Origin of the sequence: Paraburkholderia caffeinitolerans, from assembly GCF_902859945.1 — a bacterium.
GTDB lineage: Bacteria > Pseudomonadota > Gammaproteobacteria > Burkholderiales > Burkholderiaceae > Paraburkholderia > Paraburkholderia caffeinitolerans.
Map to the genome: position 1 here is coordinate 220917 of NZ_CADIKL010000006.1, position 52246 is coordinate 273162.

Annotated in this window: 45 protein-coding genes and 1 pseudogene (1 of these 46 running past the window's edge); 15 read left to right on the top strand and 31 right to left on the bottom strand. The window is 64.6% G+C overall.

The genetic code is table 11. The features are described 5' to 3' along the window. A protein-coding gene (locus tag HV773_RS08430) for an NRAMP family divalent metal transporter (protein ID WP_175194726.1) crosses the window boundary here: on the bottom strand, positions 1-118 show its 5' end (the start). Its footprint begins 1541 nt before the window's first position; the window shows 118 of its 1659 coding nt (coding positions 1-118); it begins with the start codon at positions 116-118; the stop codon falls past the left edge of the window. Between the two features lie 125 nt (positions 119-243). After that, entirely contained in the window at positions 244-384 is a 141-nt protein-coding gene (locus tag HV773_RS08435) for a hypothetical protein (protein ID WP_175194728.1), read from the bottom strand. A 1023-nt stretch (positions 385-1407) separates the two neighbouring features. Between HV773_RS08435 and HV773_RS08440 the strand changes: the two genes are divergently transcribed. The 3 genes from HV773_RS08440 to HV773_RS08450 all read left to right on the top strand — a co-directional run bounded on the left by HV773_RS08440 (position 1408) and on the right by HV773_RS08450 (position 4644). Further along, entirely contained in the window at positions 1408-1584 is a 177-nt protein-coding gene (locus HV773_RS08440; protein ID WP_175194730.1) for a hypothetical protein, read from the top strand. 124 nt (positions 1585-1708) lie between these two features. Beyond that, positions 1709-3166 carry a carbohydrate porin gene (locus HV773_RS08445; protein ID WP_175194732.1) on the top strand — a complete coding sequence of 486 codons (1458 nt, stop codon included), beginning with the start codon at positions 1709-1711 and terminating at the stop codon, positions 3164-3166. A 317-nt stretch (positions 3167-3483) separates the two neighbouring features. Further along, entirely contained in the window at positions 3484-4644 is a 1161-nt protein-coding gene (locus tag HV773_RS08450) for a porin (RefSeq protein WP_175194734.1), read from the top strand. 114 nt (positions 4645-4758) lie between these two features. Here the strand turns inward: HV773_RS08450 and catC are convergent, their stop codons facing one another. The 6 genes from catC to HV773_RS08480 form a co-directional block, all read right to left on the bottom strand. Beyond that, positions 4759-5043 (bottom strand): muconolactone Delta-isomerase, encoded by a 285-nt coding sequence (gene catC / locus HV773_RS08455; RefSeq protein WP_175194736.1) that lies wholly within the window; start codon positions 5041-5043, stop codon positions 4759-4761. Between the two features lie 49 nt (positions 5044-5092). Continuing rightward, the gene (locus HV773_RS08460) at positions 5093-6421 is read right to left on the bottom strand and encodes a short-chain fatty acid transporter (RefSeq protein ID WP_175194738.1); all 1329 of its coding nucleotides are present in this window, start codon (positions 6419-6421) and stop codon (positions 5093-5095) included. A gap of 75 nt (positions 6422-6496) precedes the next feature. Further along, on the bottom strand, positions 6497-7498 hold the full coding sequence (locus HV773_RS08465) for a 3-hydroxyacyl-CoA dehydrogenase (RefSeq protein WP_175194740.1): 1002 nt from the start codon (positions 7496-7498) through the stop codon (positions 6497-6499). 2 nt (positions 7499-7500) lie between these two features. After that, entirely contained in the window at positions 7501-8202 is a 702-nt protein-coding gene (locus HV773_RS08470; RefSeq protein ID WP_175194742.1) for an SDR family oxidoreductase, read from the bottom strand. Between the two features lie 43 nt (positions 8203-8245). After that, complete coding sequence (locus HV773_RS08475; RefSeq protein WP_175194744.1) at positions 8246-9298, bottom strand: cyclase family protein; 1053 nt, start codon at positions 9296-9298, stop codon at positions 8246-8248. 61 nt (positions 9299-9359) lie between these two features. Beyond that, positions 9360-10103 carry an IclR family transcriptional regulator gene (locus HV773_RS08480; protein ID WP_175194746.1) on the bottom strand — a complete coding sequence of 248 codons (744 nt, stop codon included), beginning with the start codon at positions 10101-10103 and terminating at the stop codon, positions 9360-9362. A 314-nt stretch (positions 10104-10417) separates the two neighbouring features. On the opposite strand from HV773_RS08480, the gene HV773_RS08485 reads away from it, so the two are divergent. Continuing rightward, on the top strand, positions 10418-11764 hold the full coding sequence (locus HV773_RS08485; protein WP_175194748.1) for an MFS transporter: 1347 nt from the start codon (positions 10418-10420) through the stop codon (positions 11762-11764). A 25-nt stretch (positions 11765-11789) separates the two neighbouring features. Here HV773_RS08485 and HV773_RS08490 read toward each other — a convergent pair whose 3' ends face one another. After that, on the bottom strand, positions 11790-12755 hold the full coding sequence (locus HV773_RS08490; RefSeq protein WP_175194750.1) for a LysR family transcriptional regulator: 966 nt from the start codon (positions 12753-12755) through the stop codon (positions 11790-11792). A 150-nt stretch (positions 12756-12905) separates the two neighbouring features. Between HV773_RS08490 and HV773_RS08495 the strand changes: the two genes are divergently transcribed. Next, the gene (locus HV773_RS08495; RefSeq protein WP_175194752.1) at positions 12906-15191 is read left to right on the top strand and encodes an NADP-dependent malic enzyme; all 2286 of its coding nucleotides are present in this window, start codon (positions 12906-12908) and stop codon (positions 15189-15191) included. 96 nt (positions 15192-15287) lie between these two features. On the opposite strand, the gene HV773_RS08500 is transcribed toward HV773_RS08495, so the two are convergent. Continuing rightward, positions 15288-16079, bottom strand: coding sequence for a hypothetical protein (locus HV773_RS08500; RefSeq protein WP_175194754.1), 792 nt, complete (start codon positions 16077-16079; stop codon positions 15288-15290). Positions 16080-16395: 316 nt separating this feature from the next. On the opposite strand from HV773_RS08500, the pseudogene HV773_RS08505 reads away from it, so the two are divergent. After that, positions 16396-16704 (top strand): annotated as a pseudogene (locus HV773_RS08505) (methyl-accepting chemotaxis protein); the annotation flags it as partial. Positions 16705-16777: 73 nt separating this feature from the next. Here HV773_RS08505 and HV773_RS08510 read toward each other — a convergent pair. Beyond that, complete coding sequence (locus tag HV773_RS08510) at positions 16778-17212, bottom strand: hypothetical protein (protein ID WP_175194758.1); 435 nt, start codon at positions 17210-17212, stop codon at positions 16778-16780. 313 nt (positions 17213-17525) lie between these two features. Between HV773_RS08510 and HV773_RS08515 the strand changes: the two genes are divergently transcribed. Next, entirely contained in the window at positions 17526-18407 is an 882-nt protein-coding gene (locus HV773_RS08515; RefSeq protein WP_175194760.1) for an alpha/beta hydrolase, read from the top strand. Between the two features lie 19 nt (positions 18408-18426). On the opposite strand, the gene HV773_RS08520 is transcribed toward HV773_RS08515, so the two are convergent. Continuing rightward, positions 18427-19590, bottom strand: coding sequence for a M20 aminoacylase family protein (locus tag HV773_RS08520; protein WP_175194761.1), 1164 nt, complete (start codon positions 19588-19590; stop codon positions 18427-18429). 42 nt (positions 19591-19632) lie between these two features. Then, positions 19633-20910, bottom strand: a complete 1278-nt coding sequence (locus HV773_RS08525) for a diaminopropionate ammonia-lyase (RefSeq protein WP_175194763.1) — start codon at positions 20908-20910, stop codon at positions 19633-19635. A gap of 172 nt (positions 20911-21082) precedes the next feature. Here HV773_RS08525 and HV773_RS08530 point away from each other — a divergent pair, with 172 nt between their 5' ends. Then, a complete protein-coding gene (locus tag HV773_RS08530) occupies positions 21083-21586 on the top strand; it encodes an Lrp/AsnC family transcriptional regulator (RefSeq protein WP_175194765.1) in 504 nt (167 codons plus the stop codon). A 21-nt stretch (positions 21587-21607) separates the two neighbouring features. Here the strand turns inward: HV773_RS08530 and HV773_RS08535 are convergent, their stop codons facing one another. The 3 genes from HV773_RS08535 to HV773_RS08545 all read right to left on the bottom strand — a co-directional run bounded on the left by HV773_RS08535 (position 21608) and on the right by HV773_RS08545 (position 25128). Next, on the bottom strand, positions 21608-22402 hold the full coding sequence (locus HV773_RS08535) for an SDR family NAD(P)-dependent oxidoreductase (protein ID WP_175194767.1): 795 nt from the start codon (positions 22400-22402) through the stop codon (positions 21608-21610). Positions 22403-22528: 126 nt separating this feature from the next. Then, positions 22529-24703, bottom strand: a complete 2175-nt coding sequence (locus HV773_RS08540) for a phosphocholine-specific phospholipase C (RefSeq protein ID WP_175194769.1) — start codon at positions 24701-24703, stop codon at positions 22529-22531. 74 nt (positions 24704-24777) lie between these two features. Further along, complete coding sequence (locus HV773_RS08545; RefSeq protein ID WP_175194771.1) at positions 24778-25128, bottom strand: response regulator; 351 nt, start codon at positions 25126-25128, stop codon at positions 24778-24780. A 1153-nt stretch (positions 25129-26281) separates the two neighbouring features. Here HV773_RS08545 and cqsA point away from each other — a divergent pair. Beyond that, on the top strand, positions 26282-27580 hold the full coding sequence (gene cqsA, locus HV773_RS08550; RefSeq protein ID WP_175194773.1) for an alpha-hydroxyketone-type quorum-sensing autoinducer synthase: 1299 nt from the start codon (positions 26282-26284) through the stop codon (positions 27578-27580). 79 nt (positions 27581-27659) lie between these two features. On the opposite strand, the gene HV773_RS08555 is transcribed toward cqsA, so the two are convergent. The 4 genes from HV773_RS08555 to HV773_RS08570 all read right to left on the bottom strand — a co-directional run bounded on the left by HV773_RS08555 (position 27660) and on the right by HV773_RS08570 (position 32769). Further along, positions 27660-28697: a response regulator gene (locus tag HV773_RS08555; protein WP_175194775.1), complete on the bottom strand. Its 1038-nt coding sequence runs from the start codon at positions 28695-28697 to the stop codon at positions 27660-27662. Further along, positions 28694-30064: a sensor histidine kinase gene (locus HV773_RS08560; protein WP_246282247.1), complete on the bottom strand. Its 1371-nt coding sequence runs from the start codon at positions 30062-30064 to the stop codon at positions 28694-28696. Before HV773_RS08560 ends, HV773_RS08555 begins: the two co-directional genes overlap by 4 nt. Positions 30065-30357: 293 nt before the next feature. Further along, positions 30358-32049, bottom strand: a complete 1692-nt coding sequence (locus HV773_RS08565) for a benzoate-CoA ligase family protein (protein ID WP_175194836.1) — start codon at positions 32047-32049, stop codon at positions 30358-30360. Between the two features lie 246 nt (positions 32050-32295). Then, on the bottom strand, positions 32296-32769 hold the full coding sequence (locus tag HV773_RS08570; protein WP_175194777.1) for a DUF4863 family protein: 474 nt from the start codon (positions 32767-32769) through the stop codon (positions 32296-32298). 176 nt (positions 32770-32945) lie between these two features. Here HV773_RS08570 and HV773_RS08575 point away from each other — a divergent pair, with 176 nt between their 5' ends. The 5 genes from HV773_RS08575 to HV773_RS08595 all read left to right on the top strand — a co-directional run bounded on the left by HV773_RS08575 (position 32946) and on the right by HV773_RS08595 (position 39360). After that, positions 32946-33902, top strand: a complete 957-nt coding sequence (locus tag HV773_RS08575) for a helix-turn-helix transcriptional regulator (RefSeq protein ID WP_175194779.1) — start codon at positions 32946-32948, stop codon at positions 33900-33902. Positions 33903-34245: 343 nt separating this feature from the next. Continuing rightward, complete coding sequence (gene boxC, locus HV773_RS08580; protein WP_175194781.1) at positions 34246-35976, top strand: 2,3-epoxybenzoyl-CoA dihydrolase; 1731 nt, start codon at positions 34246-34248, stop codon at positions 35974-35976. Positions 35977-36056: 80 nt separating this feature from the next. Further along, a complete protein-coding gene (gene boxB, locus HV773_RS08585; protein ID WP_175194783.1) occupies positions 36057-37484 on the top strand; it encodes a benzoyl-CoA 2,3-epoxidase subunit BoxB in 1428 nt (475 codons plus the stop codon). Positions 37485-37508: 24 nt separating this feature from the next. Further along, positions 37509-38783 (top strand): benzoyl-CoA 2,3-epoxidase subunit BoxA, encoded by a 1275-nt coding sequence (gene boxA / locus HV773_RS08590; protein ID WP_175194785.1) that lies wholly within the window; start codon positions 37509-37511, stop codon positions 38781-38783. Positions 38784-38895: 112 nt separating this feature from the next. Beyond that, entirely contained in the window at positions 38896-39360 is a 465-nt protein-coding gene (locus HV773_RS08595; protein ID WP_175194786.1) for a PaaI family thioesterase, read from the top strand. A gap of 73 nt (positions 39361-39433) precedes the next feature. Here the strand turns inward: HV773_RS08595 and HV773_RS08600 are convergent, their stop codons facing one another. The 3 genes from HV773_RS08600 to HV773_RS08610 form a co-directional block, all read right to left on the bottom strand. Further along, positions 39434-40345: a ketopantoate reductase family protein gene (locus HV773_RS08600; protein ID WP_175194788.1), complete on the bottom strand. Its 912-nt coding sequence runs from the start codon at positions 40343-40345 to the stop codon at positions 39434-39436. Between the two features lie 88 nt (positions 40346-40433). Further along, on the bottom strand, positions 40434-41099 hold the full coding sequence (locus tag HV773_RS08605) for a hypothetical protein (RefSeq protein ID WP_175194790.1): 666 nt from the start codon (positions 41097-41099) through the stop codon (positions 40434-40436). 36 nt (positions 41100-41135) lie between these two features. Continuing rightward, complete coding sequence (locus HV773_RS08610) at positions 41136-42530, bottom strand: selenium-binding family protein (RefSeq protein WP_175194792.1); 1395 nt, start codon at positions 42528-42530, stop codon at positions 41136-41138. Positions 42531-42794: 264 nt separating this feature from the next. Between HV773_RS08610 and HV773_RS08615 the strand changes: the two genes are divergently transcribed. Beyond that, positions 42795-43097, top strand: coding sequence for a DUF4148 domain-containing protein (locus HV773_RS08615; RefSeq protein ID WP_175194794.1), 303 nt, complete (start codon positions 42795-42797; stop codon positions 43095-43097). Between the two features lie 41 nt (positions 43098-43138). Here HV773_RS08615 and HV773_RS08620 read toward each other — a convergent pair whose 3' ends face one another. From HV773_RS08620 to HV773_RS08655, 8 genes are all read right to left on the bottom strand, one after another. Next, positions 43139-44698: an efflux transporter outer membrane subunit gene (locus tag HV773_RS08620; protein ID WP_175194796.1), complete on the bottom strand. Its 1560-nt coding sequence runs from the start codon at positions 44696-44698 to the stop codon at positions 43139-43141. Beyond that, on the bottom strand, positions 44695-45735 hold the full coding sequence (locus tag HV773_RS08625) for an efflux RND transporter periplasmic adaptor subunit (RefSeq protein WP_175194797.1): 1041 nt from the start codon (positions 45733-45735) through the stop codon (positions 44695-44697). The genes HV773_RS08620 and HV773_RS08625 overlap by 4 nt, the downstream gene beginning before the upstream one ends. Then, positions 45732-45941, bottom strand: coding sequence for a DUF1656 domain-containing protein (locus tag HV773_RS08630; RefSeq protein WP_175194798.1), 210 nt, complete (start codon positions 45939-45941; stop codon positions 45732-45734). The genes HV773_RS08625 and HV773_RS08630 overlap by 4 nt, the downstream gene beginning before the upstream one ends. Positions 45942-45978: 37 nt before the next feature. Next, on the bottom strand, positions 45979-48147 hold the full coding sequence (locus HV773_RS08635; protein WP_175194799.1) for an FUSC family protein: 2169 nt from the start codon (positions 48145-48147) through the stop codon (positions 45979-45981). A 16-nt stretch (positions 48148-48163) separates the two neighbouring features. After that, positions 48164-48619 (bottom strand): MarR family winged helix-turn-helix transcriptional regulator, encoded by a 456-nt coding sequence (locus tag HV773_RS08640; RefSeq protein ID WP_175194800.1) that lies wholly within the window; start codon positions 48617-48619, stop codon positions 48164-48166. Between the two features lie 179 nt (positions 48620-48798). Then, a complete protein-coding gene (locus HV773_RS08645; protein WP_175194801.1) occupies positions 48799-49485 on the bottom strand; it encodes an HAD family hydrolase in 687 nt (228 codons plus the stop codon). 158 nt (positions 49486-49643) lie between these two features. Beyond that, positions 49644-51572, bottom strand: a complete 1929-nt coding sequence (gene mltA, locus HV773_RS08650) for a murein transglycosylase A (RefSeq protein WP_175194802.1) — start codon at positions 51570-51572, stop codon at positions 49644-49646. Positions 51573-51604: 32 nt separating this feature from the next. Further along, on the bottom strand, positions 51605-52246 hold a 642-nt coding region (locus tag HV773_RS08655), incomplete at its 5' end, for a DUF4384 domain-containing protein (RefSeq protein WP_175194803.1).

Below are 52246 nucleotides of genomic sequence, written 5' to 3' on the forward strand. Positions count from 1 at the left end.
GGTCGTAGTGAGAGATGGTGCCGAGCGCCCCTTTGATGTCGCCGAGGCGGGCTTCATCAAGCACGGCGCTGCGTGGCGGCGATACGTTCGCCTGCGTGAAGTTGGTTGGAGTGGACATGGCGTTCTCGTCTTTTGAGTTGTCTGGGTGAATGGCGAGGGCGTGCCTGTGCGCCGGCGCAACGGCGCATCGCGTGGGCAATTCAGAGCGATGTGCCGTTGCGTCGTGCGCGCGAGACGTGCCGTTTATGAGCAGAGACGCTTGAGGCGTTTCCAGAGACGCGAGGTCAGGCTCGGCGCGGGCTCGTGCAGCGCGAGCATGCTGGTGTAATGGCTGCGCGCCAGTTCGACTTGAGGCAGCTTGGAAAGCAGGAGTGCGAATGACATGATGTTGCTCCGGGCGTCTGGCTCGACGCGTTCAGCGAAAAGCCAGCAGGCCCGGTTGGCCATGCGCGGAGCGTATGGCGGCGGACGTCTACTCGCTTTCCGTGTTCAAAAATGAAAAATTCAAATTGATCGGACGTAAGGGATAACTGTCACTATCGGGCACGTTGGCTCCTTCATGCGTAAGGCGCGTATATGGGGTACGCACGCGTTGATCCACGCGTTCGTGCATGGCCCTTTCGCGAAACAGGCAGACTGCTGGCGAAATGGCGCGTACGAACGCAGTTGCGAGCGCAGGCTCGCAACGCCTGCCGTGCGGACGCGCGAAAGCGCTGCCCATACGGCGCTAAATTGTGGGGTGCACGGGGAGTGTTGCTACGGCGCGCACCGTCTGCCTGCTGGCAGGACGGCGGCTATGAAAAGGGGGCGCGGACGTCCTGCCGGTCAGGCAGCGAAACAGTTCGAAGATCGACTACTGCAGGTGTCCAAGGCGTTAGCCCCTTTTGTGAAGATTTTTAAATTCTAGGTAGCAGACCTGAGGCGCGTCAACACGTTTTTCGAGGCAGAACAAAAAAGCATCACGCTGTACAGGAAATTGAAAGAAATGGGAAAGGCAGGGGGGGAAGCATGGAATGCACAGGATACCTGTATATTTGCCATCCGGTCAGGCATTCGGCGAATGCGCCTTGTTGCAGAAAACCCCATCGAAATTTTTACGCGAATTTTTACTTGCGGTTTTTCGCAAGGGCCGAATACAATCCGCCCCGTCTCACCAAAAGGAGTCCCTCGTGGACACATGCTCTAGCAGTGGAAGTTCGACGCCGGCCCGCGCCGGCGTCACAACCGCGAGTTAGTCGCCGCAGGATCCTTGTCCTTCGCCGCTAACTCGCCTGGTCGGGTTAGCGCGCTTCGTTGTAGCACGCTCCCTCTGTTGAATCGTCCGTCGCAAGCTTGCTTGCGAGGCGTTCTCACGTCGTCGTTCGTCGCCCGTCGCCCGTTTCGCGCGGGCTGGACGGAGGTGGGCTCATGTTCGTCAAAACGTTCGTTACGTTCTTTCTCGGTATTGCGCCGCTTCCCGCCCGTGCGGGCGGCGTCGTGCTGGCTCTCGTCGTCGCGGCCATCGTTCTGGCCGCGGCGCTATGTGCGTCGTCCGCCGCCGGTGAGATCGATCGCGCTATTCGCCTGAGTTGGTGGTTTTCGTAACCATCTTGTCGGGACATTGTCGCTGCGTTGTCGTTTTATGCAGCCAGCCTGTATTGCAACTCGCTTCTAGCGATTTAAAGTCATCGCCCCGGCCATCGCGCCGGGAAAACCTGCTTCGACCATTATGAAAAAGACCCTGAAAGGCACGCTGTCGTCCTCCGCTTTGTGTGTTCTGCTCGCGCCCGCCTTCACGCCGGCCGCTTTTGCGCAGACGAGCACGCAGGCCCAACCTGCCACGCCCGATGCGGCGCAGACGGAACCCGCCGCGACACCTGCGTCCGCACCCACAGGCTTGTGGGACCGTGCGACGCTGTTCGGCGACATGGGCGGCCTGCGCCCCTGGCTCGGCGAGCGCGGCATTACATTCGGCCTGCAGGAAACGAGTGAATATCTGAACAATCTCTCGGGCGGCACGCATCGTGGTGGCGCTTATGACGGGCTCACCGAAATGAGCGTTGGCGTGGATACGCAAAAGGCGTTCGGTCTGCCGGGTGGCATTTTCAATGTGTCCGCATTGCAGATTCACGGCACGAATCTCACGCAGCGCAATTTGCAGACACTGCAATCCGCAAGCGGAATCGAAGCCGACGCCACGACGCGCCTCTGGGAACTCTGGTATCAGCAAAGCTTCGCGGGCGGCAAGGCCGATGTGAAGATCGGCCAGCAAAGCGTCGATCAGGAATTCATGGGGAGTCAGTACGCAGGCGCGTTCATGAACGCGACGTTCGGCTGGCCCGTGCTGCCTTCTGCCGACATGCCGGCGGGCGGCCCCGCCTATCCGCTTTCGTCGCTGGGTGTGCGCCTGCGCGCGACGCCGTCCGATACGTGGACCGTGCTGGCGGGCGTTTTCGATGGCAGTCCGGCAGGCAGCGGCATGGGCGACCCGCAGCAACTGAACGCACATGACACGAACTTCAACCTGCACGACGGCGCGCTCTTCATCGGCGAAGTGCAGTACGCGCTCAACCCCGCGCCGGCCAACCCGGCAGATGCAAAAAATGCAGGATTGCCAGGCACTTACAAGCTGGGCCTCTGGTACCACACGCAGCAATTCGCCGACCAGCGCTACGACAACACGGGCTTGTCGCTCGCGAACCCGGCGAGCACGGGCATCCCGCAATCGCACCACGGCGACTATAGCTTCTATGCGGTCGCGGACCAGATGGTGTGGCGGCCCAGCGCGGACAGCCCGCAATCACTGGGCGTGTTCGCGCGCGTGATGGCCGCGCCCGGCGACCGCAATCTCGTGGATCTCGCGGTGAACGCCGGTGTGGTTTTGAAGGCGCCGTTCAAGGGACGCGACAACGACTCGGTAGGGCTCGCGGTGGGCTACGCAAAAATCGGCTCGCATGCGCAGGGTCTCGCGAGCGACATGGCGACATACACACCGGGCTATCCGTCGCGCAGCGCGGAGACCGTGCTGGAGGCGACTTATCAGTATCAGGTGGCGCCGTGGTGGCAGTTGCAGGCCGATTTCCAGTACTTCTTCAGGCCGGCGGGCGGCATCCCCGATCCGCAGGATCTCACGCGGCGCGTGGGAGACGAAGCGGTCGTGGGCGTGAGGACCGTGATCGTGTTCTGATGAGGTTCGCGTGTGGCAGGCGCGGTGGCGCAATTGAATCGAATTTCACAATAATCTAATTCACCGATTCGAGCGTAACGTCGCGCGATTGCCACACGTCCATGACATTTCCATGACGGCGCGAGTTTAGAAATTTCCTTTTCGCACAAAGTTTTAAGCGGGGAAATTCCGATATTTCCATATTCCGCAATTGACTGTTCCAGCGTGAGCGCACGCCCTTGCTCAAGCATCGACACTTAAACTTCGCTCCGGGATTGACGGGGTGGCTCCAATACCCGGGCCACTTCAGCGCGGTCTGAATGTCAGAAAGGAAAGTCATGAAGCACACTTTGATTGTTGCGGGCGTACTGAGCGCATTCGCAGTTTCGGCTCACGCGCAAAGCAGCGTCACGCTGTACGGCGCACTGGACGCGGGTATCGTCTATGCAAACAACGCTGGTGGCCACGCCGCATGGAATCAGGGCAGCGGCGCATTGTCCGATACGTACTTCGGCCTGAAGGGCAGTGAGGACCTGGGCGGTGGCGTGCATGCCATCTTCAGATTGGAGAACGGCTTCAATTTGAATAGCGGTAGCAACACGGAAGCTGGAACGATGTTCAACCGCCAGGCATACGTCGGTCTGCAAAGCGACCAGTACGGTGCGCTGACGCTGGGCCGCCAGTACGATTCGATGGTCGATTATCTGTCGCCGCTTTCGGAGGCCGGCTCGGGCTATGGCAACAACATGGCGGCTCACCCGTTCGACAACGACAACCTCGATCACTCGTTCTCGATCAAGAACTCGGTCAAGTACTCGAGCGCCAACTATGCAGGCTTCAAGTTCGGCGGCCTGTACGGCTTCAGCAACGACGCGGGCCAGTTCGCGAACAACCGCGCATGGAGCCTTGGTGCATCGTACGGCAACGGCCCGCTGAACTTCGCGGCGGCTTACCTGCAGATGAACAACTCGCGCACGACCAGCAATGCGAATGGCGCGAACTCGGCAGGCAGCGGCAATAACTTCAATCTCGCGGCGGAAACGCAGCGCACCTTCGGTGCGGGCCTGAACTACACGTATGGCCCGGCAACGGTGGGCTTCGTGTGGACCCACACGCAATACCAGGGCCTGATGTCGGGCGGCCAGGGCGGTGGCACGAACATCGTCTTCACGCAGCCGAACACGGGCCTGCGCCTCGACAACTTCGAGCTGAACGGCCGCTATGCGCTGACGCCGGCACTGAGCCTCGACGCGTCGTACACGTACACCGACGGCAAGCTCACCAGCAACGTTGGCTCGGCTGATCCGAAGTGGCACACGGTTTCGCTGCAGGCCGACTACTCGCTCTCGAAGCGCACCGACGTTTATGTCGAAGGCGTTTATCAGCACGCTTCGGGCCAGTTGAACGGTGTTTCGAACGTGGCCATGATCAACACGCTGTCGCCGTCGACCACGCCGAACCAGGTCGCCGCAACGGTGGGTCTGCGTCACCGCTTCTAAGCGAAGCTCGATCGTCCGATTATCCGGTCGGAATTCGGCCCGCTGTGCGAAATGCGCTCACGAGGTGCATTTCGCCAGCGGGCCGGTTGCTTTTCTCGTGCTGGCTGCGCCGCTTCAATTCGGCGCGATGGCCGAAGGATGCTGGGCGAGCGGCGTTACCGCGATTTTCATGAACGGGAAGAGCGGCAGCGCGGCAAGCAGCGTATGCAGCTCGTCGTTCGACTCCACATCGAAAACGCTGTAGTTCGCATACTCGCCCGCGACGCGCCACAAGTGACGCCATTTGCCTTCGCGTTGCAGCTTCTGTGAGAACGCTTTTTCTTCTGCCTTCAATGCGTCGGCGTAAGCAGCGTCGGTGCCGTGCGGAATTTGCACCTGCATGTGTACGAGATAGAGCACGTTCGATCTCCGGTTAATCATGAATGTGGGTTTTAATGCGTTCCCGGGATCAGCCCCAGACGAGAATCGCCACCGAATAGACGATGCCGATCCAGAACATCATGATGACCGTATAGCCCATGATGTCCTTGAGCTTGAGCCGCGAGAGCGCGAGCGCCGGCAGGATCCAGAACGGTTGCACCAGATCGTTCCAGGCGTTGCCGAGCATTACGGCTACGGAGGTGTGACTCACCGATGCGCCAATCGTCTTGGCCGCTTCGATCATGAACGGGCCCTGGATGACCCAGTGGCCGCCGCCCGAGGGTGCGAAGAAGTTGATGACGAACGAACTGATCAAGCCCCAGAACGGCAGCGTGGCAGGCGTAGCGACTTTGACGAAGGCTGCGGAGAGCGTATCGACGAGCCCCGAGGACGCCATGATCGCCATGATGCCCGCGTAGAACGGATACTGGAGAATGATGCCGCTGATCGTGCGAATGCCTTCATTGAGTTTCTCGACGTAGCGGATGGGCGTGCCCAGCAGCAGGATGCCGAGAAACAGAATAAAGAAGTTGATGAGGTTCAGGTCGATCGAGCCGCCCTGGACGAAGTGCAGCGCCACGTAGCCCATGCCGATTGCGCCGATCACAAAGCTCAACAGGCGGCTGTTGTTGAGGCGATGGGCGAGCGTGCCGCTTTCGTCGGTGTCGAGCACGGGGGCGGCGGCCTTGGGCGCCGCGTCGAGCGCGCGGTCGATTTCCTTCACGGGTTGGCCCGCTTTTGGATGCAACCACGCGTTCAGAAGCGGCAGCGTCACGATGGTCACGAGGCTCGTGATCAGCATGGTGGGCGAAAAAATTGTTTCGGAGAGCGGAATGATGCCCATCTGCGCTTCGAGCGGATGGCCCTTGGTCGAGATCAGCACGGGAATGCTGGCGGAGAGGCCCAGGCCGTAGAGCGTGAAGGCGCTGTATGCGGAGGCGATGATGAGCGGATAGTGCACGCCCTTCACACGCAATGCGAGCTTGCGCGCGACAATGCCGCCCACCACGAGGCCGAAACCCCAGTTGAGCCAGCTGCCGATGCCGCCCACCAGCGTCGCCACGATAATTGCCGTGCGTGGCGAGCTTACATGCGAGACGAGGCGGTCGAGAAGGCGGTCGGTGAGCGGTGCAGTGGCGAGCACGTAGCCCATCGCGAGAATCACGGCCATCTGTGTCGTGAAAGCAAGCAGCGCCCAGAAGCCCTTGCCCCAGCTTGTAGTCAGCGCGGTAATGGCCTGGCCTTGCACGGTCACGGCCAGCACCATGGTGAGCAAGGTGAGGCCGATCGCGAAGACAAAGGGATCGGGCAAGTACCGGCGCATTAGCTCGGTGAAAAACGCGGTGATTCTTTGCATGGGTCTGTCTCTTTTCAGTCGTAATCGTTGTGTGGTCTCTCTCGCCGTGACATCGCGCTCACGCGAGCGTTCGGTTCAATCCTTGTCGGGCGGTGTGGTTTTACGATGCTTCGCTAGCCGCATGAGCTGGCGGTCGCGCCACGCCACGCGCGCCTCCCATTGATCGAGCGGCAACGCTGTGCGCAGCGCGGTTTCCACCTGCGCGACGAGTTCGGGTGTCCATGGGTCGTGCTGGCCGCGCTCGGCGCCCATCCGTTCATAGGACGGCCCCATCTTCAGCGCGTGCGAGGCGATGCCGCCGCGCGTGTTCAAGTCGACGGTCTCGAACGGGCCGATCACGGACCAGCGCGGCGCGAGCCCTTCGCGCATCACCGTGTCGATGTCGTCGACGGAGGCCACGCCGTCGCGCACGAGGCAATACGCTTCGCGCAGCAGCGCGCCTTGCAGCCGGTTGAAGACGAAGCCGGCCACTTCCTTTTTTACGTGCACGGGCAGCAGGCCCGCTTCGGTATAGAGCGCAATTGCGCGCGTGGTGGCGGCCGGAGCCGTGAACGGCGCGGGCACGATCTCGACCACGGGCACGAGATAGGGCGGATTGCCGGGATGCGCGACGAGGCAGCGCGCATGGCCCGGGAAGGTCTCATCGACAAATTTCGAGGCCGCGAGAAATGATGAGGCGCTCGCGAGAATCGCATGCTCTGGCGCGGCGCGATCGATTTGCGCGAAGAGTTCGCGCTTCAGTTCGGCGCGCTCGGGTGCGCATTCCTGTACGAGATCGGCGTCGGCGGCCGCGGCTTCCAGCGTGGCAACCACCTCCACGCGCGCGGCGATCTGCGCCGCGCTTTCATCGATCAGCGCGAAGCGCGCGAGGTCCGAGAGACGCGCGTTGAGTTCGGCGGGCGCCGCCGCGCGCCGTGCTGCGTCCGGATCGAAGAGGCGCACGCGCCAGCCGGTGCGCGCGAACTGAAGCGCGAACGCCACGCCAATGCTGCCTGCGCCGACGATGCCCGCGCGCCGCGCGCCAGCGGCCGTTGCAGTCGTGCCGCTGCGTGAATCGAGGTGGTCGGCGGGTGGCATCGTCAGACTCCCGCGACGCCGACCGTCATGCCGCCGCATACATAGAGCACCTGGCCCGTGACGAAGCCGCTGCGCGCGTCGAGCAGATACGAGGCGGCGTGCGCGATGTCGTCGGGCGTGCCCACGCGCTTCACCGGCACCGCGTTGATGATGGCTTGGGTGCGCGGCGCATCGGGCGGGTTGGCGCGATCGAACAGCTCGGTGCGGATGGGGCCCGGGCCGATAGCATTGGCGGTAATGCCGAATGCGCCCAACTCCAGCGCCCACACGCGCGTCATGCCGATGAGCGCCGCCTTGGTGGCCGAGTACGCGGTGCGCAGCTCCTTGCCGAGCGCCGCGCGCGACGACATGTTCACGATGCGCCCGAACCCCGCGGCCTTCATGCCAGGCAGCAGCGCCTGCATGCACTGCTGCGCGCAGCGCACGTTGAGCGCCCACGCGCGTTCGAGCTCGTCGAGCGTCTGGTGTTCGGCATCCGCCGGAACCACGATGCCTACATTGTTGATAAGGCGCGTGATGGGGCCGTCCGCGAGCGCGCGCGCGAGCGCTTGCGCCGTGGCCTCGATATCGGAGAGGTCGGCGATGATGCCGTCGCCCACGCGGTCGATCACAACCGCTTCGTAGCCGTCTGCCTCGCAGCGGGCGGCACACGCGGCGCCAATGCCGGCGGCGCCGCCGGTGATCAAAACTCGTTCTTTAGCCATGTCGGGAATGCGGATCGAGATAATTTTGGAATGCTGAATGAATTCAAACGGTGGCGACCGGCGTGACCGGCGAGCCCATCGCGCCCGGCAGCCGCAACGGCGGCGCGGTGAGCATGAAGCGCGAGCGCTGGTGCTCGCGCAGCCACGCGGCGAGATCGCGCAAATACCAAAGCTCGCCGAGCGGCAGGCCCAGCTTGAAGAGACAGTGATGATGCAGCGGCATGAGCGGGTGCTCGCCCGGCGTGGCGGGCTCGCGCGCGGGGTAGCGCTCGACTGCGTAGTTGTCGGCGGCGAGCGCGGCAATGCCCGAGTCGGTGATCCACTGCAAAAGGCGCGCGTCGCGGCCGTCGAGCGCGCTGCAATGGCGCGCGAGCACGGCTTCGTCGGGCTGGCGGTTCATTTCCAGCACCATTTCGGCGAAGCCGGTGCGCAGCACGAGCATGTCGCCGCGCTCCACTTCGACGCGGTCCGCCTGCATCACGCGCATGAGGTCGTCGTAGCCGACGGTGCGGTATTCGCGTCCGAAATGCGCGGCCAGGTCGATCAGCACACCGCGGCCCTGCATGCCCTTTACCGCGAGGTTCTCGATGCCGAGCACATCGGCGTGGCTGTGCTCGCCGCCGCAGGCGTGTGGCGCGAAGCCGTTTTCCGCGCGGTATTCCATCGGGCCGACGATGTCCTGGTTCGCGCGATAGCCGTTGTAATAGACGCTTTCGGCCACGCCGTCGGCATCGGCGTCGAAGCGCGCGCCCACGTGCGCGAGCGCATCCCATTGCGTCGAATATTGCAGCGAAAGCAGCACCTGGTCGTCGCTCACGACATCGGTGGCGCCGGGCTGATTGCGCGCGAACGGGAAGTTCACATAGGGCAGGCCGTCGCGAAAGGTCGGACGCAGCACGGGCGGATGGCGGCGCACATTGAGCTTGCTCTCGCCCGGAAAGTCGAGTGGCAGCGAGAGCGTGAAGCTGAGCCCCGCGCGAATTTCGCGGGCGCCTTTGAGCACTTGCTCCGCGCCGATGAGGTTGGGGCGGCCCAACTGATCGTCGGGGCCGAAGTCGCCCCAGTTCGAGCCTTCCGGCCGGTTCTTCCAACGCATGCTTCGTTCCTCCCCGTCCTTGCCGGACGGTTACGCCATGACTGCCGCCGGCGCTGAGCCTTCAGGCGGCCAGCAGCGATGGCGGGATTTGCGCGAATACTTCGAGCAGCGCCTGCACGGCGTGCTGCTCGTTGCTCAGGAGGCGCGCCTTGGGCGCGCCGATGACGAGCGCGAACGCTTCGCCGTGAATCAGAAAACCGCGCGCGAGGCCGGCCACGTCTTCGATGCTTTCGCCCGTCGAGCGATGCCAGCCGTCCGCTATGCCTTGCTCGATCTCGCGCTCGAAGGTTGCACGATCAACGAACGAGCCGCCGGGCGCTATCGTCAACGGCTCGCAGCTGTCGAGCAGCTTGCGCCGCGGCGTGGGGGCCAGCGCGCCGAGCAGCGCCTTGCCGGCCGCGCTCGTGACCGACATGAAGCCGCCGGGTTCGTCGCTGTAACGGATCTTCTGGCGCGACTCCATCACGTCGAGATAGACGACGCGGTTGCCCGCCAGCGTGGCCAGCGCGGCGGTTTCGCCGGTGGTGTCGCGCAGCGTGGCGAGCAGCGGCTGGAACATCAGCGTCAACGGGTCTTCGCTGCAGATGTCGCGCGCGACATGCAGGAGACGCTGCGTGGGGTAATAGCCGGCCTTCACGCCCGGAGCGTAGAGATAGCCCTTGGCCACCATCGTCTGCAACAGCGCGTGGCAGCTCGATAGCGGGATCTCGGTTCGACGCGCAATCTCGCTGTAGATCATGGGTTGCCGGACTTCGGCAAAGAGGTTGATCACGTCGAAGACGCGCACTGCAGTTTTCACATCCATGAGATCATTATCGGCATATCGATAATATTCTGACAACAGGCTTTCGGGTAAACACCTAAATCGCGCGATCGGCGGCCCAGACTGAGGATAGGGCGGATTCGGGTTATCCCTTGGTTGACGCTATAAAGCGAGCGCTTCATAGTCCGCACCGCTCGGCGACTGTTCGATAAATGAAAGGTTGTTCGGTAATCGAACGCCGATGATGCGCCTGCAGCCGCATCTAGAAGCGGCGTGTTTCGCATCGGAAAAGTCCCGGGCTCGGCGTGTTTCGCATCAGAAACGCGGCGTCCGACATCGATTTCTGGAGACGCAACGTGGCAGCTTCCTCTCTCGACAACCCGCATCACCAGGCCCCGCATGACCCGGCCCGTCAGGCCCGCAAGGCCGGCATCGCGTCGTTCGTCGGCACGACGATCGAGTGGTACGACTTCTACGCATACAGCACGGCGGCGGCGCTCGTGCTCGGCAAACTGTTTTTCCCTTCGAGCTCGCCGATGGTCGGCACGCTCGCGGCGTTCGCCTCGTTCTGGGTGGGCTTTCTCGCGCGCCCGATTGGCGGCATCGTGTTCGGCCACCTGGGCGACAAGGTGGGCCGCAAGAAGACCCTCATCATCACGCTCATGCTGATGGGCTTTTGCACCACGGCGATGGGCTTTCTGCCCACCTATGCCCAGGCGGGCGTGACCGCGCCGGTGCTGCTCATCTTTTTGCGGCTGCTGCAGGGGATCGCGATGGGCGGCGAGTGGGGCGGCGCGGTGGTGCTTTCATCCGAGCACGCGCCCAAGGGCAAGGAGATTCTCTATTCGGCCTTTGCGCAACAGGGCTCGCCCGCGGGCAACCTGCTCGCGACGGTGGCGTTTCTCGTGATTTCGATGCTCCCTGACCATCAGTTCATGACGTGGGGCTGGCGCGTGCCGTTCCTGATGTCGGCGCTGCTGGTGATCGTGGGCATGTTCATCCGCATGAGCGTGGACGAATCACCGGCTATGAAGGAACTGCAAGCGAAGAACAAAGTGGTGAAGCTGCCGATCGGCGAAGTGCTGCGTCACCACAAGTCGCTTGTGGCGATGGGCGTGGGTGCGTGCGTGATCGCGCTTTCGGCCACCTACTTCAAGACCACGTTCGCGCTGTCGTGGGCCGTGACCTCGATTGGGTTCGATCGCACGCAATTCCTGAGCGTCATCACTTTCGCGATCGTCGTGCAACTGATCGTGCAGCCGTTTGGCGCGGTGCTGGCCACCAAGCTCGATCTCAAGAAGGCGATCATCTACATGCTGGTGCCCGAGATCGTGGCGCTGCCGATCATGTTCATGATGATCGCCACGGGCTCGACCAAGCTCGCGATGTTCGGCATGGCGCTGGCCTCGATTCCGCATTCGCTTTATTACGCGGCCATGGCCGGCATGCTCGCGAAGGCCTTCCCGGCGCAGGTGCGCTACACGGGCATTTCGCTTTCGTACCAGATCTGCGGCATGGTGTTCGCGGGCACGACGCCGATTCTCGGCCAGTTCCTGCTGGGCGCCACGGGCAGCATTCTTTCGGTGGTCGCGCTCGGCATCGTGCACGTGATCATCACGCTGGTGTGCGCGCTGATGCTGGTGTCGCGCATGCACAGCCAGGAGGCGATGTCCGAGCGCAGCGCAGTGGCGCAGCGGGTTTGAATTGCTGCGTGGGGCGCGGCGCGCCTCACCGCCTCCCCGCCTCCACCTCCAGATAAAGCTCGCGCAACGCCTGCCCGAACACGGTATCCACTTCGCGCTGCACGCCTGCGCGCGTGAACAGCGCGATGGGCGGCAGCGTCCAGTCGAAGGTGTACGGCACGATCGCCACGCCCGCGATATGCACGAGCTCCTCGGCGATATCGGCGGGCACGATCGACACCGCGTTCTCGTTCGTCGCGATCATTTCGCCGATCAGCCGCGACGTGTAGCTCTCCATGATCGGCACCGGTGGGGGCACGCCCGCGTGCAAGAAGAGGTCGGAGATCTGTTCGCGCATGGGCGTGTTCGGCGCGCCCAAAATCCATTCGAGTTCCGCGAGCTTTTGCCAGCTCGACTTGCTGCGCCCGAGCCGCGCGGCGAGGCGCCGGCTCGCGATCAAGCGCGGCGTTTGCTGATACAGCACGTCGAAGCGCAACTGGCTCACCTCGGCGGTGGACGAGGCCCGCCCGATCACGAGGTCGAGCGTGTGGTCGCGCAGGAGCGGCAGCAGCGTGTCGGTCGTGCCTTCGTGGATCGTCATGGTCACGCGCTGCGGCAGGCGCGACTGCGCGAGCCGGATGGCCGCCGCGAGCGTGCGCCCTGAAATGAACGGAATCACGCCCACGTGCATCCGCGTGGCATGGCCCGCATGCACCGCTTCGATGTCGCGCGCCAAGTGGTCGAGGTCGTGCAGCATGGCCTGCGCGCGGGCCAGCACGACGTTGCCGAGCGCCGTGGGCGTCATGCCGCGCGGCGAGCGGTCGAACAGCGGCGCGCCAAACAGGCTCTCCATCTCGGCCAGCGCGTTGGTCACCGCCGGCTGGCTGGTCGCCATGTGCTCGGCCACCCGCGTGAGCGAGCCGTGCTGGCGGATCTGCAGGAGCAGCACCAGATGGCGCATTTTCAGGCGCGCGTTCAGGCGCCTTGTGACTTCTTCGGTACTGAATGACACGGTCCGGTAGCCCCGGGAGGGGTATCAGGAAAAAATAATGGCCCCATACTAAATCAAAATGGGGTCGCTATGCCGGCTCTCTAGAATGCCCTCATTCGAACACAACCGGCGCGCCGCCCTGGCGACCGGCACCATATTGGAGTGAGGAACATGAACAAGACCGAACGTCAGGCCGCCCTCGAATACCACGAATTCCCCACCCCGGGCAAGATTTCGGTCACGGCCAGCAAGCCGCTGGTCACCCAGCGCGATCTCGCGCTCGCCTATACGCCGGGCGTGGCCGTCGCTTGCGAGGAAATCGTCACCGACCCGCAGAACTCGTTCCGTTACACGGCGCGCGGCAATCTGGTGGGCGTGATCACCAACGGCACGGCCGTGCTGGGCCTCGGCAATATCGGTGCGCTCGCTTCCAAGCCGGTCATGGAAGGCAAGGCGGTGCTGTTCAAGAAGTTCGCCGGCATCGACGTGTTCGACATCGAAGTCACTGAAAGCGATCCCGACAAGCTCGTGGACATCATCGCGAGCCTCGAAGCCACCTTCGGCGGCATCAATCTGGAAGACATCAAGGCGCCGGACTGCTTCACGGTCGAGCGCAAGCTGCGCGAACGCATGAAGATTCCGGTCTTCCACGACGATCAGCACGGCACCGCCATCACCGTTTCGGCCGCGTTCCTGAACGGCCTGAAAGTGGTGGGCAAGGACATCACGAAGGTCAAGGTCGTGGCCTCGGGCGCGGGCGCAGCGGCGCTCGCATGTCTGGACCTGATGGTGGATCTGGGCCTGCCGCTCAAGAACATCTGGGTGACCGACCTCGCGGGCGTGGTCTATCAGGGCCGCACGGAGTTGATGGATCCGGACAAGGAGCGCTTCGCGCAGGACACCTCCGCGCGCTCGCTTGCCGAAGTGATCGACGGCGCGGACGTGTTCCTCGGCCTCTCCGCCGGCGGCGTGCTCAAGGCGGAAATGGTCAAGAAGATGGCGGACCAGCCGTTCATTCTCGCGCTTGCCAACCCCACGCCGGAAATCTTCCCCGAGGTTGCGCTCGAAGCGCGCCCGGACGCGGTGATCGCCACGGGCCGTTCGGACTTCCCGAACCAGGTCAACAACGTTCTGTGCTTCCCGTACATTTTCCGCGGCGCACTCGATGTGGGCGCAACGACCATCACGCGCAACATGGAAATCGCGGCGGTGCACGCGATTGCGAAGCTCGCCGAAGAAGAAGTCAATGACTCGGTGGCCGCGGCCTACGGCGCTTACGATCTGCGCTTTGGTCCGACGTATCTGATTCCGCGTCCGTTCGACTCGCGCCTCATCGTGCGCATCGCGCCGGCGGTGGCGAAGGCCGCGATGGAAGACGGCGTGGCGACGCGCCCGATCGACGACTTCGGCGCCTACACGAACGAGCTGCAGCAGTTCGTGTATCACTCGGGCGCGTTCATGAAGCCGATCTTCGCGGCGGCCAAGCAGTTCGTGCGCGATGGCGCGAAGGCGCGCATCGTGTTCGCGGAAGGCGAGGAGGAGCGCGTGCTGCGCGCGGTGCAGGTGATCGTCGACGAGAAGCTCGCGCGTCCGATCCTGATCGGCCGTCCCGAAGTGCTGCTTGCGCGCATCGAGAAGTTCGGCCTGCGCCTGAAGCTCGGCGAAGACGTGGAAGTGACGAATCCTGAGTACGACGAACGTTTCCATCAGTACTGGACCACGTATTGGGAACTGCGTTGCCGCGATGGCATTTCGAAAGAAATGGCGCGCGTGGAAATGCGCCGCCGCCTCACGCTGATCGGCGCGATGATGGTGCGCCTGGGCGACGCGGACGGCATGATCTGCGGCACGGTGGGCGCGTATCACGACCACCTGCGCTTCGTCGACGAAGCGATCGGCATGCGCCGTGGCGCGAAGACCTACGCGGCGATGAACATCCTGCTGCTCGACAAGCGCACGGTCGCCATCGTGGACACGCACGTGAACGACAACCCGAACGCAGAGCAGATCGCCGAATTCACGCTCGCAGCGGCGCGCCAGATGGAGTGGCTCAATCTCGCACCGAAGGTCGCGCTGCTCTCTCGCTCGAACTTCGGCTCGGGCAGCTCGGCATCGGGCACGAAGATGCGCGAAGTGCTCAAGCTCGTGACCGAGCAGAATCCGGATCTCGAAGTGGATGGCGAAATGCACGGCGACTGCGCGCTCGACGAAGCGCTGCGCCAGCGCATCCTCCCGCATTCGAAGCTCAAGGGCGCGGCGAACCTGCTGGTGTGCCCGAACGTGGACTCGGGGAACATTGCGTACAACCTGCTCAAGACCGGCGCGGGCAGCAATGTGGCGGTGGGGCCGTTCCTGCTCGGCGTGAATGCGCCGGTGAACGTGCTCACGTCGAGCTCGACGGTGCGACGCATCATCAATATGACGGCGTTGACGGTGCTTCAGGCCAACCGTGACTGAATCGCGTCTGATCAGGCGCGATAGATGAAGAAAGGCAGTGGTCCGCAAGGGCCACTGCCTTTTTGTTTTGTTGCTAATTGCGTTTCTCGGTCCGGTTTACAGACCTCGGGGTGGCGTGATCAAGCCCATCGCGTAGCGTCGATAGATCCAGCCCGAACCGGCGCCGGAGATGGATACCGCGGCTACCAGAACCAGAATCTGCGCGAACTGGATCACCGGGCCGTGGCGGCCGTCGCGAACAGCGTAAGAGATTAACGCGGCGATTCCCATGAGCAGGACAGCGGCAACGCATATCGTCAGAGCGATGGTGAGCCAGGTGCCGATAATGATCATGGCGTGCCCGTGAGTGTCGCGCCAGGCGGCGCGCCAGCTTAGCGGCCTGCCGATTGCGACGTGACTCGACAGGAGGCATAGCCTCACATTCACCCAGATTGCCGCCATCGCCATGGCGCAAGCGCTTGTCATGTATAGCGCACGCGCATGCCCATGGATGCCGAGGAAGCGCGATGCCGTTGCAACGAGCATGGTGCCGCCCACCACCGCGACGATCATGACCACCATCAGGCCATACGTCAGCCCCAAATAGCGCCAGTAATCGCGGCCACCCAATGCGTCGATGGCGATGGCTTCATCGCCGAGTACAACGTAGCGCATCGCCTGGACAATGACCGCATTCGTGAGCAGGAGCTTTACCAGCCACAACATGCCGATCACGAGCATCACCTGCAGGGAGTGCGGTGCGGGAAGGTCGCCCAGGGAGACCTGAATGAAGCGAGTGAAAAAAATCGCAGTTGTGCATACGGCAATGAATAACGGCCGCTGCAGCGCCATGTTCCACGCGTCGCGCCATGCCCCGGCGACGCACTCCCCGAAAGAGATTGTCTGCATCCCAGACTCCTGCACCGTTTCGACGGCGTTCGATTAGCGTTCTATCGATCTACGCACACGAGGCTTTGAGTCGTTCATCTTCGACGCCTCGGTAGTGTCGCGATAATGTCGCGATTTTCCATGTCTGCCAGGAGGCTCGACTGTTCATTAGCGCGCATTGGCTGTCGAAAAACTAACGACAGCTGGATGGCGTCACGAAGAAGTAACGCGAGCCATGCGTGTGCTTGCCGTCCTTCAGTTTTTCATGCGAATGCGCAAAACGCGCAACAGGCAGCGCGGCTGGCCAGCGACGCGGCGCGGACGGCGGCGCGCGGCAATCAAGGCGCTGATCGAGGCGTCCGCTCAACGTGTCGATGCGGGCTCAGCGCTCGTGAACGATGCGGGCAACGTGATCGGAGAAATGGTTGGCTCGGTCGAGCGTGTGACGGCGATCGTCGGCGAGATCGCCGCGGCATCGCAGGAGCAGAGCACCGGCATCGAGCAGGTGAACGTGGCGGTCGCGCAGATGGACGAGACCACGCAACACAATGCAGCGCTCGTCGAGGAGGCCTCCGCAGCGGCGCATGCGCTCGCGGAACAGGCGGTGGAATTGCGTGAAGCGGTGGGGGTATTCAAGCTCGCGTGAGCCGCGAGCCTTTCAAGTCGAAAATGGGATTAAACCCTTAATTTCGAATGCGGGCTTAATCCCAATTGAGGGCTTAATCCCAATGATGATGCTTGCCGTGGCGATGGTGGCTGCCGTAGTGGTAATCGTTGGAATAGGAGTTCGAGCGCGAGATATTGCCGCCGAGTGCTGCACCGGCGCCGCCGCCCAATGCCGCGCCAACGAGGCCGCCGCTGCGTCCGCCCATGGCGTTACCCGCCGCCGTGCCTGCGCCGCCACCCAGTGCGCCGCCGATGATGGCGCCCGTGCGTTCGCGGCGGTTCGACGTGACTGCGCCGCCTGCGCCGCCACCCACCGCGCCACCGATCACGGAGCCCGTGGGGCCGCCCACTGCACCGCCGATTGCCGCGCCGGCCAGACCGCCGAGTCCGCCGCCCAGCGCGTTGTTCATGTCGCCAGCCGTGGCGGGCAACGAAACTGCAGCGGCCAGCGCCGCAATTGCAACCATCGGGATGAATTTTTTCGACATGGATAATCCACTTGTTTTAGGACGGTGCTGAGTATAGCGATCAACCTGAAAGGTCTCTGTAACAAACACGGCCTTGTGGGGTAAGACGTGTAACAAAATACTCCTGCCGTTGTAATGCAACGCTAGGGCGTTGCATGAATAGAAATAATCGGGTTGAAACGCGGTTCGGTATTGTTCTGACGAAAAAGCTGGAATAAGCGCTTTGTGTAAATGGAGTTGTAGGGTTCGCAGAAATTTGGCTGTAAGTGCCCGCTGCTAGAGTCGTCGCAGGCGTCGTGCCTTCCGTGGCAGTCCGAACCAGATCGACCACTTCATGCATAAAGCCCGCGCGTTTCGGCCCTTCAAGTCTCTCGCGCTACTTCTGGCCTCGCTTTTCGCGCTGTGCCTGAGCGTGCCTGGCTGGGCCTTCCAGACGAGAATCGTCTCGATCCCCAGTACGGCGATGAATCGCGCATTCGGCGCCACCGTGGTGCTACCCGACGACTACGCGCGCGGCAGCGGCGCGGCGCGCTATCCGGTGATTTACGTGTTGCACGGCTCGGGCGGCAGTTACGCCGATTGGACCTCGAACACGCACATCGGCAAGCTGGCGGACCGTTATCACGTGATACTGGTGATGCCCGATGGCGGCCACGAAAGCTGGTACATCGATAGCCCGTTCGACCCCGCGAGCCGCTACGAAACTTATGTGGGCACCGAGGTCGTGTCGTATATCGACGCGCATTTCCGCACGCTCGCTTCGCGCGAGACACGTGCAATCACAGGCCTGAGCATGGGCGGCTTCGGCGCGCTGCGCATCGCGCTCGATCATCGCGAGACGTTTGGCGCGGCCGGCAGCATCAGCGGCGCAGTCGATCCGCGCAACTGCGAGGACGAGCCCGGCATCGACCGCGTATTCGGCAATCCTGCGCGCCACGCGGACTTCTGGACGCGCAATGCCATCGTGGAGGACGCGGACGGTTTCGCACATGCGCATATCGCGCTTACCATCGATTGCGGCGTGAGCGATTATTTCGTGCAGTCGAACCGTGCGCTGCACGACAAGCTCATTGCGCTAGGCGTGCCGCATGATTACGCCGAACGCCCCGGCGGGCATACTTGGCCGTACTGGTCGAATGCCATCCGCTATCAGGTTTTGTTTTTTGCCACGTCGTTCAGGCATAACGGATGGCACTCGCCCGCGCGGCAAGTCTGATGCCGATTTGGTTCGCGCTTCAGCGAACCGGCAATTCGAGCCGCGCGAGTTCCGCGAAATAGCGTGCGCCGGTCATCAGAATGTCGTCGTTGAAATCGTAGCTCGCGTTATGGAGCGGCACGCCTCCGCGCTCGGGCACGTCGCCGTTGCCGATAAAGACGAAATTGCCGGGCACGGCCTGAAGAAACGCGCCGAAATCCTCGGAGATCATCATTGGCTGGACGTTTGCGTCGACGGCCGATTCGCCGGCGACGTTGCGTGCGGCGTTGACGGCGACGTCCAGATATTCGGGCGAATTGACCGTTGGCGCGAACTCATGCGTGTATTCGAAGCTGCATTCCACGCCGTGCGTTGCGCAGATGCCCACGCTGATTTCCCGCATGCGCGTTTCGAGCAGCGTTTGCACTTCTTTCGAATAGCTCCGCGTATCGCCCTTGATGATCACATTCGACGGAATCACATTGCGGATGCCGTCCGTAATGAATTCCGTGCATGAGATCACGGCCTGCAGGCCCGGGTCGAGATTGCGCGAAACGATCGTCTGCAAGGCGAGCACGATCTGCGAGGCGATGACGATGGGGTCCACGCCCATATGCGGACGCGCTGCGTGCGTGCCTCGGCCTTTGATATGGATAACGAAGTTATCCTCGCTCGCCATAATCCCGCCCGCGCGCGTGGCGAAGGTGCAGGCGCGCATGCCGGGCATATTGTGCGCGCCGAAAATCGCGTCCACGGGAAAGCGCTCGAACAGCCCGTCCGCCATCATCGCCTTCGCGCCCCGGCCATGCTCTTCGGCGGGCTGAAAGATAAAGCGCACGGTGCCGTCGAAATCGCGCCGCTCAGCCAGCAGGCGGGCAGCGCCGAGGATCATCGACATATGGCCGTCGTGCCCGCACGCATGCATCTTTCCCGCATTGAGCGAGGCGTGCCCGCGGCCCGGCGCGCATTCGGCGATGTTCAGCGCATCCATGTCGGCGCGCAGGCCGATGGCGCGCTTGCCGCTGCCGACCGTGAGGTTGGCCACCAGCCCGGTGCCGCCGATGCCGCGATGGACCTCGAGCCCCAGCGTCTTCAGGATGCCGGCGACGTAGTCGGACGTGTTGACTTCCTCGAAGCCGGTTTCCGGGCGTTGGTGCAGATACTGGCGCCAACTTTTCAATTGTCCCTGCAGGGTGCTTTCCATGGATGCGTCCTTGTCGGTGCCGGTTGATGGTTAGCGTGCCGGTTATGCGTTCGAGGTTGCGTTCGAGGTTGCGTTCGAGGTTGCGTTCGAGGTTGTGTTCGCTTGTGCAGCCCATTCGTCGCGGCGCGTGGCTACCGTGTCGGCGCTTGCGCCAACGAGCTCCGCATAAACGCCGGGAGCCGTTGCGCCTTCGGTGCTGATCAGCAGCACGCGTGACTGCGCATTCAGCCCCACCGCATGCGCGAGAGCGGGGGCGTGCATCAGTTTCGCGAGACCGGCGAGACCGGCGGCGCCCGATTCACCGGAAACGATGGGCACGTCGTCGCCCGATCCGGCGGCGAGCGTACGCATGGCCGCCACCGCGTCTTCGTCCTCGATGAGCATGAAGTCGTCGATGCACGCTTGAAGAATCTTCCATGCGAGCGGGGACGTCTCTCCGCACGCGAGGCCGGCCATGACCGAGTCGACCGAGCCCGTGGCTTTCGCGGCGTGTCCCGCGAGCGCGCTCTGATAGAGGCAATCGGCTTGCCGCGGCTCGACCACGACGAAGCGCGGGCGATTCGCCCCGTAGTGCTCCCACAGGTAGCTGGCTACGCCCGCCGCGAGCCCGCCCACGCCGCCTTGCAGGAAAACGTGCGTGAAGGCAGGCTCGCCCGAGGTTGTGCTCGATTGTTCGATGACCTCCGCCGCGATCGTGCCGTACCCCTGCATGACGTCGCGCGGAATGGCTTCGTAGCCTTCGTATGAGGTATCGGACACGACGTGCCAGCGGTTGGCCTTCGCGAGTTGAGCCGCATGCTCGACCGATTCGTCGTAATTGCCCGCGATGCGCACGACGCGCGCGCCATAGGCCGCAATAGCCTGCTCGCGCTCGGCGCTGACGTTCGCATGCAGGACGATTACGCAGTGGCAGCCGATCGATTGGGCCGCTGCGGCCAGCGCTTTGCCGTGGTTGCCGTCGGTCGCGCTGATGACGGTGAAGTTCGACACGAGCTCGCGGTGGCGGCCCGCGATCAGCGCTTGCGGATCGACGTCGTGGCTGGGCCACAGGCGCATGATCAGCCGCATCAGCGCAATGGGCGCGCCGAGCGCCTTGAAGCTGCACAGCGGCGAGCGCAGCGATTCGTCCTTTACGGCGAGGTGTGCGACGCCGAGTTGCGCGGCGGCGTGGGGCAGATTCCAGAGCGGCGTCGGCTCCGGGTTGATCAAATCCCAATGGGAGAGCCAGGCGCGGCTTTGATCGGCCGATTTCACGTTCAGGATCGCGCGAAGCGTCTCGGGATAGGGGCTGCGGGCGACGCGGGAATGGGCGAGCGGCATGTGACGGGCTCCTGGGCCAAAGACGGCCTCGACGATTTGAACTCACGGCGCGAACGCCGCCGACCCGGAAATGATATTGCGCATGCCACGCGAAAAAGTCTCATAATCGCGACCGTACACGCAAAAAATTATCGATTTTCCAGGTAAAAACGGATCTCGGGTCAAGGGTGAAATGGCGACAAATCTCGACGCTTTCGATTGCAAGTTGCTGATGGAGGTGCAGCGCGACGCGCAGATTCCGCAAAACGAATTGGGCGCCCGCGTGAATCTCTCGACCGCAGCGGTCAACCGCCGGCTGCGGCGGCTCGCCGACGAAGGCGTGATCGACCACTACGCGGCCATCGTGGCTCCCGAAAAAGTCGACCATCCGATCACGATTGTCGTGACCGTCGAAGTGGAGAGCGAGCAGATTGATTTGCTAGACGCCATGAAGCGCACGTTTGCGCAGTGTCCGCAGATTCAGCAATGCTATTACGTGGCGGGCGAATGGGATTTCGTGCTGATTCTCGCGGTACGCAATATGGACCAATACACCGAACTCACGCGCCAGCTTTTTTTCTCGAACAACAACGTGAAGCGCTTCAAGACGCTCGTGAGCATGAGCCGTGTGAAGGTCGGGCTCGAAGTGCCACTCATGCCGCTCGCCCCGCTCGCACTGGACGAGGGCGAGGGCTAAGCGGCTTTCGCCGTATCGATATCAGGCGATGGTGTCGACCACGCCGCCGTCCACGCGCAATGCCGCTCCCGTGGTGGCGGAGGCCTGCTGCGAGCATGCATAGACCACCATGTTCGCCACTTCGTCCACGCTCGCCGCGCGGCGGATGATGGACGAGGCGCGGTGTTGCTGCACGAAAGCCGCCGCGACTTCCTCGATGGATTGGCCCGTTTTCGCGACTTCGTCCTTGAGCATCGCTTCCACGCCTTCCGAAAGCGTCGGGCCGGGCAGCACGGAATTGACCGTCACGCCGGTGCCGGCGAGCCGTTTGGCGAGGCCGCGCGCCACGGCGATCTGCGCGGTCTTGGTCATGCCGTAATGGATCATGTCGGAGGGAATATTCAGGCCCGACTCCGACGAAATAAACACGATGCGCCCCCAGCCCTGCTTGACCATTGCGCCCGCGTAGGCGCGTGAGAGCCTCACGCCCGACATCACGTTGGTTTCGAAAAAGCGCAGCCATTCGCTGTCGGGAATGGAGAAGAAGTCTTCCTGCGCGAAGACGCCGAGATTGTTCACGAGAATGTCCACTCGCGGATGCGCTTTCACGAGCGCCTCGCAGCCTGCGTCGTTCGAGAGGTCGCCGACGAAACCCTGCACCTGCGCGCCCGGCACGGCCTTGCGCACTGCCGCTTCGGCGTCTCGCACGTTGGCTTCGTGACGGCTGCTCACGATCACGCTGGCGCCAGCGCCGGCCAGCCCTTTGACGGTGGCGAGCCCGATGCCCGCCGCCGACCCGGTAACTAATGCGAGCTTTCCTGACAAATCGATTTTCATCGTAGCTCCTGTCTCATGCAAAGCGTGGGTGAAACGCGCCGCGTCGACACACAGGGCGATGACCGGCGTGAGGAGAACCGGCAGTGTACTGCGGGCATTGGCTGGCTGCTCGCTCACGCATACCGGTCAGCGCGCGATGCCCATTTCCGGATCGCTGATGCTGTCCTTGCCGGTTTCCATGCGCCCCGCGAAACGGCGCGTGATTTCGTTTGCGCCATCCGTGTTTTTCACGGCACTCAGCGTGAAGTCGTACCAGCCACCCGATGCGTCGAGCAGCCAGCGCTGTTCGGCGCGACCGTGTGCGGGGACGCTGAGCGTCCAGGGGCCGTCGCTGCGATAGGCGTTTGCTGTCACCGTGCACTCGGCCTGCGCCGGTCCGCTATTGGCGAGCGTGAGCACGAGGGTGTTGGCGGCCTCGTCGTAGCGCAGGCGCATTTCGGTAGCGGGGCCACGCGCCGCCGCGCTCGCATTGCCCGTGAAGCGGCGGTGAAAGCCGTTGGGCCCGAGCACCCAGAGATCGTATGCGCCAGCGTCCGTTGCTGCGGGCGTCCACGTGTCGTCGAGATGCTTGCCTGCCTCGACGGTATAGCGGCGTGGCGCGCGCTCCAGGTGCAATGTGTCGTAGACGTGAAAGACCACGCCCGCGCTGCCTTCGTTACGCAAGGCGAGACGCATCTCGCTGCGCTTCGCCACGATGGTCGCATCGGCGTGCAAGCGGTACGGCAAGGCACGCGAAGGTCTGGCGAAGCGCACCTGAACTGGCATCGCCTGTTCGGCAAGCGCAGGCGGCGCGACCGCCTTCAGCGCATGTTGCTGCGCCTTCTGTGCATCGGCGGAGGCTTTGCTCGGGGCAGGGAAGGAGGTGACGGGCTTTTTATTCGGAGTGCTGAAATTCAGCGTGGAAGTCAGATCGCCGAACACGGCGCGCCGCCACGCGCTGATATTGGGCTCTTCCACGCCAAAGCGAAGTTCGAGAAAACGCAGCACCGAAGTGTGATCGAACACCTGAGAGTTGACAAGGCCGCCCGTGCTCCACGGCGAGACCACGAACATCGGCACGCGCGGGCCGGCGCCATAAGGCTGCCCGTCCGGTACGAGCGGGGTGGAGTCGCCGGGCGGGTTCGGCACGGTGAAGTACTCGTGTTTCGTGCTGACCGTGGATTTGCCGGCATAGGCGCCGTTGCCAATCGGTGACGGCGCGGCTGGCGGCGGCATGTGATCGAAGAAGCAGTCGTTCTCGTCGTAGTTCACGAACAGCACGGTCTGGCTCCAGACTTCCGGGTTCGCCGTGAGCGCATCGAGCAGTTGCTGCATGTACCACGCACCCTGACCCGGCGTCGAGACGGCGGGATGCTCGCAATAGGCTTGTGGCGAGACGATCCAGCTTACCTGCGGGAGCTGGTTGGCGGCGATGTCGTCCTTGAACGCCTGCAGGAAGCCGCCATCGGGCATCGTGTTGCCGATGCCCTTGTAGAGCGGCTCGCGCGATTCCAGTGCTGCGCTCCAGGCAAGATTGGGCGAGCCAGCAATGGCCTCGTGAATCTTGCGGAACGCGGCAAAGCCCGCGAGCGGATTGTCGTTGTAGTTATCGGGCTGGTTTTCGTAGATTTTCCAGCTCACGCCTGCTTTTTGCAGACGCTCGACATAGGTGGTCCACGTGAGCCCGTTGGCCGATGGTCCGAGCCAGTCCCAGCCGTTATTGTTCACCACCGCGTGCCGGGAAACCCCGTTGCTATCAGAATTGCCGGGGCCGTTGGTGCCGGTCAACAGGAACAGCCGGTTGCTATTGGTGCCACCCATCAGCGAGCAGTGGTACGCGTCGCAAACCGTGAACGCGTTCGCGAGCGCGAAATGAAACGGCAGGTCGGCCTCGCGCAGATAGCCCATCGAAATATCGCCTTTCGATTTTGGCCATTGCGTCATGCGGCCGTTGTCCCACGCGCCGTGGGCGTCCACCCATTCGTGCGCGCCGCCCGCGAGCAGTGCGTTGCCCTGTGATTTATCGAGGTGAAAGGGCAGCACGCTGCGCGTGCCGTCGCTTTGCTGCCAGACGCTTTCGCCTTGCGGTTGCGGGATCGTGATGCGGTCGCCAAAGCCGCGCACGCCGGGCAGGGTGCCGAGATAGTGGTCGAACGAGCGGTTTTCCTGCATGAAGATCACAACATGCTGGACGTCCCGGATCGTGCCGGTGGTGTTGCTCGCCGGAATCGCGAGCGCGCGCCGGATGGCCGGCGGAAAGAGGCTGAGCGCGGCGCTTGCGGTGGCGCTGCGCAGAAAGCGGCGGCGGTCCTTCGAGGTCATAGGGCCAACGGGCGTTCCGGGTTTTTATGAGGGTCTTCACCCGTGAGCATGACACGTTGGACGTTACGGCGCTTTCAAGGCATGACGACGCGGTGCAGGATGTCGAGCAACTGCGTGACGGCAAACGGCTTGCGCAGGAAGCCGACCAGATCCGCATCGGCGGGCGGTGTGACGAGCGCGGAGACGAGCACCATCGGCACCGTTGCAAGCGTGCGGTTGCGGCGCATTTCCCGCATCAATGCCAGGCCGTCCATATGCGGCATCATGCAATCGGAAATCACGACATCGGGCGGATCGGCGAGCGCGGCCCTGAGCGCGTCCGTCCCATCCCCGGCAGTCGTGACCCGATAGCCATCCTGACCGACTAGCTCCTTGAGCGCGTTCAGTGCATTAATATCGTCGTCGACGAGTAATACGGTAGCCATACGTCGTTTACCTGTGCGGCGCGCACTCGCCGATATTGGCGCGGTTATTACGCCGTGCACCCGTGTTCTTCGCGGTTCCCCGTCCCCGCCCTCGCCCGGGATGGCGTACTCCGGCGCTTGCCCTGCATTGGTGGGAGCTTACTGGAGAATGCGCATTTTCCATGCCCGATGGATATGGGCGGACCACGACCTCGACTAGAGGCGTGCCGCATGGGCGTCACTTGAATGACGCATCAATGACACAGCATTTGATGTTCCCGGGGCAACGGCGCGTTTTCGCGTGCCGGCGACGTCATAAAAAATTCAAATAGTGCCAGGCAATATCGGTAAATGATGGCCGTTCGCAGCCTTAGCCCAACCGGCCCTTCAAGCAAGACCGCAATTTTCGAGCCATGATGTTTTTCTTCTTCCTGACGCGCTGTATTTAGTTCGTCATCCTGTCTCTTTTTCTGCGACTATGCGAATTGAATATTCGGGAAAACCATTCCTTGAGATACGTCGCACATTTGCAGTCATTTCGGCATGCATAACGCATCTGATGCAATTCGGATAAGCCACATCTCTGTTTTTAAAGGATAATCACCCCCAAGAAGGGGGGTGTTTAATTTCATTTACATCCCGCCGGCCCGCGTTGCTTTGTGCACGCCGCCGGAAACAGATACCGCTTTCTTCGGGCAGGCGTTGCTTCCTTGGTAATCAGTGGCGATCGCTTCAAGCGTGAATCGTGCGGATGTCGAGGCGCCCGCTCACGGCGTCAAGCGCCTCCATCTGCTTTCGAATCCGCTGCCCCTTTTGCACGGGCAAGCATATGCCAGATGCGTCGATACGGGGTTGTGCCACGGGGTTCGCGTCGCAAGACTCGGGCGGCCCGGCGCTCGTTCGGGGCGCCCGCACCGTGGCGCGCCGCGTCTTGCCCCTCGCACCCGTAGTGCCCGTTGCGCCCGCAGTGCCAGGTGCACCCTGCGCCCGCCCGCCAGGCTTCAATCCACTCGCATTCGTAATCGCATTCATAGGTCCGTGTCCGGAATGTCCATGCCGCTTTGCGCATGGCGTTCCGGCACGGGCTAACTACCGGCCAGCCGTCCCACGAGATTTCCGGGGGGAAATCACTTTTCAGTTTGGGGCGGCTGGCACTAACCATAGGGAGCCTGAGATGAAAGTTGGCAATAACAATTGGCGGAATGCACACAACAATGACGCGGCGCTGCCGGCCTTTCTGGCTGCACGCGTTGACCGCTATTACACGGAACGCGTGCAGCAGAGTTGGGCGGGAGGCCACATCATGAAGGGACGCGTTCCGGATGCCGACGCTTTACAGCTTTCGAGCAACGATTATCTGTCGATTGCTCGTCATCCTGAGATTCTCGATGCAATGTGCATGAGCATCCGCTCCGAGGGCAATGGCCTTCTGATGTCGGGTGTGTTCCTGCATGGCGACGATTGCCCGCAACTGAATCTCGAAAGCCGTTTCGCGAGCTTCATGGGCGCCGAGGCGAGCGTGCTGTGCCAGTCGGGGTTCGCGGCCAATACGGGGCTGATCCAGTCGATCGCGAATGCGCAGACGCCCGTGTATGTGGACATGATGGCGCACATGTCGCTCTGGGAAGGCATTCGCGCCGCCGGGGCGAAGGCCATCAGCTTTTTCCACAACGACGTCGAGCATCTCGAGCAACGCATCCAGCGCTACGGGCCGGGCATCGTGATCGTCGATTCGGTGTACAGCACGAATGGCAGCGTATGTCCGCTGCAGGCTTTCGCGGAGGTGTGCGCGGAGCACGATTGCGTGTTCGTGGTGGACGAGTCGCATTCGCTCGGCACGCATGGTCCGCATGGCGCGGGGCTCGTCGCGGAGCTGGGTCTCACCGACCGCGTGCACTTCCGCACGGCGAGTCTCGCGAAGGCCTTCGCGGGCCGCGCAGGCATCATCAGCTGCTCGCGGCGTTTCCAGGAGTATTTCAAGTGCGAGGCCTTGCCGGCGATCTTCAGCTCGACGCTGCTGCCGCACGAAACCGCAGGGCTGGCGGCCACGCTCGAGGTGATCGAGCGCGACGACTGGCGCCGCACGCGAGTGGCGGCGAACGCGCGCTATCTGCGTATGTGCCTTGCGGAGCTTGGCTACAACCTCAACGGCAGCGAAACGCAGATCATCGCGCTCGAGGCCGGGCCGGAGCCGCAAACCATCGCGCTGCGCGATGCGCTCGAAGCGCGCGGCATTTTCGGGTCGGTGTTTTGTGCGCCCGCCACGGCGCAGAATCGCTCGCTCGTGCGCCTGTCGATCAACGCGATGCTCAGCGAGTCGGAGCTCGAACGGATCGTGGAGGTCTGCGAAGCAATCCGCGATGAAGTGCAAATGTGGAACTGGCCCTCGACGCGCCGCCTCATGGAGCGCGGCGCCACGCGCATGCGCGTGCGTCAGCCGCGCGCGCTCGCCGACCTGCAGGTGGCTGCGTGACGACGGCGTGAGCCTTGCATGAAAGCAGCGCAAGGGCGACAGGCAGGCGGCGTGCGCGATTCAGTGCGAATGAGTGTATTCAGCGCGAATCCCACGCCGCCTGGACTTCCCGGTCGAGCTGCTGCAGCCAGGTGTCGTAGGGCAGCACGTTGTCGAGTGCGAGTCCCGCAGGCTGCTTGACGACGGAGTAGATATAGCGGCGCTCGCCGACGAATTCGGATGCCGGATGCATATACGGCTGCCATTGCTCGCATTGCGCCGGATAGTAGCCTTCGGTGCGCCAGAAATAGGGCAGGCTGCGATGGCTGTCGAGCTCGGCGTGAAACGACGCGGGCGCGCCTTGCTCGACCGCGATCTCCTGCACGCCGCGCAGCGACTCCTCGGTGTGGATGATGAGCAGGTACGCGGTGCCCTGCGCATCGAACATGAGCAGGCCGTGCGGCTGATACGAGAGATAGCGCTCGACGATGCCGAGCGATTCGCAAATACCCTGCACGTGCGCGGCGAGCGCGCGATCGTTAAGGAACGCGTATTCGGAAACGGCGAGCGCGTCGAGCACCGTGCCGCTGGCCTTGTCGAAATACGCGGCCTGCATATCGCGAATCGCCTGATTCAGGGTTTCTACTGCGTCGACTTCGTGCTTGCGGATAAAGCGGTCGATCAGCCCTTCGTTGAAGCTCTTGACCGCCACGTGCTCGTCGGCCTTGCCGGTGAGCACGATTTTCTTGAGCGCCGGATTGGCGAGGCGGCGGCAGAACTCGATGCCGTTGAGCTCGGGCATGTCGTAGTCGACCACCACGACCGAAACCGATTCGAAGCGCTCGGACCGGTGCACGAGCGAGCGGATTGCGTCCACGCGCATGGCAATGACCTGATGCGCATCGTTTTCTTCGGTGCGGTCGAGATAGGGGCTGAAAATGGGCGAGGCGGGCCGGTCCTGCGCCGCGCGGTCGTTCAGAAACTTCAGGGCTTCCGTGGGCGAACTGAACAGCCGGAACGCGAGTTCGGGATCGAGTTGCAGGCTCAGATTCGATAGAAACGCGGCGCTGTCGTCGACGAACGCGGCGGTGGTCGGCCAGAAAAACGGCTGAATGGCTTTTGGAGTGGATTTCGTCATGGCGCTGGGAATGTCAAAACAAACTCGGTGTACTTGCCTTTCACCGAAGAGCAGGCAATTGCTCCCCCCATCGCTTGCATGACATCGTGGCAAAAAGCCAGCCCGATTCCTGCTCCGAGCGACACGTCATCGGTGGTGGTGGATGAAGTATAAAAGCGGGTAAAGATGTGCGGCAAGACTTCAGACGAAATACCGGACCCGGTATCGCTGAAAATCAGGCGATTTGCACGGTTCTCGCGATTGGCCGGCTCGAGCCGGATGGAAATATGCGCGCCGTCGATGGCGCCCATGTGCCGAAATGCATTTTTGATCAGATTGAATAGCACGTGCACGGTGAGCATTTCGGAACCGTTGAATTCGAAATCAGGGCGCAAATTGCAATGCACGCGCGCACGGTCGCCTTCACGAAACGGATAGCGCGCAAGCGCGGTTTCCACGCAATGCGCAATCGAGCACGTTGTTGCGTTTTGCATGGTCGTGCCCGAGAACCGCGCAGTGGCGAGCAGCATGTCGATGATGGCGTTCGAATGGAGCGCCTCTTGCTCGATGCGGCTCACCACACCCTGCATCGAATAAAGATGCGCAGTGCGTATTTTCGGCACCGGCAGGCGGTTGCGCTGGGCGAGCGCATAGGTGTCGAGCAGCGCGGGCAGGTAGCGCATGAGGCCGGCCGCCCCCACGCGAATCGCCACGAGCGGCGTGCGCAACTCATGCGCGACGCTGCCCGCCGTGGCCAGCATGGCGCGCTCCTGTTCGATCTGGATGCGGTCCTGGTCGTAGTTCGCCACCGCGCCGATGGCCACCGCGAACGAGAAAATCGCGAGGTGGGTCAGATAGCTGGAGTTGAGCGCGATGGGGTCGGTGGTGAGCACATAGGCGAGCAGCGCGAGCCCGATGCCCACGAGAAATTGCAGCACCAGCATGAGCCAGTCGAGCAGCAGCACCATGACGAACGCGGCGATCAGCGCGCTCTCGACCCAGACCTCGTTGCCGTTGTTCTTGAGCAGCATGAAGGTGAAGAAGAACGGCAGCGCATAGAGCGTGGCAATGTACCAGTACCAGGGCAGCAGTTTTTTGACGGCGGCGGGCCAGCGCTCGAAGGCGAGGATCGGCACGAACAGCGCGGAGCCGATCAGGCGCAGCGTGAGATTTTCATAAGGCTGCGGGAAGAGATCTTTCCAGACATAGTAGTAAAGCGGAAAGCCCATGGCCGCGACCACGGCGAGCGGGCGCATGCGGCGCTTTACATACTGGAGGTTGCGCATGGCGGGCGCGAATGCCCGCACCATGCGCGGTTTGAGCGCCGCCCAACCGCGGCGCGCGCGCATCGTGATTCTCGATACGTTCATCAGGGTGGAATCGCTCATTGTTCGATGCCGGATTCGCCGCCGGCCTTCACTGCGCATGTGTCTCCAGGCTCATGCAAGGCCCTGCTGCGAAGCGGTCCCAAGGCATGCACGTTGCGGCTCCCGTAGCCAGTGAAGACAATACCATCAATGGGCCGCGCCGATGCGGCCAGCAGGGGCCGCGAGCGGCGCATGCGGCCGAACGGGGCGGCGCGGGAATGAAGCGAGGGAATGAAGCGCGGCGATGAACTGAGCGATGACTGCGGCGTGCGTCGCGTGGGCGGCGCGCCGGGAAGAATGGCGGGGCGCCGGTTTTACGCGTGGGGCTGGAATTGTTCGCGCAGACGAAAGCGCTGAATCTTGCCGGTTGCGGTCTTCGGCAAATCGTCGACGAAAACAATCTCGCGCGGATACTTGTGCGGCGCGAGCCGCGCCTTGACGAAGGCCTTGAGCTCAGCGGCAAGCGCCGTGTGACCGTCTTGCTCGGCGTCCGCTTGTGCATGCGCTTCCTGCTTGAGCACGACGAACGCGCAGGTCTTCACTAGCCCGTCCTGATCCACGCCGATCACGGCCGCTTCGAGCACGGCTTCGTGCTGCACGAGCACCATCTCCACCTCGATGGGCGAGACGTACTGGCCACTCACCTTGAGCATGTCGTCGCTGCGGCCCGCATAGACATAGCAGCCATTGGGCAAACGCCGGTATTTGTCGCCGCTCTTGACCCACTCGCCCTGAAACGTCGTGCGCGATTTCTCGCGATTGTTCCAGTACATCAACGCCGCGCTCGGGCCGCGAATATAAAGGTCGCCAATTTCTCCATCGGGCACGGGTCGGTCCGACTCGTCGCGCAGCGCGATTTCGTAGCCGGGCACGGGGCGCCCGGTGGTGCCGTATTCGACTTCGCCAGGACGGTTCGAGAGAAAAATGTGCAGCATTTCCGTGGAGCCGATACCGTCGAGAATGTCGCTGCCGAAATGGAGCTTGAAGCGCTCGCCGGTCTCGCGCGGCAGCGCCTCGCCGGCCGATGTGCAAATGCGCAGCGCGACGTCTGCGCGTTCGGGCAGCGCGGGCGATGCCATCATGCTCGCGTACAGCGTGGGCACGCCGTAGAAGATGGTGGGGCGATGCGTGACGAGGCGCGCGAACACGGCGTTGGCAGTGGGGCGCTCGGCCATCAGCACGGTGGTCGCGCCCACCGAGAGCGGAAACGACAGCGCGTTGCCGAGACCATAGGCAAAGAACAGCTTGGCGGCGGAGAACACCACATCGCTTTCGCGGATGCCGAGCACGGATTTGGCATAGGTTTCCACGGTCCAGTAGAGATTGGCGTGGGTATGCACCGTGCCCTTGGGCTTGCCCGTCGATCCCGACGAATAGAGCCAGAAGGCGATGTCGTCGCCGCTCGTTTGCGCCGCGTGCGCGGCGGGCCGGGCGCGCTCGATCAGGTCATGGAGGACGTCTGCTGTGTCGCGAGGCGCGTCGGCGAGCGGCGCTGCAACCACGAGCGCACAGCTTTCGCCAAGCGTTTCGCCACGGGTTTCGCCACGGGTTTCGCCACGGGTTTCGCCGTTGGCCGGGGAATCGGAACGGGCCTGCTCCAGCGCGTCGCTCACGGCGGGCAACAGCGCGCCCGACGCAATCACGAGCCGCGCGCGGCTATGCGCGAGCATGTAGGCGTAGTCGGCGGAGGTGAGCAGCGTGTTGACGATCACGGGCACGATGCCCGCATATAGCGCGCCGAGAAAGACCACGGGTAGCTCGACGGTGTCGAGCATCACGAGCAGGATGCGCTCTTCGGCGCGCACACCCAGCGTGTGCAGCGCGGCGCTGAAGCGCCGCGCGCGAGTTTCGAGTTCGCCGTACGAAAGCGTGCAGGTGTCGTCGATATAAGCGGGCTTGCCGGCGCGCGCCGCGTTCAGCGCGAACAGATGCGCAGCGAAGTTCAGTTGTGCGGGCGGCGGCACGGCGGCCGGCGCGCTCGATGTCCGCGGGGCCGCGGTGGCCACCGAGGTCACGGTAGGGGCCGGCGCTGCTGCTTGGGTATCCACGATGCTGTCTCCGCTCTGTCTGCCTCGATCGCGTTGCCTTGCTGGCAATGGCCTTGCGTGTGCGCGGCCCCGTCGATCTTCGGTCGTTATGACGCTGCTCTTCCAGTCAATTCGGACTGCATGGTAATTCGATATTCCGTGATTCCTCGTGCCGCTGAATTGGGCGGGCGCCGTCGATTCGTGCGCGCCGGCCAGTGCAGCGGCTTACGCAGGCGCCGGCGTGAACTCGATTGCGCCTTGCGGCAACAGATAGAGCACGAGTGCTTCGCCATGGGCAACGGTCGGGCGGTGCGCACTGCCCGGACCATAGACACACCAGCCCGCAGGCCGGCCGTCGAACGTCGCGCCGGGCGTGATGGGCATGATGAGATCGATTTCGCCGTGCGGGTGGGTATGGTGCGGGCCGGCAAGATCCTTCATCTGCACGACGTCTACAGAAAACCCATGTGTCGCCGGCAGCGGCTTGAGGACGCGCCCGTAACGCAGTCCGCCGGCCTCGCGCTGGCACATCCAGCCTTGCGCGATGCCTTCGCGGCAAGCGTTCTCGAGCGCCGCGAAGGTCGAACTGCCGTTCGGCCAGGTGGCGTTGAGCCACGTGTCGAGTGCATCATCCAGCGGACGGCCGGCAATCTGTGTCGTGACGTCTGCGATCAGACGCTCGAAGTCTTGCGGGGACATGCGGTCTCCTGTCGACTGCACTTGGAGCAAAGCGCTTAGTGCGGGCCCACGCAAAGCGAGTTTGCCGGTGCAGCGTCGGTGTTTGTCGTGGGACTGCCTTTTGGCGAAAATTAGCGTTTAGAAAAATGCATGTCAAGCACTATAGTACATAAAACAGGGTTGGGAGGTCTCTCAAGATGAAGCAAACTTACGTTGCCGAGCCGCAGCCGGAAGAGTCCGCAAACGCCCATGAAGCGGCTGATGCGGGGCGCAGTGAGCGCGACCCGTTCCTGACCGCGATGGGCGAGCGCGTGCGCATGCTGCGCGCGCGCCGCGGCATGACGCGCAAGACACTGGCGGCGGAAACCGGGCTGTCCGAGCGCCACCTCGCGAATCTGGAATCGGGCGTGGGCAATGCCTCCGTGCTGGTGCTGCGGCAGATCGCGGCCACGCTCAATTGCCCGCTCGCGGAAGTAATCGGCGACGTCACCACGGCGTCGGCCGAATGGCTGCTGATCCGCGAACTGCTGCAGGGGCGCGACCCGGCCGCATTGCAGCGCGCGCGTATGGCGCTCGCCGAAATGTTCTCTCAGGCGCCCGCCGACCCGCATCGCAACGAGCGCATCGCGCTCATCGGCCTGCGCGGCGCGGGCAAGTCCACGCTCGGGCGCATGCTCGCGCAGGAACTCAAGGTGCCGTTCGTCGAACTCACGCGCGTGATCGAGCAACTGGCCGGCTGCCCGCCCTCGGAAATTCACTCGCTCTACGGCGCGAGCGCGTACCGCCGCTACGAGCAGCGCGCGCTGGAGGCCGTGATTGCCGAGCATCCGCGCGCGGTGATCGCTTCGCCGGGCGGCCTCGTGTCCGAGCCGGCCACTTTCAACACGCTGCTCGCGCACTGCTTTACGGTCTGGCTTCAGGCTGCGCCCGAGGAACACATGCGCCGGGTGGTGGCGCAGGGCGACCTGCGCCCCATGTCGGGCAACCGCGAAGCGATGGACGACCTCAAACGCATTCTGGCGGGCCGCAGCGAGCTGTACGGCCGCGCGGACATGCGCTTCGACACCAGCGAGAAGACCCTCGCCGACGCCTATCTGCAATTGCGCGACCGCATCGCGGCTCGGCTTGGCGCGGAGCCGGCGCGCATCGACTGAGGCGGGTTGACGGGGCCGCCGCAGGCCATGCATTGCAGTTCATGGTTTACCCGTTGGAATTGTGAATATGCACTAAAGTGCTTTACATGGGGTGGGTGTTGCACTATCGTTCATTGAAACGAAGTGCACATTCTCTAGCTTGCATGGGACCGGAATCGGAGCTTTGCATGGGGGCGGAGTAAGTGCTGAGGCACTAACTCCGCCCGACAGCGTTGCGCCCGCTCCGGTCGAGCTTTGCATGGGATCGCACTAAGAGCTTTGCATGGGGGCTGAGTAAGTGCTGAAGCACTTACTCAGCCCGACAGCTGAAGCGCCAAGTGCGATCGATAACAGGAGACACCCCATGACTGCAGCAGATACCGCCGTCGCCCAGCCGGCCATTCCGCCGGCCACCCAACCGGTTGTCCCGCCGGCCGCCCCGCGAGTCGACTACCGTACCGACCCCTCGCAGTACCGGCACTGGAAGCTCAGCTTCGAAGGCGCCGTCGCGACGCTTGGCATCGACATTGCCGAAGACGGCGGCATTCGCGAAGGCTACAAGCTGAAGCTCAATTCATACGATCTCGGCGTGGACATCGAACTTTACGATGCACTCCAGCGCATCCGCTTCGAGCACCCCGAGGTGCGCACCGTGGTGGTTACAAGCCTCAAGGACCGGGTGTTCTGCTCGGGCGCCAATATCTTCATGCTGGGCCTCTCTACCCATGCGTGGAAGGTCAACTTCTGCAAGTTCACCAACGAAACGCGCAACGGCATCGAGGATTCGTCGCGCCATTCGGGCCTGAAATTCATTGCCGCTGTGAACGGCGCGTGCGCCGGCGGCGGCTATGAACTGGCGCTTGCCTGCGACGAGATCCTGCTGGTGGACGACCGATCGTCCACGGTGGCGCTGCCCGAGGTGCCGCTGCTGGGCGTGCTGCCCGGCACGGGCGGCCTCACGCGCCTCACCGACAAGCGCAAGGTGCGTCACGACCGCGCCGATATCTTTTGCACCGTGGCCGAGGGCATTCGCGGCGAGCGCGCGAAGGCGTGGCGTCTCGTGGACGACGTGATCAAGCCCAACCGTTTCGGCCAGGCGGTGCAGGCGCGCGCGCTCGAACTGGCTGCGCTGAGCGACCGGCCCGAAGCTGTCCAGGGTGTCGCGCTCACGCGCATCGAGCGCGTCGAGCACGAGAACGGCCTGAGCTACGCCAGTGTCGAAGTGGCGATCGATCGCGCGAAGCGCACGGCCACCTTCACGGTGAAAGCACCGGACACCGCGCAAGCGCCGCTGCCCCAGGGCATCGATGCCATCGTCGCGGCCGGCGCTGCATGGTGGCCGCTGCAGTTCGCCCGCGAACTGGACGACGCGATCCTCACGATGCGCACCAACGAGCTCGACATCGGCACGTGGATTTTCAAGGCCGAAGGCGACGCACGCAGCGTGCTGGCCGCCGACGCCGCACTGCTCGAGCACCGCGACCACTGGTTCGTGCGCGAGACCATCGGCATGCTGCGCCGCACGCTCGCGCGCATCGACGTCTCGTCGCGTTCGCTGTTCGCGCTGATCGAGCCGGGCTCGTGCTTTGCTGGCACGTTCGCGGAGCTGGCGTTCGCCGCCGACCGCAGCTATATGGCGGCGCTGCCTTCGAACGAAGACGAAGAGCCAGCTATTACGTTATCCGAAGCGAATTTCGGACTCTATCCGATGGTCACGCAGCAGTCGCGTCTCGCGCGGCGCTTCTACGAAGAGACCGAGTCGCTCGATGCCGCGCGTGCGCGAATCGGCCAGCCGGTGAAGCCGGCCGAGGCGGAGCACCTCGGGCTCGTGACCGCCGCGCCCGACGACATCGACTGGGCCGACGAAATCCGCATTGCGCTGGAAGAGCGCGTGGCCATGTCGCCCGATGCGCTCACGGGCCTGGAAGCGAATCTGCGCTTCAACGGCGTCGAAACGATGGAGACGCGTATTTTCGGCCGCCTCTCGGCGTGGCAGAACTGGATCTTCAATCGCCCCAACGCGGTAGGCGAAAAGGGCGCGCTCAAGGTGTACGGCAAGGGCAGCAAGGCGCAGTTCGATCTTGCACGCGTGTAGTCGCGGCAAGGCCGAAAAACACCCACTTTCATCCAGATCCGTTAGAGCCGCCCCAGCCGCCCTGGCCACAAGGAACCGATATGTCCACGATCAACTACAGCGAAAAGATCCCCAATAACGTCAATCTCGCCGACGACCGTGCGTTGCAGCGGGCGCTTGAGCAGTGGCAGCCGAATTTTCTTTCGTGGTGGGGCGACATGGGACCCGAGGGCTCGCACGGCTTCGATGTGTATCTGCGCACGGCGGTGAGCGTGGATGCGGGCGGCTGGGCGCATTTCGATCACGTGAAGATGCCCGATTACCGCTGGGGCATTTTTCTCGCGCCTGGCGAGGCGGAGCGCAAGATCCACTTCGGCGCGCACAAGGGCGAGGCCGCGTGGCAGGAGGTCCCGGGCGAGCACCGCGCGAACCTGCGCCGCATCATCGTTACGCAGGGCGACACCGAGCCCGCGTCGGTCGAGCAGCAGCGCCATCTGGGCCTGACTGCGCCCTCGCTCTACGACCTTCGCAACCTGTTCCAGGTGAACGTGGAAGAGGGGCGGCACCTGTGGGCGATGGTTTATCTGCTGCATCGCTATTTCGGTCGCGACGGTCGTGAGGAAGCCGAAGCATTGCTCGAACGCCGCTCGGGCGACGACGACAACCCGCGCATTCTCGGCGCGTTCAACGAAAGAACACCGGACTGGCTCGCGTTCTTCATGTTCACCTATTTCACCGACCGCGACGGCAAGTTCCAGCTTTCGGCACTGGCAGAATCGGGTTTCGATCCGCTCGCGCGCACCACGAAATTCATGCTGACTGAAGAAGCGCATCACATGTTCGTGGGCGAATCGGGCGTCTCGCGCGTGGTGCAGCGCACCGCGCAGATCATGAACGAACTCAAGACCGACGATGTGGGCCGCTTGCGCGCGGCGGGCGTGATCGACCTCGAAACGATCCAGCGCTACCTGAATTTCCACTACTCGGTGACGATCGACCTGTTCGGTGCGGACCATTCGTCGAACGCGGCCACGTTCTACAGCGCGGGCCTGAAGGGCCGCTACGAGGAAACCAAGCGCGACGACGATCATCAGCTCGAAGGCCAGACTTATCGCTTGCTCGACGTGCAGGGCGACAAGCTCGTCGAGCGCGACGTGCCGATGCTCAACGCCATGAACGAAGTGCTGCGCGACGACTACATCAAGGACTCCGTGGCGGGCGTGAACCGCTGGAACAAGGTGCTGGAGAAAGCTGGCATCGACTTTCGCCTGAGCGTGCCGCACAAGGCGTTCAATCGCCAGATCGGCACCTTCGCGGGCGTGCGCGTCGCGCCGGACGGCCGCGTGATCGACGAGGCGCAATGGGCCGCGAACGAGGCCAAGTGGCTGCCCACGCCCGAAGACCGCGCGTATGTCGCGTCGCTCATGGGCCGCGTGGTGGAGCCGGGCAAGTTCGCGAACTGGATCGCGCCGCCGGCGATGGGCATCAATCGGCAGCCAGTCGATTTCGAGTACGTGCGCTTTAACTGAAGGCGAAGTCCAGGCGAGGCCATCATGAACGCTCCGGTTTCCGTGGAGATCCTCAGGCAGCACCTGATCGATCCCGAGATCTGCATTCGCTGCAATACCTGCGAAGAGACTTGCCCGGTCGATGCGATCACGCACGACGGCGTCAACTACGTGGTGAAGGCGGATATCTGCAACGCCTGCATGGCCTGCGTGCCGCCGTGCCCGACCGGCGCGATCGACAACTGGCGCAATGTGCTCAAGGCCGAGGCCTATAGCATCGAGGAACAGTTCGGCTGGGACGAACTCCCCACGCAGAATCCCACGGTGAACGCGCCTGATGCGTCGACCGCACCGACGACATCGGTCAGCGCGGACGCGCCGCAAGCCGCCGCGACGCAGTACGACGGCGAGGGCGCGCCGGGCTCCGGCTCGGACATGGTGCGCGGCGCGACCGTGCCGCCGTGGTCTGCGGCGCGGCCCTATGTGCATCTGTACACGCACAAGGCGCCCACCACCGCAACCGTGGTGGGCAACTATCGGCTCACGGACGCCTCCACGGAAAGCGATATCCACCACATCGTGCTCGACTTCGGCACGATGCCGTTTCCGGTGCTCGAAGGGCAGTCGATCGGCATTCTGCCTCCCGGCAAGAGCGCCGATGGCCGCGTGCATCACGCGCGCCAGTACTCGGTCGCGAGCCCGCGCGACGGCGAGCGGCCCGGCTACAACAATGTCTCGCTCACCGTGAAGCGTGTGACGCGCGACTACAGCGGCAACGCCACGGACGGTGTGTGCTCGAACTACCTGTGCGACCTGAAAAAGGGCGACGTGGTGAATGTGATCGGCCCGTTCGGCAGCACCTTCCTGATGCCGAACCATCCGAACTCGCATCTGCTGATGATCTGCACCGGCACGGGCTCCGCGCCCATGCGCGCGATGACCGAGTACCGGCGCAGGCGCAGGCTCAAGGGCGCGACGGGCAAGCTCATGTTATTTTTCGGCGCGCGCACGCAGCAGGAGTTGCCCTACTTCGGACCGCTGATGAATCTGCCGAAGGACTTCATGGACACGAATCTGGCGTTTTCGCGCACGCCGGGCCAGCCCAAGCGCTACGTGCAGGACGCAATGCGCGAGCGTGCCGTGGACGTGGCGCAGATGCTCAAGGACGGCAATACCCACATCTACGTGTGCGGGCTCAAGGGCATGGAAGACGGCGTGCTGCAGGTGCTTGGAGAAATCGCGCAGGACCACGGCATGGCGTGGGAGGCGCTGTGGGAGCGGCTCAAGCGGGAAGGGCGGCTGCACCTCGAAACCTACTGACGCTGGCACAGCACATGCATAAAAGGGCTATTTCGGCCAACAGGGTTATTAAAGCACGATCGTTCTAAAAACGTTACCATCTCGGGACCCACTCGACGGAGAGACGTTTCAAATGAACCTCGTTGCTGAATTGCCCGCCGGCCTCACCGGCCTCGAACAACTGCAGCGCATGCTCGCGAGCGGCCGCAGCGCACCTATCGGCGAAACGCTCGGCTTCAAGCTCGCGGAGGTGGAGGAGGGCCGGGTGGTCTTCGAAGGCGTGCCGGGGCTGCACGCGTACAACCCCATCGGCACCGTGCATGGCGGCTATGCGGCCACGCTGCTCGATTCGGCCTGCGGTTGCGCGGCGCACTCGCGTCTCGCGCCGCATCAGGGCTACACGACGCTTGAGTTGAAAGTGGCCTATCACCGGCCCATGACCGCGAGCACCGGCCCCGTGCGCGCCGAAGGCCGCGTATTGAGCATCGGCCGCCGCGCCGCCTTCGCCGAGGCGACGATCACGGACGCCGCCGGCAAGCTTTATGCATCGGCAACCTCGACGCTGCTCGTGTTCGAGCGCGAGGCGTCCGGTGCATGATGCATGCGCCGCGCCCCGAACTTGCAGTGGGGCGCAGGCAATCTCTTCATGAAGGTGTACTAAAGCGCATGCCTCAGATCGTCCCGTGCGCCTTGTCCTCGATGAGCTTCACGAGCGCATGGAGCAGACGGTTGGCCGGCGTGGCCACGCCCAGCGCCGCGCCGCGCCGCGCGACGAAGCCGTTCAGATGGTCGATTTCGCTGCGCTTGCCGCGTGCGAGATCCTGCGCGGTGGACGAGTATTGCCCCGGCATGGTTTGCGCAATGCGCTGCACGCTGGCGTCCACGTCGGGCGGCAGTGTCACGCCGTCGGCGTGCGCCACGGCCACGCATTCGGCCAGCACGTCCTGCATCGCGTCGCGCACGCCAACACCTTCCACGAGACGCCCATAAGGCAGCTGCGAAATCGCCGAGAGCGCGTTGTACGCGCAGTTCACGATGAGCTTGGCCCACAGCGCGCCGCGCACGTTCGCCGAAATCTCGGTGGGCACGCCCGCTTCGATCAGGGCAAGCGCTGCGGCCAGACTGCCGCGCGCGGGCTCGATCACCAGTTCGCCGCGCCCGTGGTGGCGCACGTGGCCGGGGCCGGCCATCTCCGTCGCCACATACACGACGGCGGCCGCAACGTCTTGCGGGATCACGGTGCGCAGGCGCTCGGCGTTGTCCACGCCGTTTTGCAGCGTGAGCACGAGCGTATCGGCGCGCAGGTGCGGCGCGATCGATGCGCCGGCGCTTTCGGTGTCGGTCGACTTCACGCAGAACAGCACGAGATCGGCGCCGGCCACGGCCGCCGCTTCGGTGCTCGCGCTCAGATGCGGGTGGCCGATGCGCTCGTCAAAGCTCTGCGCTTCGAGGCGCAGGCCGTCGCGCTCGACGGCTTCGACATGCTGCGCGCGCCCGATCAGGACGACGTCGTTACCCGCGCGCGCGAGCATGCCGCCAAAAAAACAGCCCACCGCGCCCGCACCCATGATGGCGATTTTCATCTGCGTTGCTCCTTCCGCGTTGCCCCTTCGATAGAGCGCAGTATGGTACACGGCTCGCGCGGCCGGCGCTGGACGCGATATGCACCCCTTACGCTGTCGCGATCATCAGCGTGCCGGTGGCCACCAGCGCGCCGCGCCAGAGCCAGTCGAAGTTGATCCAGCCGCGCCGCAGCACGCCCAGCCCCAGATATTCATAGGCGACGATCGCGATGGCGGCGGTCGTGGCCAGTGTCACCAGCGTGTGCAGCGCGGTGAACGCGGCGGAGACCATGAGCGGCCCGGCGGTGCCTGCGCCGCCATGGGCCGTGGCAGCGCCGCAGATCGGCAGCAACGCTGGCATGAGCATGAGGCCCGCGCCATGCAGCGTGGCCATCAGCGCGGACCATGCCGCGAGGCCGAGAAAGCCGGCCGTCATCCCCACGCGCACGCGATGGCGGTGCCCCCGCGCGTGTTGCCACGCGGCCCAGCCGATCAGGAGCGCGCCGAGCCACCAGTGCAGGCCGCTGTGCATCAGCACGGGCCGCCACGCGCCCAGTACGGCGATCGAGCTCGTAAATAGCAGAATCGACGCGGCGTGGCCCAGCGCGATAGGCGGCAGCGCCAGCAGCAGCGCCGTGCGGCTGCCGCGCTGCAGTCCGAGCGCGGTGGCGAAGAGCCAGCCCATTGCCGGATTCGCACCGTGAAAAACGCCGCTGGCCACCACCGCGCCCCAGGCGGCCCAGTGCGTGCCGAATGTCCCGAGCAGGTCGCCCATGCCGTGTCGCCTTGCTGGTAGCCTTGTGTGTCGTGCTCAGGGATAGCAGTACGAATCGGACGAACAGTCGCCGCCTTCGAGCCGGATCTGATGCGGGCGATGCGTCTTCGGCCACTCCACGAAGAAGCGTTCGTCGAAGCCGAGTCCGCCCTCGGGGGCTGCGTCGAGCTTCACCATCCAGCCGTCGATGCCTTCGGGGTAGAACTGTGCGTCGATGGCGCCGTACAGCGAATTCGTGAAATACACGCGCCGCCCATCGCGGCTCACCTCCACCATCTGCGGGCCGCCATTGAGCGCACGGCCTTGGGCGCGCGGGTGCGTGGCCCGCGAAACGATCCCGCCGATGCGCACGCTGCCCGTCAAGACAGGATGTTCGGGGTCCGAAACATCGTATTGGCGCAGGTCGCCTGTGCCCCAGCAGGCCACGTAGAGGAAGCGGTCGTCGAGCGAGAGCGCGATGTCGGTGACGAGCGGCGGCACGGCGGCGAAGCCCTTGAGCATGGGCGGGAGCGATTCCGGGTCCGCGGGTTCGGCGGGAATCTCGATGATCTTGCGCGCCGCCCATTGGTCGCCGTCGCGATACCACTGCCAGATCGACGCCGAAAGGTCCTTCAGGCTGATGACGGAGTTCACGAAGCCATAAGGCTTCGTGGGGTCGTGCGCGGGCCGCAGTTCGAACACCAGTTGGTTTTCCGCGCCGAAGTCGAGTACCTGTTTGTGGCGGCGGGTGTGCAGGTCCCAGAAGTGCAGCCGGTGGCCGTACTGGCCTCCAAGCAGCACCTCGGGCACGAGGCCGTTCTCGAAGGTGGCGGGCAGGCCCCATTCGCTGGTCACGAGCGTGTCGTAGCCGAGATGCCACCAGCCGTCGTAGGCGAGCTGCTGCGGGCCGCGCTCGATTTCCCATTGGCCGAGGATGTCGAAGCTCTCGTGATCCATCAGGAAGATGCCGCCAGGCGCTTCGCCCTCGGCGTTCGCGAGCGCCGTCACGTAGATGCCGTCCGGCCCGCAGTGCACCGTATGGGGGCGCGTATAGCCGGCGCGTTGCGCGACGCTTGCAGGTTCGTGTACGCGCACGATTTTCGGGCGGCGCGCGTTGGGCTTCGTATCGACAATATGAATGCGCGATGAGCGCAAGCCCGGCACGATCAGATAACGACGCTCCGTATGGGCGTGCGGTGCGTTCGGACACAGGCATGAACTGCAGGCGTTCCAGCCGAAATGATGGAGCTCGTCGCCGGTGTGCGGCATCGCGAGGCGATGAACGATCTGGCCGTATTCGGCCGAGGCGGGATCGAGGTCGACTACGTCGAGCGAGTCGGGCACGCGGCTAGTGGGGTCGAAACTCGCTACCCATGCGAGCGTTTCCGGCGTGGCCGCGGCGGCAAGGCGCGCGGAGGGGTAGAAGCTCGGATCCGGTTTCCATGTCGCCATCGCTACCTCTCCTTGTAGAGGTTTCGGAAGGGCCCATCTTGCACCGGTTTGCAGGCTGTGTGTCGTTTCGTATGATTTTTGTGCGCCTTATTCCTTGAGGGAAAAAACATATGCGCGGCGGTTATAAGGCGCGCGATTATACATACTGCGAAAACAGTGAATTCGCCGTGTCGCCATTTATCCCGTGCTCAGGACTTTCTAGACTACATCCAACGGTTCGCACTTTGTGCCGGACCGATAGATCAAGTTTCCGGAGGTATTGTCATGAAGTCGCTTATTAACGCCGTCGCGCTTGCCGCTGTGCTCGCAGTGCCCGCTGTTTCTTTTGCGCAGTCGCAACCCGAAAACGGTCCTGTCACGCGTGAACAGGTACGCAACGAACTCAAGGCGCTCGAATCGGTGGGCTGGCGGCCGAACGTGGTTTCGCCGTTCTATCCTGGGGATTACCAGGCGGCTAAGGCGCGTTTGCAATCGGGTGGTGATAGCGGCTATGGGCCGGCGACGGACGGCTCGTCGCAAAGTGGCACGGCGAGCAGCTACTCGCCGCCGGTGCGTATGATGCGCTGAGCTTGTGTGAACAGTTGCAAGAGCGCCGCAGTCAGGCGCTCTTATTGCATCGGCGCCGGCTGATTGGCTTGGGGCGCTTGTGCTGCTTGTGTCGGTTGTGCCGACTGTGTCGCCTGTGCGGATGATCCCGCCTGCCCCGAGACCGCCGGCGCCGGCTTCTCCTGATCCTGCTCCCACCCCCCGCCCAGCGCGAGAAACAGCTTCACCTGATCGAGCGCCACCTGGCCTTCGGCCGCCGCTACTTCAGCATGCACGCTCGTGAGCGTGCGCGTGGCGTCGAGGTCCGAGAGGAAGGGCTCGCGGCCCGCTGCGTAGAGGCGGTGCGTCTGGTCGGCGGACTGCTGCGCCGACACATAGGCCGTGCGCAGCGCGTCCGCACGCTGATCGTCGGCGGCGTAGGTGGCGAGGCTCGTCTGCGTCTCGCGCAGCGCGTTGAGCACCACGCCGTCGAAGTGCGCGAGCGCGCCGGCGGTGGCCGCCTCTGCGCCGCGCACGCGGGCGCGTTGACCGTTCAGCGGGAAAGTCCAGTTGATTAGTGGTCCGATCGACCAGGCATTGGTCTTCGGCGTAAACAGATCGCTCGTGAGGCCGATCGAGCCCACGCCCGCGCCGATGCTGACCGATGGATACATCTCCGCCATCGCCACGCCGATGCGCGCGGTGGCCGACGCGAGTTCGCGCTCGGCCGCGCGCACGTCGGGGCGGCGGCGCAGGAGCGCCGCGCCGTCGCCGACCGGGATCGGCTGCTTGAGTTTGGGCAGGCGGTTGCACGCGAGCACCGCCGGCGGCAGGTCGGACGGCGCGCGCGCGAGCAGCATCGCGAGTTGATATTGCGCGACGCGGCGGCGGCCCTCGAAGCGGGGGATATCGGCGGCGAGCGTTTCCACCTGGGTCTGGCCGCGCGTGACGTCGGGCTGGTTGCCTCGGCCCGCGTCGCGCAGGCGCTTCGTGAGCGCCACGCGCTGCTTTTGCAGCGCGAGCGACTCCTGCGCGATGGCGAGTTCCTCGCCGGCCGAGCACGACGCGACATAGGCCTGCACGACATCGGCGACTACGGTGATGCGCGCGAGATCGGCGGCGGCCAGCACGGCTTCGTCGTCGGCGCTCGCGGCTTCCACGCCGCGCCGCAGCTTGCCGAACAGATCGATCTCATACGACACGTTGATGCCGATATCGCCGAGGTTGGCCACCGGCAGCTTGTTGAACAGCAGGAATTGCTCCGCCGATTCCTGGGCGCGCTGGAACCCGGCGGTCGCGCCGCCCGAGAAGCCGCCTTGTGAATTGGCGACTTCGAACGCGGCGCGCGAACGCGCGAGATTCGCGGCGGCCACGCGCAGGCTCGTGTTCGATTGCAGCGCCTGCTGGACGAGTTGGTCGAGCGTGGGGTCGTCGTAGAGACGCCACCAGTCGTTGGGCACCTCGCCCTGCGAAACCGGCGCACGGCTTGCGCCGTCGATCGGCCCTTGTGCGAGCGGCGCGTTCACGAGCGCGTCCTTCGGCACTGTGTAGTCGGGGCCGAGGTTGATGCACGCGCCCAGCGCGAGCACCAACGGCGCGAGGGGTGCGAACGCGAACGCGCGCCGAAGTCCAGGACGCGTCATTGCGAAGCTCCACTCGCCGTTGCGGGCGCGGCGCCTGCATTCACACTTGCATTCGCGCTTGAACTCGCGCTTGAACCCGATCCGGCATCCGAAGCCGCGACCGCACCGCTGGCGCTGCTCTCACGCGTCGCGCGCGCCGCCGCACCGGCCTTGCTCGTCTGTTTTTCGCTGACTTCGGTGCGCACCGCGACGGTGGCGGTGCGGCCCGCGATCATGCGGAAGTCGTCGGGCACTTCGTCGAGCGCGACGCGCACCGGCACGCGCTGCGCGAGACGCACCCAGCTGAACGCGGGATTCACGTTCGGCAGGAGGTTGGGGCTTTGCTGGCGGTCGCGGTCTTCGATGGCGGCGACGATGCTCTGCACGTGGCCGCGCAACGGACGCGGCTCGCCCATCACGGTGATTTCCACAGGCTGGCCGAGATGAATGCCGTGCAGGCGCGTTTCCTCGAAGTAGCCATCCACGCGGAACGAATGCATGTCCACCACCGAGAGCTCGGCGCGGCCCGCCGAGACGTACTCGCCCACGCGCGGCGCGCGGTCGTTCAGATAGCCGTCCACGGGGCTCACGATGGTCGTGCGCTGCAGGTTCAGCTTCGCGGTGTCCACCTGTACCTGGGCGTCGGCCACGGCGGCTTCGCCCTGATCGACCTTCGTGCGGCTTTCCTCCAGGGTTTCGCTGGCGACCAGATTGCCGAGCGCGAGGTTGCGCGCGTATTCGCGCTTGGCCTGCGCGAGCGTGGCCTGGCGATTTTGCAGCGCCGCCTGGGCGAGGCGCAGCGCGAGCGAGTAGCGTGCCTGATCGATCACGAACAGCACCTGGCCTTTCTTGACCTGCTGGTTGTCGACCACCTCGACGTTCGTGATGAGGCCACCCACATCGGGCGCGACCTGGATCACGTCGGCGCGCACGCGGCCATCGCGCGTCCACGGCGAGTACATGTAGTAGTTGACGATGCGCCATAGCACGACCGCGGCCACGACGACGACAATGAACGTGAGCAGGATTTGTCCTGCCGAGAACCAGGTTTTTTTCACGGTAGTAAGCGATGCGACACGATGATGACGGCGGCAAGCACGAAGACATAAATGCCGAGGTCGAAAATGGAACGATGCCACACGAGCCGGTAGAAGCCGACGCGCGTGAGCACCTTGCCGATCACGACGTTGATGAGGTACGCGATCAGCATCAGCACGAGCACGGCGGGCACGAACACGCCGAAGATATCGATTTCGCCGATCATGGCGCGGCTCTCGAGGTCAGGTAAAAAGGTTGCGCGCTCATCCATTGGCTCCGGTTGGCTCGCTGCCAGGACGCTGGCCGACCAGCGCGGGGTAGAGCGAGAGGCGCAGGCCCACGAGCGCGTGCTGCGTGTCGCGCAGCCAGCGCTGCGTGAAGTGCGCGGGCGGCGGCGTTTGCGCGCTTGCGCCGGCCGGGCCCGCTGCATCGGCATCAGCGGCGCGGGCGGCATCGGCGGCTTCTTGCGCAAGTCCTTGCGCGGCCACTCGATGCAGCGCGTCGTCGATGGTGGCGAGCAGCGCGGGCGGGGCGCTCTGGCGTTCGCTTGTCTGCGCGCAGCGCGTGTAATGGTCGCTCACGCCCGCGAGTACGCGGTCGATGACGGCGGGCATGTCGCCGTTGAGCTTGCGGCGCGAACGGCGCAGGTCCAGCGCGTTGAGCGCGATGCGCAGGTCGCGAAAGCTCTCGATCGAAGGATGACGATGCTCGTCCGAGGCCGCAAGGCGCGGAATCAGCTGCATCAGGCGGTCGACCATGCGCGAGGCCAGATCGCGCTGGTCGGCGATGCGCCCGGCGCTGGCCGAGAGCGCCACGTCGGTCCAGCTCGAGCGCAACAGGCGCTTCGCCGCGAATTCCGCGCCGAACGGGCGCGTCACGCGCGTCCACACATAGGCGAACAGCAGGCCCGAGATGCCCGCGATATTGCTGTTCAGGAATACGAAGAAATCGGCTTCGTACGCGCTCTGGATGCTGATGAAGGTGGCCGTGTTCACGGCCACGAGCATCGTCACCATGTTGAACTGCGGGCGCGGAATGAGCGTGCCGATCAGGATGAACGGTCCCGCGAACAGCAGCACGAGCATGGCGAAGTCGTGCACCTTGGGCAGCACCACGAACAGATAGAGCCCCGCGAACACCGCGCTCGCCGCTGTCGCGACGAAGAAGCGGAACACCAGCGGCGCGGGGTCGTCGAGCGCCGCGAAGAAGCAGCAGGCCACCGCCGCGAGCGTCACCGCGCCCGCGCCGTCGTGCCAGCCCGAGCTGACCCACAGCCAGCACGCCACCAGAATCGCGCCCATCGGCACGAGGCATGAGAACAGCATGAGGCCGCGGTCGTAGAAGCGCTCGGTGCCGCCGAGACGCCAGTGCCGGTAGCGCGGCCGCCACGTGCCGGTTTCGTGCGCGATCAGCGCGCGCAGGGTCCGGCAGTCCTGCCACACGTCGATCACCTGACCCAGACGCCACAGCGCGTTCGAGAGCAGCGCCCCCTCCCAGCTCGTGAGCGCGTCGTGCGGGGGCTGCAGTGCGGCCACGCGCGCGCGCAGGCTCTCGGCGACGGGGTCGCCCGCGTCGTCGTGGATTTCGGCGGCGCGCGTGGGCAGCGGAGCGTCGAACCATTTTGCGGCGTCGGCGAGCAGTGCGTCGAGGCCTTCCGGCCACGTGTGCAGATCGCGCCGCAATGCGATGAGCGGGTCCGCGAGCGCGGAAATCATCGGCAGGAACAACTGCATGCGCCCACGCAGGTTTTGCGCGCGCGAGAGGATTTCCGGATGCGTGTGGTCGTAGCTCAACTGGCTCAGCAGGAATTCGAGCTGGTTCACCGTGGAGGCCATGCGCTGCCGGCAGGCCGAGATCGCCTTGCCTGCGATGGTCCCGGAGAGCGTTTCGCGGCCATAGAAGGCGGCGTCGCGGAACCACGCATCGGCGCGCTCGATCAGCGTGGGCGCGAGCCGGCTCGGCAAGATGGCGCTGCCCACCACGCTCGCGCAGATGATGCCGAGCGTGATCTCCTGGGTGCGCGCGATGGCCACGTCGAATATCGTGGTGGGATCGGTCACGGTGGGCAGCGCGATGAGCGGCATGGTGTAGCCCGCAAGCATGAACACGTAGCTGCGCGCGGTGCGGTCCGAAATCGCCAGATAGAGCATCGTGCCGGTCCAGAGCGCCACGATCACGCTGAACAGCAGCGGCGTTTCGACGAACGGCGGCACCAGCGTGATGGCGGCGGTTGCGCCCAGCGCGGTGCCGAGCGCCCGGTAGAGCGCCTTCGAGCGCGTGGCGCCCACGAACGGATTCGAGACGATATAGACGCTCGCCATGGCCCAGTACGGGCGCGGCAGCTGAAATATCAGCGCGATATAGAGCGCGAGCATCGAAGCGGCGAAGGTCTTGACCGAGAAAAGCCAGTCGCGCCAGGAGGGGTAAGTCATGAGCCGCTTGCCGCTATCAGTCGTGAATGGACGCGTCGGCCGGGTCCGGCGCGTTGAAGGCGTTGAGCACGCGCAGCGTGGTTTCCAGATCGGCGCGGCTCACGCCCTTGAGCACGCGCGCGCGCAGCGCACGCAGGTCTTCCTCCATTTTCGCGGTGACGGCGTGGCCTTCACGGGTCAGCGAGATGGTCTTGGCGCGGCGGTCGTCGGGGTCTTCATCGCGGCGCACGAGGCCTGCTGCGCAGAGCTGATCGAGCAGACGCACGAGCGAGGGACCTTCGATGCCCACGTGCTCGGCGAGCGTGACCTGGCGCACCGCTTCGCCAAGCCGCCCGGCGGTGAGCAGCGGCGCGGCGCAGGCCTCGGAGACGTTATAGGCGGCGAGCGCGCCGTGACTCGTGCGCCGCCATTTGCGCGCCGCCACGACGAGCGTGCTGCTGACGGCAAGACGTAAAGTGTGAAGATTCGACATCGGCGCGATGATAGCGGAAAACTATTCGGTAGCAAACTATCGTTTTTCGGCTGCCTGTCACTGGGCTTTCAGGCTGAGGTGCCGCCTGCCTGGGAAGACCTTTCCAGATGGTAGTGGAATGGATGCAGGCGTGCTTTTTGGGTGCCGCTTTTTTGTGCGCTAGCCGGGCGATGCGAAGTTCACTGGACGCGCCAATCCGCGAGCAGGGCAGGCAGTTGCGCCATGTCCGTGAACACCTGCGCGACGCCCACGTCGAGCAGCGCCTGCGCGCTGCTGTGGCCCGGCGTGCCGGGGCTGTAGCCGAACACGGTGGCGCCCGCCGCGAGACCGGCGCGCGCGCCCGTCACGGTGTCTTCGATCACGGCGCAGCGTTGCGGCGCGGCGCTGAGGCCCGCGGCGGCGGCCAGGTAGACGTCGGGGTGGGGCTTGCTGCGCGGCGTTTCGTGGCCGCTGAAGATGCGCCCCGCGAAGCAGTCGAACAGATCCACCTTGCGCAGCTGCAACTCGACCTTGTAGCGGTCCGCGCCCGAGGCCACTGCAATGCGCCCGTCATATGCCGCGTGCACGGCGTGCACGGCGGCCGGTGCGCCCGGTATCTCGGCAAGGTCGCGTTCGAGCGCCGCGTTGCGGCGCGCGCGAAAGGTTTCGAGCCAGCTTTCGGTGATGCGAAAACCGGTGTGCTGCTCGATGCGCGCGGCCTCGTCCTTCACCATCTTGCCGACGAAAATGCGCATCGCCTCGTCCACGGAGAGCGTCCAGCCGAGCTCGCCCAGCATCTGGACCAGCACGACATGCGTGATGCGTTCCGAGTCGACGAGTACGCCGTCGCAGTCGAAGAGCACGGCGTCGAAGGGGAGATGGGGCATGGCTTGGCGGATCATCGAAGGCAATGGCAGCGCCCGCGCGCGGAGCGTGGCGCGAACAGAAGCGGCGAGAACGGAGAGCGCGATGATAACCGGGATGCGGCGCGGGCGTCGGGTTCGGCTGCAGGCTCAGGGCCCTCGCGAGGCCCGTGCAACGCTGCTCACTGCCCATTCCCCCCATCATCATCCACGCACAACTGCGGGTCGGCCACGAGGCAATCCTCATTCGATTGCACCGCCATTCCGCGCGTCTTCGTGGCCGACTCCTGCGCGGCCACGTGCAGGCCCTTCGGCAACAGCAGCCACATGCGCAGGCGCTCCTTGGTGCGGCTCGCCTCGGCCTGCGCGGACTGGCCGAAGCCATAGAAGTAATCGGCGCGCACCGCGCCCTGGATCGCGCCGCCCGAGTCCTGCGCCATCATCAGGCGATTCACGGCGCCGGGCGTTTGCGGGTCGTCGCGCGTGGCGACGAACACCGGCGAGCCGAGCGGCGTCGTGCGCGGATCCACGGCCACCGAGCGGCCCGCCGAAAGGGGCACGCCGAGCGCGCCGATCGGTCCGTTCGGCGAATCGGGAATGGGCCGGAAGAACACGTAGCTCGGATCGGAGATCGCGAACGCGTGCTTCGGTTGCGCAATCGCGCCAGCCGCGGTGGCGAGGTCCGCGCCCGGGCTGGCGTTGGCGTTGGCGTTCTTCGCCGCCGGTTGCTGAGCACCAGCCACGGCGGGGCGCGCCGCGCCGCTCGCCGACGGGCCGGCGCTGGCGAGCTTGAAGCCGCGCAGCAGCGGCGAGGTGGGCTGGTCGTCGTCGTTGTCGTTCGCGCCCGTCGACGACGCGCCGCCGTCCTGCGAGCCTTGCGGCCCGTTGGCGCTGGCGACCAGTTCGGAACCGCCGCCGCCGCTATCGTCGGCGACGTCGATGTCCATCTCGATGCCGCGCACCTTGAGCTTGCGTCCAGTCGCGCCCGCGCGCGCGACTGGCGGCTGGAAGGGCTGGCCGTTCTGCTCGGCATAGGCCACGCGGCGGATCGTGCCGTCGCGCATGCGGATCTTGCCCGAGCCCTGCACCTGCATCGAATAGAGCAGCACGGGGTCGTCCACCCACGCGAGCACCGGCGCGCGCGCCGCGCCGCGCTCGATTTCGGCGCGCGTGTAGTACGGCACGATGCGTGTGCCGTCGAGGCGCAGGCGCAGTTTCTTGTCGCGGATATCGGGCACGCTGTCGCGCAGGTCGAGCGCGTAGACGCCCTTCGCGCTGCCGGGCGCTGCGCCCGGCAGCGGGATCACGGTGCGTCCTTCGACGCGGGCCGCCGTGATGCTGCCGCGCGCCGCGCCGCCGAGCCGGCGCGAGTCGAGGTAAAGCATGTCCTCGGGCACGCCGTAGACCGGGTAGACATAAGCGCCGCCGGCCTGGCGGCTGCCGTTCAGGAGCGGCTCGTAATAGCCGGTCATGGTGCCGTCGCCGCTGCGGTCGGTGTTGCGGATCTGGTAGACGTCGAAGTTCGTCTCGAAGAAGCGGCGGATCGCGGCGGCGCTGGCCGTGTCCACGCCGCGCGCGGCCGCGCAGGGCGCGGCCCAGCCGTTGCGCGAGCCGAGCACGCCGCAACTGCGCTTGAAGGCGTCGAGCGAGCCGCTCAGGTCGTCGGCGCTCCAGCCGGGCAGGTCGGCGAAGCGCGCGGTCTGGTACCACGCGTGGCGCGTGGAAAATGCGGCAACGGGCGCGCCGGACGAGGGCGGGGCGGCGGGGGTGGCCGCGGCCGGTGCGGTGGAGGCAGCGGGCGTGACCGGCGCGGCGGCAGCGATGCTGGATCCACTGGTGGATCCCGTGGCTGCCGTGGCCGTTGCTGGCGCCGTGGCCGGCGTCGCGGCCGGGGCGGCCGGCGTCGCGGGCACGGGTGGCGCAGATGGCAAAGCCTTCGCCGCGGTCGTCGTTGCCGGAGCTTGCGCCGCTGCTGGTGCTGCTTGCGCCTTGCCCGCCTGCGCTTGCGTGGACGACCCGATGATCACCGAGCTAGCCGGATAGTTGCTCGCACAGCCGGCGAGCGCGGCTGCCGCTGCAGCCGCCGCGAGCAGAAAAAGCGGTCTGTCCATGACGGTCTCCTGTGACCTATGGCGCTGCGGCGCTACGATCGCGGCGCCTGGCCGTTGCCGCCCACCACGTCGATTTTGAACGTCGCCGCGCCGAATGCGTTGCTGCAACTCGCGCCGCCTTTCGCGCAGCGCGCCTCGCCCGCGAACGGCGACGCGCTCGTCGTGCGCTTCGCGGCGGCGGCCTGCTGGGCGCTCGTGGGGAAATCGGCGAACACGTCGCCCGGGTGCAGTCCGGCGTTCGAGAAGTCGCGCGGCTCGGGCGACACGATCACGAGAAAGTGGATCGGCCCGGCGGGCGCGTCGGCGAGCATCGGCCAGCTCGAGCGCGGCAGCGTGAGCGTCTGCCCGGCGGCGATGGTGTTGGCCTTGTCGCGGCCGTTGGGCAGCAGCATCAGATAGTTGCCCTCGGGGTCGACCATGAACGCGTAGACACGGCCGGCGCGGCTGCTCGTCACCTGAAATTGCAGGAAGTCTTTCTTGATGCGCGCGGTCGTGCTGCGCAGGGTCGTGCGCACGTTGATCGAGGGATCCGCGAGCGTCACGATGCGCTCGAACTCGCTGACCGGCGTGTAGGGCTCAAGCGTGGCGGCCGGCGGCGCTGCCGTGGCGGCGCTGGCGCTCGGCTGCGCAAGCGCGGCGGCGGTGGCGGGCGTGGCGGGCGGCGGCACGGGAGG

What these genes read in the sequence shown, in the direction of transcription:
- HV773_RS08510 (WP_175194758.1), bottom strand. Translation starts at nt 17,212, where the DNA reads ATGTCGAAAAAATTCATCCCGATGGTTGCAATTGCGGCGCTGGCCGCT.
- HV773_RS08515 (WP_175194760.1), top strand. Translation starts at nt 17,526, where the DNA reads ATGCATAAAGCCCGCGCGTTTCGGCCCTTCAAGTCTCTCGCGCTACTT.
- boxC (WP_175194781.1), top strand. Translation starts at nt 34,246, where the DNA reads ATGACTGCAGCAGATACCGCCGTCGCCCAGCCGGCCATTCCGCCGGCC.
- HV773_RS08500 (WP_175194754.1), bottom strand. Translation starts at nt 16,079, where the DNA reads ATGCAGACAATCTCTTTCGGGGAGTGCGTCGCCGGGGCATGGCGCGAC.
- HV773_RS08470 (WP_175194742.1), bottom strand. Translation starts at nt 8,202, where the DNA reads ATGGCTAAAGAACGAGTTTTGATCACCGGCGGCGCCGCCGGCATTGGC.
- HV773_RS08595 (WP_175194786.1), top strand. Translation starts at nt 38,896, where the DNA reads ATGAACCTCGTTGCTGAATTGCCCGCCGGCCTCACCGGCCTCGAACAA.
- HV773_RS08635 (WP_175194799.1), bottom strand. Translation starts at nt 48,147, where the DNA reads ATGACTTACCCCTCCTGGCGCGACTGGCTTTTCTCGGTCAAGACCTTC.
- HV773_RS08520 (WP_175194761.1), bottom strand. Translation starts at nt 19,590, where the DNA reads ATGGAAAGCACCCTGCAGGGACAATTGAAAAGTTGGCGCCAGTATCTG.
- HV773_RS08435 (WP_175194728.1), bottom strand. Translation starts at nt 384, where the DNA reads ATGTCATTCGCACTCCTGCTTTCCAAGCTGCCTCAAGTCGAACTGGCG.
- boxB (WP_175194783.1), top strand. Translation starts at nt 36,057, where the DNA reads ATGTCCACGATCAACTACAGCGAAAAGATCCCCAATAACGTCAATCTC.
- HV773_RS08645 (WP_175194801.1), bottom strand. Translation starts at nt 49,485, where the DNA reads ATGCCCCATCTCCCCTTCGACGCCGTGCTCTTCGACTGCGACGGCGTA.
- HV773_RS08530 (WP_175194765.1), top strand. Translation starts at nt 21,083, where the DNA reads ATGGCGACAAATCTCGACGCTTTCGATTGCAAGTTGCTGATGGAGGTG.
- HV773_RS08450 (WP_175194734.1), top strand. Translation starts at nt 3,484, where the DNA reads ATGAAGCACACTTTGATTGTTGCGGGCGTACTGAGCGCATTCGCAGTT.
- HV773_RS08605 (WP_175194790.1), bottom strand. Translation starts at nt 41,099, where the DNA reads ATGGGCGACCTGCTCGGGACATTCGGCACGCACTGGGCCGCCTGGGGC.
- HV773_RS08465 (WP_175194740.1), bottom strand. Translation starts at nt 7,498, where the DNA reads ATGCCACCCGCCGACCACCTCGATTCACGCAGCGGCACGACTGCAACG.
- HV773_RS08575 (WP_175194779.1), top strand. Translation starts at nt 32,946, where the DNA reads ATGAAGCAAACTTACGTTGCCGAGCCGCAGCCGGAAGAGTCCGCAAAC.
- HV773_RS08545 (WP_175194771.1), bottom strand. Translation starts at nt 25,128, where the DNA reads ATGGCTACCGTATTACTCGTCGACGACGATATTAATGCACTGAACGCG.
- HV773_RS08610 (WP_175194792.1), bottom strand. Translation starts at nt 42,530, where the DNA reads ATGGCGACATGGAAACCGGATCCGAGCTTCTACCCCTCCGCGCGCCTT.
- cqsA (WP_175194773.1), top strand. Translation starts at nt 26,282, where the DNA reads ATGAAAGTTGGCAATAACAATTGGCGGAATGCACACAACAATGACGCG.
- HV773_RS08615 (WP_175194794.1), top strand. Translation starts at nt 42,795, where the DNA reads ATGAAGTCGCTTATTAACGCCGTCGCGCTTGCCGCTGTGCTCGCAGTG.
- HV773_RS08495 (WP_175194752.1), top strand. Translation starts at nt 12,906, where the DNA reads ATGAACAAGACCGAACGTCAGGCCGCCCTCGAATACCACGAATTCCCC.
- HV773_RS08640 (WP_175194800.1), bottom strand. Translation starts at nt 48,619, where the DNA reads ATGTCGAATCTTCACACTTTACGTCTTGCCGTCAGCAGCACGCTCGTC.
- boxA (WP_175194785.1), top strand. Translation starts at nt 37,509, where the DNA reads ATGAACGCTCCGGTTTCCGTGGAGATCCTCAGGCAGCACCTGATCGAT.
- HV773_RS08570 (WP_175194777.1), bottom strand. Translation starts at nt 32,769, where the DNA reads ATGTCCCCGCAAGACTTCGAGCGTCTGATCGCAGACGTCACGACACAG.
- HV773_RS08560 (WP_246282247.1), bottom strand. Translation starts at nt 30,064, where the DNA reads ATGAGCGATTCCACCCTGATGAACGTATCGAGAATCACGATGCGCGCG.
- HV773_RS08540 (WP_175194769.1), bottom strand. Translation starts at nt 24,703, where the DNA reads ATGACCTCGAAGGACCGCCGCCGCTTTCTGCGCAGCGCCACCGCAAGC.
- HV773_RS08475 (WP_175194744.1), bottom strand. Translation starts at nt 9,298, where the DNA reads ATGCGTTGGAAGAACCGGCCGGAAGGCTCGAACTGGGGCGACTTCGGC.
- HV773_RS08440 (WP_175194730.1), top strand. Translation starts at nt 1,408, where the DNA reads ATGTTCGTCAAAACGTTCGTTACGTTCTTTCTCGGTATTGCGCCGCTT.
- HV773_RS08535 (WP_175194767.1), bottom strand. Translation starts at nt 22,402, where the DNA reads ATGAAAATCGATTTGTCAGGAAAGCTCGCATTAGTTACCGGGTCGGCG.
- HV773_RS08620 (WP_175194796.1), bottom strand. Translation starts at nt 44,698, where the DNA reads ATGACGCGTCCTGGACTTCGGCGCGCGTTCGCGTTCGCACCCCTCGCG.
- HV773_RS08525 (WP_175194763.1), bottom strand. Translation starts at nt 20,910, where the DNA reads ATGCCGCTCGCCCATTCCCGCGTCGCCCGCAGCCCCTATCCCGAGACG.
- HV773_RS08445 (WP_175194732.1), top strand. Translation starts at nt 1,709, where the DNA reads ATGAAAAAGACCCTGAAAGGCACGCTGTCGTCCTCCGCTTTGTGTGTT.
- mltA (WP_175194802.1), bottom strand. Translation starts at nt 51,572, where the DNA reads ATGGACAGACCGCTTTTTCTGCTCGCGGCGGCTGCAGCGGCAGCCGCG.
- HV773_RS08555 (WP_175194775.1), bottom strand. Translation starts at nt 28,697, where the DNA reads ATGACGAAATCCACTCCAAAAGCCATTCAGCCGTTTTTCTGGCCGACC.
- HV773_RS08460 (WP_175194738.1), bottom strand. Translation starts at nt 6,421, where the DNA reads ATGCAAAGAATCACCGCGTTTTTCACCGAGCTAATGCGCCGGTACTTG.
- HV773_RS08630 (WP_175194798.1), bottom strand. Translation starts at nt 45,941, where the DNA reads ATGATCGGCGAAATCGATATCTTCGGCGTGTTCGTGCCCGCCGTGCTC.
- HV773_RS08480 (WP_175194746.1), bottom strand. Translation starts at nt 10,103, where the DNA reads ATGGATGTGAAAACTGCAGTGCGCGTCTTCGACGTGATCAACCTCTTT.
- HV773_RS08600 (WP_175194788.1), bottom strand. Translation starts at nt 40,345, where the DNA reads ATGAAAATCGCCATCATGGGTGCGGGCGCGGTGGGCTGTTTTTTTGGC.